The organism is Amycolatopsis sp. NPDC045836 (assembly GCF_056431745.1).
Genome location: NZ_JBWKKF010000006.1, coordinates 226,266 through 283,043, shown reverse-complemented (window position 1 = coordinate 283,043; position 56,778 = coordinate 226,266). Strand labels below are relative to the sequence as shown.

Sequence of the window (56,778 nt, the reverse complement as noted above, 5' to 3'; positions counted from 1 at the left end):
GCCAGCAGCAGCACCGCGGCGGCCGCGGTGACCGCCACCAGCCCGAGCAGCAGCCAGCCCTCGCGGGTCAGGTACGGCCCGCGGGGGTTTCGGCCGTCGCGGTGAGCGCCGCGGCACGGGAGCGCCACGAGCAGTCGGCGACCGAGGCCCGCAGCTGCTCCGGAGTGCACCAGCCGCCCCGGGTCAGGCTCTCGCGGACCGCTTCGACGAACTCCGCGTGGCCCGCCGCCACCCGGACGCGGCCGGGGTACTTCGCCAGTTCGGCGAACTCCGTGCTGACCACGGGCAGCCCGAGCGCAAGATATTCCTTGAGCTTGACGGGGTTCGAGTGGTGAATCCATGGGTTGTCCTGCCAGGGCATGAGCGCGACGTCGAATCCGGAGCCGTATCCGGGAATGGTTTCGTACGGGCGGAAGCCCAGCCAGTACACGTTCGGGTACTTGTCGAAGCGGTCCATCGGGTGGCTCGAGTCGCCGATCAGCACCAGTGACGCCTCCGGCAGTTCGGCGGCCACGCGCTCCAGCAGCTCGAAGTCGACCACGAAGTCGTCCAGCGCACCGAAGAAGCCGATCCGGGGGCCGGGGATCCGGCGCAGGTCGGCCGGCTGCTCGGACACCGGACGCGCCCGGAAGTGCTCCACGTCCACGCCGTGGTCGAGGAAGTACGCGCGGTCGCCGGTCAGCGGGCGCTCCTCGTCGAGCAGCGCCTGGCTGACGTAGAGCACGGTGTCGGCCTCCCGCAGCAGGCCCTGCTCGAGTTCCTCGATGGTGGCGCGGTCCGCCTCCGGGAAGTCGGAGTGCCGGTCCGAGCGGTTGAACACCAGCGACCGCCTGGCCATCGGGCGCACCACGTCCCACGCGGTCGGAATGGTCACCACCAGCACGGGGGTGCGCAGGCCGAGCACCAGGCACACCGCCCGCACCTGCGCGCGCACCACGAACGCGTTGATCCGGCGCAGCAGCGGCGAGCCGTAGAACGGCAGCGGCAGCGGGGACATCACGTGGAAGTTCGGCAGCTCCGGCAGCGGTTTCCGGACCAGCATCGCCACGCTGCGCAGCTTCCGCAGGATCTTCCTGGCCACCTGGGTGCTGCGGCCGGGCGCCGGCATCCGCATGCCGATGCTGTTGACCACCAGCACCTTCCGGTGCTCGGCGACCGCCCGCATCAGCTGGAAGTCGGAATGCGCCCGGTTGTGGTACCACCAGTCCTGCGCGGAGAAGCAGACGTACCCCGCCTCCTCGCCCCGCGACGGCCAGCGGCGCCAGCGGAGGAGGTCACGCAGGGCGAGCCGGTGCTTCGGCCCGCGGCGGACGCGCAGGAGTTCGTTGAGCACCACCGGGAACCACATCGCCAGTGCGGCCAGGCGACCGGCGCGCTGGCGGCGCAGCCGCACCCGGTTCGTGGTGGCCAGCGACCACAGTTCGGGCGAGGTCGACTGCTCCCCGCCGAGGTGCGTCGCCGCGGCACGGGGTTCGAACCGGACCGCGAAGCCGGCGTCCCCGGCCCGCAGCATGTACTCGGTTTCCTCGGAGTACAGGAAAAAGCGTTCCTCGAGCCGTCCGGTCGCGGCGAGGCATTCCCGGGAGACGAGCCACGCGGCGCCGGTGGCCCAGTCGGCGGTACCGGGTTCGCGGTACCGGCTGTGCCGGACGACGAGTTCGCCGAACGCCGGGACGAGCCCGGCCCGGGTGCCGCCGAGCAGGGCTTCCCCGAGCGCACGCAGGGCCGTCGGCTTCCGGCGCAGGGAGAACGCCGGGCGGCCGATCCGGTCCAGCAGCAACGGCACCGCGATGCCGGTACCGGGCACGGTCAGCGCGTCGCGCAGGGCCCGGATCGCGCCGGGTTCGAGCCGGGTGTCCGGGTTGAGCACGAGCACGTCCGCACCTCCGGCGGCGTCGATGCCCGCGTTCACCCCGGCGGCGAAGCCGAGGTTGCCGGGCAGCCGCACGATCTCGGCTTCGGGGCAGACGGCGGTGGCCAGTTCCCGCGTGCCGTCGCCGGAATCGTTGTCCACCACGATGATCCGGGCAGTGTCGAAGCCGTCGAAGCCGTCGAAGCCGTCGAGGCCGTCGAGCGCGACCCGCACCGAGCGCAGGCACTGCTCGATCACGTCGGCGCTGTGGTAGGTCACCACCACCACGGCCAGCGGTCCGGTCATCGCCGCACCCGCCGGGTGGCGGCCCCGGCCAGCAGGCGCAGGGCGAACGGGGCGTCGTCGACGAAGTACCGGCGGGCCAGGCGCTTCGGCTCCAGCGCGAGCCGGTGCAGCCACTCGCCGCCGAGCCGCTGCAACCGCTCGGGAGCGCGGCTGAACTCCCCGGCGGCCATCGGGATGCCCGCGCCGCAGCCGACGTACCAGGCGTCCGGGTGGACCTCGCGCAACCGCCGGATCAGCTGCTCCTGCTTGGGAAAGCCCAGGCCGACCAGCACCAGGTCGGGGTTGGCGGCCTGCACCCGGTCGAGCACCTCGGCCAGCTGGGCGGGGTCGTGCTCGAAGCCGAACGCGGGGGAGTCGGTGCCGGCCACCTTCAACGCGGGGTTCCGGGCGATCAGCGCGTCGGCGGCGGCGTCGGGCACCCCCGGTTCACCGCCGAGCAGGTAGAGGGAGCGACCGGCCGCGGCCGCGGCGGCGGACAGCGAGAACACCAGCGAGGAACCGGTGACCCGCTCGGGGAGGTGGTCGCCGGCCAGCCGCGCGGCCCACACCAGCGGCATGCCGTCGGCGACGACCAGGTCGGCCTCGCCGATCAGCTCGGCCAGCTCCGGGCGGCGGGTGGCCGCCCTGGCGATGTCGACGTTCGCGGTGACGACCCAGCCGCCCGCACCCCGGGTCCAGGCCGCGCCGACCAGTTCGACGAGCTCGGTTTCGGTCAGCGGTGTTATCTCCAACACGCCGACCCTTGCTCTCTTCGGACCAATCTGGACACCGACCAGCTCAGCAGTCATGCACGCCGCCTCGAATTCCGGTAAGAGGAAGAAACGCGACCGGGTCAGAACGGGAGAAAAGCTGGTCGCGTGGAATTTAGTCGAGCCGGGCGGGAAAACGTTACAGTCGTCCGGTTACCGCAATGGAACCGGTGAGGAAGCGTTCGCGACGAGCAGTTCCGGTGGGGCCGATCCGTCGGCGGGCACGGCGAAGACGGAAGATTTCCGACCGTCACCGGCCGCTTGTCCATAGGCCAACCGGGTGGGCTCCAGCCAGACCGCCTGGTCGTCTATTCCGGTGGTGCCTGGAATGACCTGCTCGTGCTTGGTGCTCAGGTCGAGCACCGCCAGTTCCCATTGCCCGAATCGCCCGACGCGCTTTTTGTAGGCCACCTTGGTGCCATCGGGTGAAAGCGACGGGCATTCGGGTCCCGGTCGCACTTCCTGCATGGTTCGGGTGATCAGATCGCCTTTCACCAACCAGGTGCGGTTCTGGGAAGAAACCGTCGCGTAGAAGGTGCGGTCGTCCCCGGCGACGGTCACGCCCCAGTAGTTCCGGTCGGCCGAGAGCAGCGGTTCCCCGGCGACCGTGGTGTGGAAGTCCTCCAGCGATTCGACGAGCGTTCCCGTGCGCAGGTCGAGCACGCCGGTGCGGGTGGAGAAACCACCCGGTACGGCGTAGGAGTCGCCGGTGACGAACGAGGTCCACGAGACGATCTGCCCGGAGGCCGACACCCGAGCCCGGTTCGGGATGCCGGCCAGGCCGAAGGTGCGCAGGGCCCGGCCGTCCGCACCGAGCACGGCCACCTCGTAGCTGGGCCCCGGCCCGGCCAGCCGCAGGCACACCGTGGTGCCCGCGGCCGAGTAGACCCGCTGGCAGCGGTCGGCGGTGTCCTGCCGCGGCCCGCCGGGATCGGCCAGCCGCACCCGCTGCACCACGTCCCGGCCGTCGGACTGGTCGATGAACAGCAGGTCACCGGGGGTGGCCACACCGGCCTCACCCGCGCGTCCGGTGGCCGAGGTCCAGTGCACGTACCCGCCACCGCACAGCACGACCAGGACCATCGCGACGATCCCGGCCGCCACCCGGTGCTCACGCAGCCAGCGCATCGGGCCTCCGCCTCAGCAGCAGTGCCGAACCGGTCAGCACGAGCACGAACGCGACCAGCACCAGCAGCACCGCGGCCCGCGTGGTCATCGCGGCCAGCAGGAAGCCGAAGACCACCGAGGACAGCAGGCGCGCCACCGCCTGACCGGTCTGCACCACGGCCAGTCCGCTGGCGCGCAGCGCCTCGGGCACCAGCGGCCCGGCGCAGGCCATCAGCACACCGTCGGTGGCGGCGTAGAACAGGCCGTGCCCGAGCAGCGCGGCGACCAGCACCGGATAACCACCACCCGGCACCAGCAGCACCGCGTACACCCCGAGCAGCAGCACGTGCCCGCCGAAGAACACCGGCCAGCGGCCGAACCGGTCGGCGGCCAGCCCCAGCGGCACCGCCGCGGCGAGGAACACCAGCGCGGTGCCCAGCGGCAGCAGCGGCAGCAGTTCCAGCGGCACCCCGGAGGTCTTCTGCAGCACCACGAAAACGAAGGCGTCGCTGACGGTGACCAGGCCGAGCAGACCGGCCACGACGGTGATCCGGCGGATGCGGCGGTCACGCAGCAGCCCGGCGCAAGCCCGCCGGGAAACCGGGGAACGGGCCGGTTCCGGCGACGGCGGGGTGTGCTCGCGGACGAAGCTCGCCAGCACGATGCAGCCGAGCAGGGCGAAGCAGAAGCTGATCGCGAACACCGGGTCCGCGCCGGTGCCGAGTTCGGCCAGGATCCAGAAGGTGACCAGCGGGCCGAGCAGCGCGCCGACGGTGTCCATCGCCCGGTGCACGCCGAACGCGCGGCCGAGCCGACCCGGCGGGGTGGACAGCGTGATCAGCGCGTCACGCGGGGCCGTGCGCAGGCCCTTGCCTGCCCGGTCGAAGGCGAGCACCCCGCCGATGCCCGCGCCCGAAGCACCGGCCAGCGGAAACGCCAGCTTCGCCAGCGCCGACGCGCCGTACCCGGCCATGGCGACGAGTTTCGGCTTGCGCAGGCGATCGGCCACGTAGCCACCGAACAACCGCAGCATCGCCGTGGCGCCGTTGTACAGCCCGTCCAGCAGTCCGAATTGGACGTAACCGAGCTGCAGCGTGTACAGCAGGTAAACCGGGAGGAACGCGGTGACCATCTCGCTGGAGACGTCGGTGAGCAGGCTGACCGCACCCAGCGCGAACACCGTCGACGGCAGTTTCCCGCCGGTCGACGGCTGCTCGCTGGGCTGTGGTCTGTTCCGCGTAGTGAGGTACACCGGTCGGCGCCTTTCGTCCGGCTGTTGCATCGATCACCAGCGGGCCGCCGTTATCGCGCTCCAGGTCTCGGATCGGCATCCTTCGGTAACGGGCGGTCGGAAGGTCCCGATTAGCCGGGCATGCCGGTTGCGGTGATCGTCACCCACAACAGCGCCCGCGACCTCCCCGCGTTGCTCGCGGGGCTCGCCGAAGCGGACGTCCCCGCGCTGGTGGTGGACAACGATTCCGGCGACGGCACGGTCGCGGTGGCCAGGCGGGCGGGGGCGCGGGTGCTCGAAACCGGGGCCAACCTCGGCTACGCGGGGGCGCTCAACTTCGCCTGGCGCCACGTCGACGCGGACGAGGCGGTGCTGGTGCTGAACCCGGATTCCAGTGTGGACGGTGAATCGATCACCGCGCTGCGGCGGGCGCTCTCGGCCGGGGTGGGCGTGGCGGTACCGCTGATCAGGGCGGCCGACGGGGCGCTGTCCCGGTCGCGCCGGTACGAGCCGTCCCGGCGGCGCGCGCTGGTCGACGCCCTGCTCGGCGGGCGCGCGGCCTGGTTGCCCTCGGGCTGGAGCGAGACCGAATGGGCCGACAGCGCTTACCGGAGCGGGGCGGGTGATCCCGAATGGACCTGTGGGGCCGCACTGATGATCACCGCCCGTTGCCGGAAACTGGTCGGCGACTGGGACGAAAGGTTCTTCCTGTACTCCGAAGAGGTGGACTTCTTCCGCCGCGTCCGGGCCACCGGCCTGCGCACGGTTTTCGTGCCGGAGGCCACGGTGGTGCACCGCGGTGGCGGCTCGGGTTCCGGGCCCGCGCTCACCGCGCTGCTCGCGGTCAACCGCGTGCGCTACTTCGCCAAGTACCACGGCCGGTTCGCGGTCGCGGTGTTCCGCTCGCTGGTGGCGCTGCACGAACTGCTGCGGTACCGCGACGCCGGGCACCGGGCCGCGTTGCGCGCCGTGCTGGGACGGGACAGATGACCGATTTCGCCGTGCTGACCCCGAGTTACGCGCCCGACGCGGGGTTGTTCGAAGCGCTCCACCGATCCGTGCTGGCGCACACCGACGCCGTGCACCACGTGGTCGTGCCGCCGGCCGACCGCGGGCTGTTCGCGGGGTACGCGGGCCAGCGGTGTCGCGTTTGGACCTACCCGGAGCTGCTGCCGAAGCGGTACCTGGCCACGCCGAAGCCGGGCATCTGGGTCAACGCCCGGCGGCCGTGGCCCCCGGTGCGCGGCTGGGTGCTGCAGCAGGCGGTCAAACTGGCCGCCGCCGCCCGGTTCGACGCCCGCGCCGTGCTGATGGTGGACTCCGACGTGGTGCTCGTGCGCCGGACCACGGCGGGGAGCTTCGCGGTGAACGGCCGGATCGGCCTGTTCCGCGCGGACGACGCGGTGCACGCCGGCATGCCGCGGCACGTGCGCTGGCACGCCGTCGCCCGCGACCTGCTCGGCCTGCCCCCGGCGCCGGGTTTGCCGCTGCCGGACTACGTCAGCCCGTTCAACGTCTGGGAGCCGGCCGTGGTCCGGTTGCTGCAGGAGCGCGTCCAGGAGGTCAGCGGCAAGAGCTGGCTCGACCTGTTCACCGGGAGGCTGCACATCTCGGAGTTCATCCTCTACGGCGTGTTCGCCGACGAGGTGCTCGGCTCGGTCCCGCGGGTGCCGTCGGATTCGCTGTACTGCCACACGTACTGGGACACCACCCCCCTCGACGAGGCCGGTGCGCTCGCCTTCGCCGGCCGCCTCGCCCCGGACGCGCTGGCGGTGATGATCTCCGCGAAGTCGGGCACGGCTCCGGGGGTGCGGCAGGTGGCCTTGGACGCGTGCGTGGCCGCTGCGGGGTAGTCGCCTGAACGCTGAACAAGCCCGCCCTCCAGTGCTACCTTGTGGGTCACGCACGGCTTTCGCCCGGTAACCGGCGGTCGCCGATGGCCTCGGGGAGGGGACCAGCTTGAGCACGCCTGACCAACCTGGTGGCGACACCTGGTTCGACCAGGTCACCCAGTGGGCGGGAGCGGCGGAAGCCGCCGCGAACGCCCCGGCGGGTGGCTACTCGTTCGAACCCGGCCAACTGACCGAAATCGCCCGCCAGTGGGAAGAGTTGGCCGATGCCTACAAGCAGGACATGCTCGATGCCGAAGTGCTCACCCAGGCCGAAGGGCCGGGTGCCGAATACGCTTCCGGTGACAACGCTCAACTCGTACGCCAATCGGGGGAAGCGCTGCTGTCAGCGCTGCACGATCGGGTCGGCTACTGCCTCTCCCAGGCCGAGAAGTTCCGCAAAGCGGCGGGGCAGTACGCCGCGGCCGAGGCCAGCGCCGGTGACGAGATCAAGGACCAAGGAGGTTCGCTCTAGTGCGCCGACCCACTCGAAGCTTGGTCTGTGCCGTCGGCTTGGTTCTTCTGCTCGGGGCCTGTGGGGGCAACGACGTGCGCGGTAATCCGACCGTGCCCGCGGCGGATGCGGTCGAACCGTCGCAGCCACCCGCCGAATCGGACGTGCCAGCCTTCGGGGCGCCCAAGGTCGACAACCCGCTCGACACCAGCCGGTCGGAAGCGCAGCCTTGCGAAACCCTCACTGACGCCCAGATCACCGGCTTGCTCGGTACTGACACCAACAAGAGTCAGGACGGTGTTACCGGGCCGAACTGCCGGTGGCACAGCTACGGGGCGCAGAGTGCGTCCGTCGCGGTTCTTTTCCCGAAAATAACCGACATCGGGCTCAGTGGTTTCTATCGCGTCAAAGGTGACCAGTACAAGTTCTTCAAGGAGATGCCACCCGTGCGGGGCTACCCGGCGGTCGCTTGGGACACCACCGACCAAACCACCACCAGGGGCGAGTGCAACGTGGTCGCGGGTACCTCGGACCGGTCCACGGTGAACGTGACGGTGACCCTGTCACCGAAGAACGTTGGCAAGAACGACCCGTGTCAAGCCGCGCACGAGGTGCTCGGCATGGTGATCGGCAACATGCAAACGGCCAACTGAGAAAACGGTAACGAATGCCGCCCCGGCGCGACTGAACCACCGACCCGGGAATCCGCCCTGAACAGACAGGACTGGACCATGCGCGCATTCGGTTCCGAGGACTTCGCCCGTGCCTTCGAAAAGGTGGTCCGAGCCGGCGAATGGCAGGAGGAACCCCAGTACTACCCCCGCTACCAGACCCGCTACGAGGCCGTGCTGCACCGGTTCGCCGCGTTGGCGCCGAACTGGCCGGTGGACGTGCTGGAGGTCGGCGGCGGGCAGCTCGCGGCGATGGCCACCGAGCTTTGGGACGACCGCGCCACCGTCGCCGACATCACCGACGCCTGCTTCCCCACGCTGGCGGACCTCGGCATCGAGACCTTCCGGTTCAACCTCGCGCTGGACGAGAGCGGTGGCGACCGGGAGTTCGACGTGATCCTGCTGTCCGAGGTGATCGAGCACCTGCCGGTACCCGGCCACGTCGCGTTGCGGCGGCTGCGGGCGATGCTGCGCCCCGGCGGCCACCTGATCTGCACCACGCCGAACCTCTACCGGCTGCGCAACATCGTCTACCTCGCCCTCGGACGGCCCATCTTCGACCACTTCGACACCCCCGGCGACCAGGGCTGCGGCCACGTCCTGGAGTACTCCGCCGAGCACCTGCGCTGGCAGATCGAGCGCGCCGGGTTCGCCGGCATCGAACTGGAGCTGCGGGAGTTCGCGCACGTGCCGCACCGCCGCGCCGACCGCCTGCTGATGCGCGTCGGCAGGCCGCTGCTGCGCGTGCCGCGCTTCCGCGACAACCTGCTCGCCACCGCCGTGGCGCCCTGAGCAGGGGTAACGAATCCCCGTGCGCGGCGACTATCCCAGTGAAGCCTGGGCGCCCCAGGACGGCCGGTGGAGGGGTAGATGGACTTCTGGGGATTCGTTCAGCTCGCCCGCAGGCGGTGGTACGTGGTGCTGCCCGCGCTGGCGGTGGCGCTGGGGCTCACCGCGTTCACCTACCTGTCCATCCCGACGCGCTACAGCTCCTCCGGCACGCTGGTGCTGACCGCACCGTCCACCGGCGCGCGGGTGACCGCCGACCCGGCCGAGGGCTCGCTGACCAACCCGCTGCTCTCCTTCGACGGCAGCCTGGTGATCTCCGCGCAGATCGTCTCCCAGGTCCTGAACGACCCGCTGACCAAGGAACAGGTCGGCGCCGGGCCGGAATCGGGCAGCACCTACCTGGCCAACAACGGGCAGACCAACGGGCCGTTCGTCTTCGTCACCACCGAGAGCACCTCCGAGCAGGAGAGCCGCGACCTGGTGGCCCGGGTGCTGGAGCGGGCCAGGACCGAGCTGGACAACCGCCAGCGCGCGGTGCAGGCGCCGGAGTCGACCTTCATCAAGGCGCAGGAGCTGGTGCAGCCCACCCAGCCGGAACCGCTGACCGGCGGCAAGATCCGCTTCGCGGGGGCCGCGCTGGTGCTTTCGCTGCTGCTCACCCTGGCCGGCACGTTCGCCTTCGACAGCGTGGCGCGGACGATGCGGCGCCGTCGTGAAGAAGCCGCGGACGAGCCGAAGCCGCCGGCTCCCCGCACCCGCCCGCGGTCGGGGAACGGGCAACCGGACGACGACGCGACGGTGTTCATCGCCAGTGTCGGCCCCCTGCCGTCCGATCACCGACGCTGACGGGGCACGGCGTGCAGACCGCGCCCTTCGCCGGCCGGGCCGAGCCGATCTGGAAGCGGATCGACGGGGCCGGGCTGGTGTGCGTCTACCTGGCGATGCTGCTGATCATCCCGGCCCGCCTGGTGTTCTCGCGCATCCCGATGACGCTGGCGCCGACCATCGCCTTCGCCGCATTGCTCGGCGTGCTGTGGTTGTGCAGCCAGCTGGTCGACACGCTCGGCGTGGCGAAGGGGCACAACGCGCCCCGGGTCGCGCTCGCCTGCTTCCTCGCCGCGAACCTGGTCACCTACGGCATCGCCACCCGCAGGCACCTGCCCGACGACGAGCTGAACCTGGCCGACAGCGGCATGATCCGGATCACCGCGATGACCGCGCTCGGCGTGTTCGTCTGCGACACGGTGACCGTGCGCGAGCGGCTGAACCGGGTGCTGCGGGTGCTGGTCGGCGTGATCGGGGTGTGCGCGGGCATCGGGCTGGTGCAGTTCGCACTGGACATCGACCTTTCGCAGTACCTGCAGCTGCCCGGGTTGAAGGCGACCTCGGAGTACAGCAATCCGGAGCGCGCCAGCTTCCGCCGCCCGTCGGGCACGACCAACCACCCGATCGAATTCGGCGTGGTGTGCGCGCTGGCCATCCCGTTCGCCGCGCACTACCTGTTCCGCGCGATGGACCGCGGGGAACCGCGCTGGAAGTGGGCGCTGAGCCTGGCCGCGGTCGGCGGCGGCGCGCTGGTTTCGCTGTCCCGCACGGCGATCCTCAGCCTGGCGGTGGTGCTGCTGGTGGTGGTCGCCAGCGTGCGCGGCCGGCGCCGGCTGGTGGTGGCCGGGATGTCGCTCGGCTTCGCCTCGGCCGCCGTGCTGGCGGTGCCCGGCCTGTTCGGCACGCTGTACGGGCTGTTCGCCAACATCGACACCGATCCGAGCGTCACCTCGCGCACCGACGACTACGACGAGGCGTGGCGGCACATCGCGCTGCACCCGGTCGCCGGCCGCGGTTTCGGCACCTTCCTGCCGGACAAGTACCTGATCCTGGACAACCAGTACCTGATGACGTTGATCGAGAACGGCTGGCTCGGGCTGGTCACCTTCGCCGGCATGTTCGCGGTCGGGCTGTACGCGGCGGTGCGGGTGTGCGTGATCAGCCGGAACCGGGAGGTGCGCAGCCTGGCGGGGGCGATGATCTCGGCGATGCTGATCGCGTTGATCTCGGCTGCCACCTTCGACCTGCTGAGCTTCAGCGTGATCGCCGGGCTCTGCTTCTTCTCCGTCGGGCTGTGCGGCTCGCTGCTGCGCATCGCCCGTGCCGAGAACCCGCCGCCCGCCCGGGTCGGCCGGGTGACCTGGACCCAGAAACTCAGGGCGAGCCTGAAGGCGGGGGCGGAATGACCACCCAGGAGGAGGCCCCGCCGAAGGTCCGGCGGGCGCTGGTGCTGAGCCTGCTCAACACGGTGATCGCCAAGTTCGGCGGGTTCTTCGTCTCGCTGCTGCTGGCCCGGTTGCTGGCGCCGGCGGACTTCGGCGTGTTCGCGGTGGCACTGGTGGCGCTGCAGGCCGTGTTGTCGCTGAACGAGCTGGGCGTGAGCCTGGCGATCGTGCGCTGGAAGGGCGATCCGCGCGCCATCGCGCCGACGGTCACCACGATCTCCACGGTGTTCAGCGCCCTGCTGTACGCGGGTTGCTGGTTCGGCGCGCCCGCGTTCGCCGAGGCGATGGGCTCGCCGGAAGCGGTCGGGGTGCTGCGGCTGCTGTGCGTTTCGGTGTTGATCGACGGCGCCACGGCGACCGCGGTGCAGCTGGTGAACCGGGCGTTCCGGCAGGGCGCGCAGCTGGCGGCGGACGTGCTGAACCTGGTGGTCAGCTGCGGGCTGACGGTGACGCTGGCGCTCGGCGGGGCGGGGGCGTGGAGCCTGGCGTGGGGGCAGCTGGCCGGGAACGCGCTGTCGGCGTTGATGTTGCTCAAGCTGGTCGACTACTGGCCGCGGCCGGGGTTCGACCGGCGGCGGGCGCGGGAGCTGCTGGCGTTCGGCCTGCCGCTGGCGGCGGCGAGCTTCGTCGTGTTCGCCATGCTGAACGTGGACTACGTGGTGATCGGCAGGCTGCTCGACGTCACCGCGCTGGGGTTCTACGTGATCGCGTTCAACCTGTCGAGCTGGCCGGTGAACACGTTTTCGGTGGTGATGCGGCGCGTTTCGCTGGCGGCTTTCGCGCGGGTGCAAGATCAGGTTCCTTCGCGGGGTGAGGCGCTGACGCGGCTCGCGGTGCTCCTGGCGGTGCCGACCCTGCCGGTGTGCGCGGCGCTGGGGGTGCTGGCGTTGCCCGCGGTGACCACTTTGTACGGTGACAAGTGGGCGGCCGCGGCGGTGGCGGTGCAGTTCCTGGCGGTGCTCGGGGTGGTCCGGGTGTTCGCCGAGTTGTGCTACGACTTCTTGGTGGCGTTGGGGCGGTCGCGGGTTTGCCTGTGGTTGCAGTCGGGGTGGTTCCTGTCGTTGGTGGTGGCGTTGCCGGTGGGGGCGCTGGTGGGCGGCATCGCCGGGGTGGCGGCGGTGCACGCGCTGGTGGCGGCGGTGGTGGTGTTGCCCGCGTTCCTGTGGGTGGTGCGGAGGACGGGGGTTTCGCTGCGGGGGTTGGCGGTCGCGTTGTGGCGGCCGGTGGTGGGGGTGGGGGTCATGGTGGCGGTGATGGCGGGGGTGCGGGTTCTGGTGGCGCCTTCCGCTGTGCAGTTGTTCTTGGGGGTCGGGTTGGGGTTGCTGGGTTACGTGCCGTTCGTGTGGCCGTTGCGGGGGCGGTTGCGTGAGTTGAGGTGAGCCACCACAGCTCGTCCAGGGTGGCGAGGTGCTGGCGGGAGGCTTCGCCCGGGGGGGGCGGTATTTGGCAGCGTGGGGGATCCATCCCGGTGTTTCATTGTGACTACGGCGAAGACCCCTTTGTCAAGGCGGGAAAGATGCCTTGACAAAGGGGTCTTCGCCGTGTTCTTGGCTTTGGGCCGGGATGGGGGAGGGGTGGATGGGTGGGTGGCCGGGTTTCGTTGCCGGCTGCGCGGCTTTGGGGGCGTTGCTTCTGGCTGCGGTTTTGGTGATGTTGTTTTTGGCTGTGGTGTTGGTGGGGTAGTTTTGCCTGCGGTTTTGGTGGTGTTTGTTTTGGTTGCGGTGTTGGTGGTGTTGTTTGGCTGCGGTGTTGGTGGTGTTGTTTTAGTTCGGTTTGGGGGTATTCTTCTTGCTGCGGATTTAGGGTTGCGGGTTTTGGGGTGTGGTTGCTGGCTGCGGTTTGGTGGGTGGATGGATGGATGGGTGGGTGGGTGGGTGTGTTGTCGGCTGCGATTTTGGGGGCTTGTTGCTGGGCTCGTTGGTCAGTGCTTGATGGCGTAGACGTGGTAGGTGTGTTCGGCGGGGAAGGTGTCGGTGAGGGTGCCGTTCACCAGGGGGATGGTGCGGTCCTCGAACAGGACGGTGGCCTCGCCGGTGAGGCCGGTCGGGAGGGTGAGGGTCTGCGGACCCGGCGTGGTGCCCCGCTTCGGCATGGCGAAGATGTACGTGGAGCCGTTGTGCCGCTTGAACATGGTGTCCAGGTCCGGGTTGAACAGGTGTACCAGCGACTGGGTGTTCAACACGGGCGCCAGTTCGGTCACCTGTTTGTTCACCGTGGTCACCGCCGGGCGGATCGCGGCACCGCAAGCGTCGCGCAGAACGTGTTGTGAGACGCAATCGCCGCCGAAGTTGTGGTTGAAGTAGATGATGCCCCGCGCCTCGTGGATCAGGGAGTTGAACACCGCGCCCGCCAGCTGCTCACCGGTGATGGTGGGGGCGTCCGGCTCGGTGAACGGGTGGCCGTTCTCGATCAGGGCGTAGATGGGCTGCAGTTTTCCGTCGGCCAGGTCGAGGGAGCGCATCCGGTCCACGATCCGGCCGTAGTTCGCCGCCGTCCGGCACTGGTGCGCGGGCACACCCATCGACGGGCCTTCCGAGGGCGAACCGCAGATGTTCGGGTCGGTGTACCAGTAGAGGTCCGCCGAGACCGCGTTGGTGTAGTCGTTGACGAACGGGGCCGCCTGCTCGTCGGTTTCCCAGAACATCACGCCCTTGCCGAAGTTCGCGTAGCGCAGGCGGCCGTCGTCGGCGGGCAACTTGTCCGACAGGGTTCGCAAGACGGTGTAGCCGCACGGGTCACCGCCGACGCAGACCTCGCCCTTGCCCGGTGCGTTCCCGGTCCACGCGCCGTGGCCGGGGCCCGCCCACATGTCGGGTTCGTCGGTCAGGGTCCAGCCGACCGTTTCGGCACCGGCCTCGGGATGGGGGCCGCTCGGGAAGGCGTGCATGCCCGCCGCCCGGATCAGCGGCAGCGAGCTGTTCGACGTCAGTTCGAAGTAGGTGTTGATGCCCGCGGCCTTGTCCAGCTCGGTGTCCTTCGGCTCCAGCACCGATTCGAACCACACCCCGATCGGGAAGAACGCCGGATCCGTCCAGCCCGCGTCGGCGGCCCTGCCGAAGGCGGAGTAGTACGCCGGGCCGCCCTCCCACGGCACCGCGGCGTGGTTCGCCGGGAGCGGGCTGCTGGTGGTCACCGGTGGCGGGGGCTGGGTCGGTGCGGCAGGCGCGCACGCGAGCGTGACCAGCACGGACCCCGACAGCGCCGCCTGCCGCACGCCCCTCATGCCGTGCGCCGCCGCAGGCCGCGGCCGTCGTCGCGGTGGTCGTAGACCGACTGGCAGCCGGCGCAGCTGAGCTCGGCGTCCAGCGGCTCACCGCATTCGCACACCCAGCCCTTCTGCCGGGCCGGGTTCCCGGCGACGAAGGCGTGCGCGGGCACGTCGCGCGCCACCACCGCACCGGCCGCGGCGAACGAGTGCTCGCCGATCTCCGTGCCGCACACCACCACCACCCCGGCACCGAGCGTCGCGCCCCGGCGGACCTTGGTCAGCAGCAGCGCGTCCGGCCCTCGCTTGAGGTGCGCCCGTGGCCGGAGGTCGTTGGTGAACACCACGTTCGGCCCGAGGAACACGTCGTTCTCACAGGTCACCCCGCGGAAGACGAGGGTCGAGTTCTTCACCGTCACGTTGTCGCCCAGCACCGCGCCGTCCTCGACGAACGCGCCGTCGCAGATGTTGCAGTCCCGCCCGATCCTCGCCCCCGGCAGCACGTGCGCGAACGCCCACACCCTGGTCCCCGCCCCGACCTGGTCGCTCTCGCACAAACCCCGCGGGTGCACCCTGACCTCGGTCATCGAACCGCCTCCATCAGCACTTCCACCACTTGTTCCTGTTGCGCCGCGGTGATCTCCGGGAACAACGGGATGGACAACAACCGCCCGGCCAGCCGCTCGGTGACCGGGAAATCGCCCGGCTGGTGGCCGAGCGAAGCGAAGGCGGGCGTCCGGTGCACCGGCGTCGGGTAGTGGACGCCCGCGCCGATTCCGTTGGCCTGCAGGTGCGCCAGGACGCGGTCGCGTTCCGGCACGCGCAGCACGTACAGGTGCCACACCGGTTCGTTGCCCGGCAGCACTTCCGGCAACTCGACGCCGGGCACCCCGGCCAGCAGCGCCGAGTAGCGGGCGGCGGCCTCGCGCCGGGCCGCGTTCCAGTCGGCGAGGCGGCGCAGTTTCGCCGACAGCACCACGGCCTGCAGGGTGTCCAGCCGGCTGTTGAAGCCCAGCGTGGTGTGCTCGTACTTCCGCGGTGAACCGTGCTCGCGCAGCAACCGCACCCGCTCGTCGATCCCGGCGTCCCGCGTCAGCACGGCCCCGCCGTCACCGTAGGCACCGAGGTTCTTGCCGGGGTAGAAGCTGGTGGCCGCGACGTCGCCGAGGCCACCGGCGGCCACGCCGTGGCGCCGGGCGCCCTGCGCCTGCGCGGCGTCCTCCACCACAAAAGCCCCGGCCGACCGCGCGATCGGCAGGATCCGCTCGACCGCCGCGGTCTGCCCGTACAGGTGCACCGGCAGGATCGCCCTGGTCCGCGGGGTGATCCGCTCGGCGAGCAGCGCGGGGTCGAGCAACGCGGTCGCCTCGTCGACGTCCACCAGCACCGGGGTGGCGCCGGTGCGCGCCACCGCTTCGGCGGTCGCGATGAAGGTGTTCGCCGGGAGCACGCATTCGTCACCGGGACCGACACCCAGCGCGCGCAACGCCAGCTCGATGGCGTCCGTGCCGTTCCCGACCCCGGCGCAGTGCTCCACCCCGGAGAACTCGGCGAACTCGGCCTCGAACGCGGCGACCTGCGGTCCGCCGACGAACGCGGTGGCCTTGAGCACCGCGGCCCAGCCGTCGGCGACCTCGTCGGCCACCTGCCGGTGCTGCGCGGCGAGGTCGACCAGGGGAATTCCGCTCATCGTGCTGCCCTCTCCCGAGAAAGAACCGGATTGGCGTTGGCGTCGTCGGTGCGGGCCGTGCCACGCAGGCCCTGGTACTTGCGGTGCAGCTTGTAACCGAGCAGCCCGGCGGCGCTGCGGGCGGCGTCGGTGGCGAGCGGCGCGAGCGGCCCGTACCTGGCGGCGGTGTACTCGCGTTCCAGCAGTTCGGCCGCACCCCGCAGGCTGAACCGGCTCAGCACCAGTTCACGGGAGAACGCGCCGAGTTCGGTGCGCAGGTCGGGGTCGCCGAGCAGGAAGTCGAGCGCGTCGCGCAGCGCGGGTACCCCCGAACCCCGCTCGCCGGGCCCCTGCCCGTACCAGCCGGCGGACAGGAAGCGCGGGGCCGTGTGCCGGGTCAGCAACTCGCTGTACCCGCGTTCGCCGACCACCACCAGCGGCTTGCCGAACGCCATGCCGCGCAGGGCCGAACCGCCCTGCCCGACCAGCACGTCGGCGGCGGCGTAGGCGGGCCGCGGATCGGCGATCTCGCCGGTGAGCACCACCACGCGGGCCCCGGCCCGCTCGTTCGCCCTGGCCGCGTGCGCCTCGACCTCGGCGCGGCTGCGGCCGTCCCCGACGATCACCAGCTGCACCTCGCGGCCCGCGGTGGCCAGTTCCCCGACCGCGTCGCAGGCGGCGAGCAGCCCTTCCAGCTTCAACTCCGGCACCAGGCGGCACACCATCGCCACCAGCGGCACCGCCGGATCCAGCCCGTGCTCCTCGCGGAACGACGTGGGCACGCCGGGGTGGTCGGCATCGGTGTCGACGGGTGGTTCGAGCAGGGTGACGCGCCGGTGCCCGGCAGCCAGCGCGGTGGCCCGGATCTCCTCGGTGCCGACGGTCAGCGGCACCGAGCGCGGGAAGAACGGCACCACGGACATCGACATCACGGTGCCGACCACCGCGGTGTCCCGCCGTCGCAGGGTGGCGGCGACCGCCTCCAGCACCGGGGGCCATTCGTGCCCGTGCACCACGTCGATGCCCAGTTCGTCGACCAGCCCGCCGATCCGCCGCGCCACCCCGGCCGACGGACGGCGCCGGTGCGACGGGAGCTCCACGTGCGGCAGGCCCAGTTCGTGCACCTGCGCCACCAGCGGTCCCGGTTCGGACAGCACGGTCACCTCGTGCCCGAGGTCCCGCACGGCTCCGGCCAGCTGCAGGGCGTTGAGCTGCGCGCCGCCGATCTCCATGGCGTGCGGGTAGACGAGCACCTTCACCGTTCCCCCAGTGGTCTCGCCGGAACCCCGGCCCATCGCTGCCCGGCGGGCACGTCCTCGAGCACCACCGAACCCATGCCGATCACCGCGCCTTCGCCGACCTTGGTGAACTCCCGGACCAGCGCACCCTGCCCGACGTACGCGCACTGTCCGATGTGGACACCACCGGCGAGCGTGGCCCTGGCGGCGAAGCACGCGTAGTCGCTGACGTCGTCGTCGTGCGTGAACACCACGTGCGGCATGGCCAGCACGTGCCGGCCGATCCGCTGGGGCGCGGTCACCACCACGCCCGCGAACAGGATCGAGCCGGCGCCGACCTCGGTGCCGGGGGCCAGCGAAGCGGCCGGGTGCACCACGGTGGCGTACCGCTCCTCGGGCAGGCCCAGCCGGTGGACGAGGTCCCGGCGCACGAACGGGGTGCGGACGTTGGCCACGCAGATCACCACCGCCGCGTCGGTCATTTCGTGCACCAGGGTGGACGGTCCGAGCACGGGCAGCCCGTCGATCTCGGTGTGCTGCCTGGCGGGGTCGTCGTCGAGCGCGCCGATCGGCTCCCAGCCGGCACCGGCCCGCACCGCGGCGAGCGTCTCGCGGGCGAGCCCACCGGCCCCGACCAGCAGCAGCGGGCGGCTCACCGCGTCACCGCCGGGCTGAGCGCGGCAGCCAGCACGTCGACGATGTGCCGCTGGTCGTCGACGGTCAATTCGTGGTGCAGCGGCAGGATCACCGAATGGTTGGTCAGCCGCTCGGTGACCGGCAGCGCGACGTGCGCGTGCCCGGCGTACGCCGGTTCCAGGTGCGACGCCATGATGCCGCGGCGGGCGGACACCCCGGCTTCGGCGAGCGTGGTGAGCAGCGCGTTGCGGTCGACGTGCTCGTCGAGCAGCACCCAGAACGACTGGTAGTTCGTCCGGCCGTACGAGGGGTCGCGCACCGGCCGCACACCGGTCAGCCCGGCGAGCAGTTCGTGGTAGCGCGCCGCCATCGACCGGCGTTGCGCGACCAGCGGGCCCAGCCGGTCCAGCTGCACCAGGCCCATCGCCGCCTGGAGGTCGGTCATCCGGTAGTTGAACGCGGTCTCGGTGTACTGCTCGACGATCGCGGTCCCGGCCGCGTGCCGGTCGGCGGCCGACACGCTCATGCCGTGCTCGCGCAGCCGCCGCAGCCGGGCGGCCAGTTCGGCGTCGTCGGTGGTGAGCATGCCGCCTTCGCCGGTGGTCAGCAGCTTGCGCGGGTGGAACGACCACGCCGCCAGCGGGGCGCCCGCCCCGACGTGCCGGCCGAGGTAGGCCGACCCGGCCGCGCAGGCGGCGTCCTCCAGCACCGGGAGGTGCCCGCACAACCGGCGCAGGGCGTCCACGTCGGCGGGCACCCCGCCCTGGTGCACCACGAGCACGGCCTTGGTGCGCGTGGTCAGCACCTCGTCCACGGTCGCCGGGGTCAGGTTGCCGGTCAGCTCGTCGACGTCGGCGAAGACCGGGGTGGCCCCGCAGTAGCGCACGGCGTTGGCGGTGGCGATGAAGCTGAACGACGGCACCACCACCTCGTCACCGGGGCCGACGCCGAGCACGTGCAGCGCCAGGTGCAGGGCCGTGGTGCACGAGGAAACCGCCACCCCGTGGGCCGCCCCGGCCCGCGCGGCGAACGCCCGCTCGAACTCGGCGACCCTGGGGCCCTGGGCGATCCAGCCGGAGCGGACGACCGCCGCCACGGCGTCGGCCTCCTCGTCCCCCAGCATCGGCCGCATCACCGGAATCACGTGGTTCCCTCCCTGTTTTCCAGCAGGTTGACCAGTCTGGCCGCCCGCGCGGCCCACGAGTGCTCGCGGGCGAACGCCCGCCGCGCCGCCACCCGTGCCGGGTCGGGCGCCCCCGCCAGCGCGTCCAGCACGCCGAGCGCGAACGAGTCGGCGTCGCCGGTGATCTCCAGTTCCCGGAACTCGCCCTGCAACCGGCGGCTGGCAGGCAGGTCCGTGCTCACCACGGGCAGCCCGGCAGCCAGGTACTCCAGCGTTTTCAGCGGGAACGAGGCCCGGTTGAACGCGGTGTCGGCGTACGGGGTGAGCCCGACGCCGAACCGGGCCAGGCAGGGCAGCAGCCGCTCGAACGGCACCGGCCCGGTGTGGTGCACGTTGTCCCGCGCCAGCAGCGCGTCCACGCGGTCCGGTTGCCACCCCGGGTCCCGCGGGCCGACCAGCAGCAGGCCGACGCCGGTGTCCGCGACGGCCTCCAGCAACCGCGGGTCGATCCGGTCGGACAGCTGCCCGCACAGCCCGGCGACCTTGTCCGGGAAGCCCGGCGGCAGCTCGATCGGCGTCACCGCGTCGATCCCGGCGTAGGCATCGGGATCGACGCCGTTCGGGAAGACCACCGGGGCCGCGTCCCGCCAGCGCGCGGCCAGTTCGGGACCGACCGCGAGCACCAGGTCCGCCCTGGCCAGGTTCCGCCGCTCACCGGCGACGACCTGCCGGACGTCCATCCGCATCAGCTCGGCACCGGCCACCCAGTCGTCGGTGCCGTACAGCACGTTCGCCACGCCCTCGCCCCACCGGCCGAGCACGTCGTGCGTGGAGCAGGCGATCACCGTCGTCGGCCACCGGCGCAGTTCCCGCAGCGCGCGGCGGAGCTGCGCCCGCACCATCGGCCAGGTCGCCGCCCGCACCATCGGCCGGGACAGGCCCGGCAGGGCGACCGGGGTCAGCCGGGTCAGCCGGTCGGAAACCGGCCGTGACCGCGATCGCCACTGCCTGCCCGCCCCGGCCAGCCCGCGGTAGCGCGCGGGTGTGACCGGGGAGACCGGCGGGTCCACCCACAGCACGTCGGTGTGCGCGGTCAGCGCCTCGGCGAGCTGCCGTTCGGACCCCTTGACCCCGTCCCAGGGCACCCCCGAGACGACGACGGTCAGCGGCCGGGTCACGGCGCCGGCTGCCAGACGACGTCGACCCAGTAGTTCGCCCCGCGGAAGGACGACTGCGGGAAGCCCGGCCCGACGTGGTACACGCCGTTCGGGGTGTACCCGCCGGTCGCCCCCGCGGACAGCGGGGTACTGGTCACGGCGGTGCGTTCGAAGTAGCTCCCGTCCGCCGAGTAGTGCCCGTTGGGCGCGGTGTACGAGGCGATGTAGGCGGCACCGGCCTGGATGCTCACCGGTGTGGTGAACAACAGCGTCTGCCAGCCCGTCGCGGTCTCGTTGACGAAGGTGCCGCCGGCCAGCAGTTCGCCGTCCGCGGTCCACAGGCTGCCGGTGTGCGTGCCGGTGTTGCCGGGGCCCTTGTAGAACTTGACCCCGGTCACCGTGCCCGCCACCGACGAGCTGAACCGGACGCCCAGTTCGTACGAGCCGCCGTCGTTCTCCGCCGCCACCGTCGGCACGGTCGCCGCCGAGAACAGCGAGCACGGGCACATCGGTGTGGTCGTGGTGGTGAACGACCAGGTGGCGGGCGAGGGCATGGCGTTGCCGTTGGCGTCGGCCACCTTCAGGTTCGCCGTGTAGGTGGTGCCGGGTGCCAGCCGGGCCGACGGGGTCCAGGTGACCGTCTTCTGGTCGGCGGACAGCGCCGCCGTGCCGGTCAGCTTCGCCAGGCCGGGGTCCTGCAGGGTGAACTGCACGCTGGACGGGTCGACCGGCTCGCTGAAGGTGGCGCTGACGGCCGAGGCCAGCGGCACGTTCGTGGCGGCCGACGCCGGGGTGCGGCCGGTCACCGCCGGTGGGGTGGTGTCGCCGTTGAGCCCGTTCTGGAACACCACGTCGACCCAGTAGTTCGTGGCTCCCCAGGAACTCTGCGGGAAGCCGCCACCGGCGCCGTAGCGGTAGACGCCGTTGCCGCCGTCGATCCCCTCCGCCAGCGCGCGGATGCCGCCGTAGTCGGCGCCGGTGTCGCGGAAGTAGGCGTTGTCCCCGGCGTAGTGGCCGTTGGGCGCGTAGTACGAGACCACGTACGTGGTGTTCGCCTGCACCTCGACCGGTGAGCTGAACATCAGCGTCTGCCAGCCGACCGCGCTTTCGTTGACGAACGTGCCGGTCCGCAGCGGTTGCCCGGCGGCGTTCCACAGCGTGCCGGTGTGCGTGCCGGTGTTGCCGGGGCCCTTGTAGAACCGCACGCCGAGCACGTTGCCCTTGCCGTCGAAGCGCACCTTCGTGCCCAGCTCCACCGGCGCGCCGTCGTGCGGATCGGCCTTGTTCGCCGGGTGCGTGAAGTCGTCCCAGACCGTGCACGGGCACGCGGCCGGGCGCGGTGACCCGGTGGTGAACTGCCACTGCACCGGCTGGGCCGCGTTGCCCGAGGCGTCCGAACCCCGCACGGTCGCGGTGTAGACGGTGTTGGCGTCCAGCGCCAGCTGCGGGGTGAAGCTCACCTTGCCGCCGGCGGTGGACACCGTGCCCGGCTCGCTGCCGCCGGGATAGGTCAGGGTGAACTGCACCGTGCTCGGCGCCAGGTTCTCGTCGAAGGTCACCGAGACCGGCGGGCTCGCCGTCTGCACCGAGGTCTCGCCCGCCACCGGGGCGGTGGACAGCAGCATCGGCGCGCGGGTGTCCGGGCCGGGGTCGAGCGCCCACACCACGTCCACCCAGTAGTTGGTGTCCTGGTAGCTGGACTGCGGGAAGCCGGGACCGCCGCCCTTGAACACCCCGTTCGCGCCGTCCACCCCGCTCTTCAGCGCGGTCAGCGGGTCCATTGCGACGGCGTTGTTCGTGAAGGTGAAGTTGTCCGCGCTGTACCGGCCGTTCGGCGCGTAGTAGGAGGCCACGTAGGTGACCCCGGCGGTGACCGGCACCGAGGCCGGCAGCGTCAGCGTCTGCCAGCCGGTGGCCGTCTCGCCGGTGAACGTGCCGGTGCCCAGCAGCCGCCCGTCCGCGGTCCACAGGCTGCCGGTGTGCGTGCCGGTGTTGCCCGGTCCCTTGTAGAACTTGATGCCGCGCACGTACCCGTCGGCGGCGGCCCGCCACTTCACCCCGACCTCGATCGGCCCGGCGTCGTTCGCCGCCGGGGTGGCCGGGACCATCTGCGGGGTCCAGATGCTGCACGGGCAGGTGCGCGGGTTCACCGTGACCACCCTGGACACCGGGGCGGACAGGTTCGCCGAGTCGTCCACCGCCCGCACCTTGACCGTCGGTGTGCCCGAGGTGGCCGGGGTGTACTTGTACTGCCAGGTCGTGGTGCCCGCGGTCCACAGGCCGGGGTGCCAGGTGGCGCCGTCGTCCACCGAGACCTCCACGCCGGCCACCTTGCCCGCGGCGTCGGTGACCGTGCCGGAGACGGTGTAGTCGGTGCCGACCGTGGTCGGCGGCGCGCTGGTGATGGCCACCACCGGGGCGGCCGCGTCGGTGCTCGCGGTGGCGTGCACCAGGCCGGCCATCAGCGTGGTCGGCGGCACGCCCATGTCGGCCAGCAGGTTCACGGTGGCCTGCTGGATGGCCGGGTCGGCGGTCTGGTCGTGCTCGGGAAAGGCGTGCTCGTTGTCCAGGCCCCAGGCCCACTGCACGGTCCCGGCGCCGAACACCAGCGAGCCGCCGGGGTGCCGGTACAGCGTCAGCGCGTGTGTTCTGGTGCCGGAGCCGTACTCGTCGCCCTCGTTCTGCAGCACCCAGAACCCGTCCATGGTCACCGTGGTGCGTGAGAGCTGGGCTGTGCCGGGCGGGGTGAACCCGTTGTCCTCCACCGAGTTCCACTCGTAGCCGAGCGTGCCCGGTTTGAAGGTGTACACGTCACCGGCGGGTTTCTGGGCCACCGCGGTGTTGCGCCACAGCCGCATCTTGCCGTACGCCGAGGGCACGGTGAGCGCGTCCTCGCGCTTGCCGTTGACGGTGAAGATGTTGCCCAGCAACGCGTTCTCCGGCCTGCCGCCGTCCGACGGCGGGCTGAGGCGGGCGTCGCGCCAGGTGCCGGTCCACTCCGGGTGCGGGTCGATCTTGCGGTCGTGCTTGGTTTCCTTGTAGCAGACCACGGTGCGCCAGTCGGTCTGCGGCCCGGCGATGCTCGGCTCCCAGCGGGTCTTCCAGAACACCTCGTTGCCGGTCATGAAGGCCAGGTGCACCCCGGCGTCGCGGGCGGCCTCCACGTTGGACCGCTGCTCGTTCGACCAGTACTCGTCGTGGCCGACGGCCATGAACACCTTGTGGTTCCGGATCAGCTGCCCGCGCCGGGCGCTGTCCACATCGGTGCTGTAGCTCAGGTCGTACCCGTTGCGCTCCAGGAACTTCAGCATCGGGTACTCGGCGTTGAAGATGAAGTTCTCGTCGCCCTGGCCGTAGAGCGGGCGGTTGTAGCTGACCTTGTACGCCGAACCCTGCGGGCCGGGGCCGGTCGGGTTCGCCGGCTGGCCGGGGCCCGGCTCGCCGTAGGTGGTGTAGTACAGGCTGTTGCCCGCGCGGTTCGGTCCGTTGCCGTAGGTGTTGTACGCCTGCCAGGTCGAGTCCGAGGTCTGGAACAGGATCTTCGAGGTGCTCGCGTCGTCGCGGACGACGAAGGCGATCTCGTTGCCCGGCGGAGCGCTCGCCAGCTCCTCGGGCGTCAGGTTCGACCGTCGCAATACGGCGTAATACAGCCCCGAAGTGGCGTTCGCGGGCACGGTCCAGGTCACCGAAGGCGCCCAGTTCCCGCAGTCGAGCAGGCCGGTGTGGTCGGTCAGGCAGGCCGGTTGCGACTGGCTGGTGTTCCGGGTGGCGGTGCCCAGGTACCGTGCCCCCTTGCCCTGGTACCAGCCGAGGCGGTAGATCGTCACGGTGTAACCGGGCGCGCTGGTCTTGACCTTGAAGGTGACCGTGGAGCCGGGGGTGGCGCTGATGTCGGTGGTGAACCCGGCGATGGTGTCGTCGAAGTTCTCCACCTGCCAGTCGTCGGTGCCGGCGGCCTCGTTCTCGCAGGCGATCCGGTTGGCGCAGGCGGCCCGGGCGACGGCGGAACCGAACTGCGCCGGGACGGCCACCAGGCAACCCGCGAGCACGAACAACGCGACCGCGAAGAACAACGGGCGCGCCCCTTTTCTCTCCCCCTGGCTCGAATGGGCGTGCATGGTCCAGCCTTCCGTTCCGAGGGAGGTCACCGGCACCGGGAAACCCGGTGGTCAGCCGCCCGGAAAATCGAGCTGGGGCCGGGTCTCGTTACAGATTCCGGTCCCGGCTCACGCGAATGGGAGATAGCAGTTCCATAACGCCCGGTACGGGTCGTTACCCAACGTAATGGCGAAAAGCGGTAACGCGGCCGACCAGGTGGGAATTCACCGGGCCGCCGAATTCCGGTTGCTTTGCCGCCACCATTCGACCAGCCCGCGCAGGCCGTCCGGCAGCTTGATGCGCGGCTGCCAGCCGAGGTCCCGCTCGGCCGCGGAGATGTCGGCCAGCCGCCGGGTGACCCCGTTGACCGCGCGTTCCGGGCCGTGCTCCGGTTCCAGGTCCGAGCCCATCGCGGTGAGCAGGTCCAGCGCCAGTTCACGCAGGCTGGTTTCGGTGGCGCTGGCGATGTTGTAGACGCGGTCGGTGACCGGCGCCCTGGCGGCCAGGACGTTCGCGCGGGCGATGTCGTGCACGTGGACGAAGTCCATCGTCTGCGCGCCGTCACCGAAGATCAGCGGCGGCTGCCCGCCGGCGATGCGCTCCATCCAGCGGATCAGCACCTCGGTGTAGAGCCCGTGCACGTCCATCCGCGGGCCGTAGACGTTGAAGTAGCGCAGGGCCACGTAGTCCAGGTCGTACATCGCCTTGAAGCTGCGCAGCATGCCCTCGTTGAACGCCTTCGCGGCACCGTAGAAGGTGTCGTTGTTGTACGGGTGGTGGCGCTCGTCGGTGGGGAAGTGCTCGGCCAGCCCGTACACCGAGGCCGAGGAACTGGCGATCACCTTGCGCACCTTCGCCGCCGCGGCGGCCTCCAGCACGGTGAAGGTCCCGTCCACCAGGGATTCCAGGGCCAGGCGCGGTTCCTCGGCGCACTGGGTGATCCGGAGCGCGGCGAGGTGGTACACCAGGTCGGTGCCGCGGGTCAGCTCGTGCACCAGCTCGCGGTCGTTGATGTCGCCCTCGACGACGGTCAGCCGCTCACCCGCCGCCTCGGCCAGGTTCTCCCGGCGGCCGCGGACGAAGTTGTCCAGCACCACCACCTCGGCGGCACCCGCTTCGAGCAGCTGGTCCACCACGGCGGACCCGATCGTGCCCGCACCCCCGGTGACCAGGCAACGCTGATTCTCGATGGGCTGCGCACTCATACCGCCACCTCCGTGTTTTCGGCCTCGGCTCCGCCGAGGCGGCGAGGCCGCTTCGAGCCACTGGCTTCCTTCCCGGTGCCGCCCGGCCCTGGGGGCCGATCGGCATCGCTCAGTCCAGCCAGTGGCGCGGCCTCGCGCGGTTGCCCGGTCATGCCGGAACCCCCGCTTCGATCGGGATGAAGGTCCCGCCGGTCGCCAGGCTTTCGCTGGCGGCTTCGAGCAGGGCGAGCACCCGCAACCCCGACCGGCCGTCGGTGAGGGGGCGGCGGCCTTCGGCGATCGAGCCGGCGAACTCCGCCATCACCGACCGCAGCGCCTCCCGCTCGGTCAGCGCCGGGGCGACCATGTCCCCGACGCGGTAGGAGATGATCGCCTGCTCGCGCTTCTCCGCACCGAGTTCGGTGGCGCGGTCCACCCCGCGGTCGTAGATGGACAACCGCTGGCTGGGGTTCAGGTCGTCCCACACCACCGTGCGGTTGGACCCGCCGATCACCATGGTCCGGATCTTGGTCGGCGACAACCAGTTCACGTGCACGTGGGCCATCGCGCCACCGGTCAGCCGGATGGTCAGGTGCGCCACGCAGGCCCGCCCGGCGCCGATCGGGTCCGACCCGTGCGCGGCCACCTCCAGCGGCTCCACCCCGTCCGGCAGGATCGCGCCGAACACCGACAGGTCGTGCGGCGCCAGGTCCCACAGCACGTCCACGTCCGGCTGCACCAGCCCGAGGTTGATGCGCACCGAATCCAGGTACTGGACGTCGCCGAGCTCCCCGCCGCGCACCAGTTCCCGCAGGTGGCGCACGGCGGGTGTGTAGCAGTAGGTGTGGTCGAGCATGAGCACCAGCCCGCGGCTCTCGGCCGCCTCGACCAGCTGCCGCCCCTCGGCCAGGTTCGCCGCCAGCGGCTTCTCCACCAGCACGTGCTTGCCCGCCTCCAGCGCGGCGAGCGCCACCTTGAGGTGCGTGCCGGCCGGCGTCGCGATGGCCACCGCGTGCACCGCCGGGTCGTCGAGCACCTCCTCGAGCGAGGCGCTGGCGCGCACCGTCGAGTAGTCGCCGAGCACCCGTTGCGCGCGGGCCAGGTCCAGGTCACACAGGTACTCCAGGCGCAGGCCCGGTGTCGCCTGCGCGTTCCGGACCAGGTTCGGGCCCCAGTAACCGGCGCCGATCACGGCCAGGCCGATGCGTTCCACGTCCGACTCCCCGTTCCGCGGGCGCCCCTGCGGCCCGGCTCCACGCTGTGATTCGCCGGGCCCGGATCAGTCGTTACACGCAGCGTGAACGCGTGATCGCGCTACGGTTCGAAAATCACCGACCGGAGACGGCTGATCGCTGCCGTCTCCGCCTCGTGGATCTCCCGCAGCCGCCGCGCCAGCTCGGCGAACAACGCCAGCACGTCCGCTTTGGACAGCGGGCAGGCGGCGTCGCACTGGGCGCGCAGCATCCACAGCTCGGCCGCCGCCTGCCCGGCGGCCTGCTGCTTGGCGTCGCCGTCGGCGAACACGCCGCCGGCGATGCCGGTGACCAGCTCGCGCATCCGGGCGAACGGCCCGATGCCGGGGTCGAGCGCGGTGTCGGCCAGCGCCCGCCACCGGTCGTCGATCTCCCGCCAGCAGGGCGCCTGCTCGGCCAGCGCGGGCAGGTCCAGCACCTCGGCGGCTTCGGTGAGCGCGTCGGCGAACAGGTCGCGCAGGCTGCCGCCGGTCATCCCGGCCGAGGCGGCACCGTCCCAGATGGACAACAGGGTGCCGGTCAGCCCACCGCGGTCGGCGAACACCGTTGGCCAGCCCTTCCGCTTCCGGTCGTCGGTCAGCAGGCGCGCCCACTTGGCCCAGGCGGGCAGCGAGAAGGAGGCGGATCTGGCGGAGAGCCGTTCGGCGCAGTCGGTGAGCCCGCCGCGCACCGCCGCCCGCAGCCGCGCCGCGCTGATGCCCGTCTCCGGCGGCTCGAGCCGGACCAGCAGGTTCTGGTAGGAGACCACCCGGCTGCGGGCCCGGTCGAAGGCGGCGCGCTCGACCGTCAGCGGCGCCAGGTTGCGGTCGTCGACCAGCACCCGGCCGTTCTCCTCGCCGTAGGCCACGACGAAGTGCCCGCCCATGCCCTCGGTGCTGGCCGGGAGGTGCCAGTAACCCACCAGGTAGCGGTCGGGCAGCACGAGCACCGGGTGCCCGGCCGCCAGCTCGGCGCTCAGCCGCTGCGCGGCGGCCACCGGCCCGGTGGTGGTGTGCACCTCGGCCGGCACGCCCAGCCTGTCCACAGTGGACTGCAACCACGCCTGCGGGTACTGCCAGCGGTTGCGGAAGCCGAGCACCAGCGGTTTGTTGCCGTCGTGCTGGAACTCCCACAGCAGGTACCCCGCGCCGATGCCGCCGCTGCAGGCGAACACCAGCGCCTCGCTCGGCGGAGTCCCGTCCGGGCCGTGGAAACCCCGGCTGGCCAAGACGTTCGTGATCGCCGAGACATCCGGCTGGACCCCGCCGCGCAGCTGATGACCCTGATCGCCCACTGGCCGTCCTCGGTGCACTCGCCCAGGATTGGAGCGACCAGTAAATAGCCGGCCGGGGGTCGAGTCAACGAGCAGTTGCCAATCGGTGACTAAAGTGGAGCGACGACCGGGATCACTTCGCGGGCGATGAGTTCCAGCGGCTCGATCCGCTCGGCCCCCGGCGTGCCGCCGATCACCGCGTCCACCCCGAGTCCGGCCAGCCGCCGCAGCTCGCGGACCAGCTCGTCCACCCGTTCGCCGTGCTCGCCGACCACCAGCGGGTGGTACACGGTTTTGGTGATCTCTTCGTGATCCCGCCCCTCGCGTTCGCAGTGCGCGCGCAGCACGTCGAGCTTGTGCGCGAGGTCCGGGGTGTTGAACAGGTTGCACGCCTGGCCGTACTTCGCCACGAAGCGCAGCGTCTTCCGCTCACCGCCACCACCGATCATGATCTGCGGGTGCGGGCGGCTGAGCGCCTGCGGCGCGTTGAGCAGCCGCTCGGCTTCGACGTGGTGCCCGGAGAACGGCTTGTCCGCGGCCGACCACATCTCCAGGCAGTACCGCAGCGCGTCTTCGAGCAGTTCGAAGCGCTCGGCCACCGGCGGGAAGGGCAGGCCGAGCCCGCGTGCCTCCTCCTCGTTCCAGCCGGCGCCGAGACCCAGCATGGCGCGTCCGCCGGAGAGCACGTCCAGCGTGGTGACCGCCTTGGCGAGCAGCCCGGGGTGGCGGTAGAGGGCGCCGGTGACCACGGTGAGCAGCTTGACGCGCTCGGTGTGCGCGGCGAGGAAGCCCAGCGTGGTGTATGCCTCCAGCATGTCCTTCTCCGGTGGCCCGAAGAGGTGGATCTGGAAGAAGTGGTCCATCACGGCCAGGTAGGCGAACCCGCCCCGGTCGGCGGTGCGGGCGATCTCGGCGAGGTCCGCGCCCAGCCGCGCGGGTCCGCCCTCGAAGGTGAAGTCCGGAAGCTGCAGCCCGAGGTCCATGCCGGAACGGTAGGACGGCGACCTTCAGCCGGTCTTCACTGCGGCTTCAGCGCTCAGAAGCCGGTGACGACCAGCAGCGACCGCTGCGGTGGGTCGACCACGTAGACCGTCCGGGTCTGCTGGTCGACCGCGACGTCCCCGGCGTTGGTGCCCAGGCCGAGCTCGCCGGTCACCGCCTTCGACTCCTCGTCGATGCGGACCAGCCCGTTCGGCCCGCCGTTGGTGTAGACGGCGCCGCTGCCCTGGTGCACGGCCACCGACGAGGCCGCGCTGGGCAGCGGCACCCTGGCCGTTTCCGCTCTGGTGGCGCCGTCGACCACGGACAGGTGGTGGGTGCCGGAGTTCGCCACGAACAGCGTGTTGCTCGCCTGGTGCAGGTCGAGCCCGGCCGGGGCGGTGCCGACCGGGACCGAGCCGACGAAGGCCCCGGCGGCGGTGTCCAGCACCTCGACCGTCCGGCTCACGTCCCCGGTGAAGTAGGCGACACCCCGGTCCTCGTCCACCCGGACGCCGGCCAGCGGCCCGGCTTCGGCGGTCGCGGTGGCCCGCAGCGTGTTGCTCACCCCGTCCAGCACGGCCACCGCGCCGGTGGCCCCGCCGGTGGCGTAGACCGCGTTCGCGGTTTCGTCGACGTCGAGTGCGGACTTGCCGGGACCGGCGGCGATCACCCCGAGCACGGTGTTGGTGCCGCCGTCGAGCACGGTCACCGTGCCGGCCCGCGCGTTCGCCAGGTAGACCCGCCCGGTCCGCTCGTTCACCGCGACGTCGCTCAGCGGGCCGCCGAGCTGCACGGTGGTGACCACGGTGCGGTCCGCGACGACCGAGACCGAGCCGCGTGCGGCCACGTAGGCGACCCCGGTGGCGGAATTCACCGCGACCGCGGTGGGCCGGTCGGGCAGGGTGATCGACACCACTTCCCCGGCACTGGCCGGTGGTGCCGCGACCGCGGTGGCCAGGCCCAGCGCCAGCAGGAGCTTCGAGATCGTTTTCGCCCGCATGGTGTCCTCTTGTTGTCACTCGTTCATCGACCCTAACCCCGTGGTGGCGGGGTCGCCGGTTGTGCCGGACGCCCGACCGGGTGAGGATCGCGGCGGAACCTCGTGCGCTCCGCACGCGTTCTGACTCCGGGAACCGATGCGCGGGAAGGAGGCGGCCGGTCAGTGCACAAGCACCGGAACGGGGTCCGGACGGCGTTGCTGCTCGGCCTGCTCAGCGCGTTGATCATCGCCGTCAGCGCCGCCTTCGGCCGGGCCGCGGTGCTGGTCGGCCTGGTACTGGCGCTGGGCGTGAACGGTTTCGCCTACTACCGGTCGGACCGGCTGGCGCTGCGGGCCATGCGCGCCAGGCCGATCTCGGAGATCGAGTACCCGGTCATCCACCGCATCGTGCGCGAGCTGGCCACCACGGCGCGGCAGCCGGTGCCGAGGCTGTACCTGAGCCCGACGGTCGCGCCGAACGCCTTCGCCACCGGCCGCAGCCCGCGGCACGCGGCGGTCTGCTGCACCACCGGCATCCTGGACCTGCTGGACGAACGCGAACTGCGGGCGGTGCTCGGGCACGAACTGGCCCACGTCTACCACCGCGACATCCTGCTCTCCTCGGTGGCCGGGGTGCTGGCCAGCGTGGTCAGCGTGGCCGCCAACGTGGCCATGTTCGCCGGCCTGTTCGGCGGGGGCGACGACCGGGAGGACGGCAACCCGCTGCTCACCCTGCTGCTGGTGCTGGTCGGCCCGCTCGCGGCGGGCATCGTGCGGATGGGCGTGAGCCGCTCGCGCGAGTACGAGGCGGACGCGTCGGGGGCCGAGCTGACCGGGGACCCGCTGGCCCTGGCATCGGCCCTGCGCAAACTGGACGCGGGCACCCGCGCGGCACCGCTGGCCCCGGAGCCGCGGCTGGTCTCCCAGTCGCACCTGATGATCGCGAACCCGTTCCGCCCCGGCGAAAAGCTCTCCCGCTGGTTCTCCACCCACCCGCCGATCGAGGAACGGATCCGCCGCCTCGAAGCGCAGGCCCGCCGCTGAGGGTCTGCCGGCACCCCACGCGGGCCGGAGTGTGCCTTGGGTGCCGGAGCTGCGACAGACGGTGCAGTCGAGTCGATCCGGCGTCTGCGCACCGGCGCCAAGGCCGGCAGCGGCCCGGTTCAGCAGCCCCGCGCCCAGGGTTACGTGACAGCCCTCAGGACGCGCCTGCCGTCTTCGCCACCGCCATCAGGTAGTCGCCGTAACCCGACTTCGCCAGTGCCGCGCCCAGGGTGAAGCATTCGTCGGCGCTGATGTAGCCCATGCGCAACGCGACCTCTTCGAGGCAGGCGATGCGCACGCCGGTGCGGTGCTCCAGCACCTGCACGAACTGCCCGGCTTCGAGCAGCGAATCGTGCGTGCCGGTGTCCAGCCAGGCGAACCCGCGCCCGAGGTCGACCAGCTTCGCCCGCCCGGCACGCAGGTAGGTCAGGTTGACGTCGGTGATCTCCAGCTCACCCCGCGGCGACGGCTCGAGCCCGCGGGCGATCTCCACCACTTCGTTGTCGTAGAAGTAGAGCCCGGTGATCGCCTTGTTCGACTTGGGGTGCGCGGGCTTCTCCTCGATGGACACGAGGTTCCCGCGTTCGTCCACCTCGCCGACACCGTAGCGTTCCGGGTCCTTCACCGGGTAGCCGAACAGCACGCAGCCGTCCAAAGAGGACACCTCGGCACGCAGCCTGCTGGAGAAACCCTGGCCGTAGAAGATGTTGTCGCCGAGCACCAGTGCCACGTCGTCGTCGCCGACGAAGTCCGCGCCGATGATGAACGCCTCGGCGAGACCGTTGGGGCTGGGTTGCTCGGCGTAGCTGAAGTTCATCCCGAACCGGCTGCCGTCCCCGAGCAGCCGCCGGAAGCTCGGCAGGTCGGCCGGGGTGGAGATGATCAGGATGTCGCGGATGCCGGCGAACATCAGCACCGAGATCGGGTAGTAGATCATCGGCTTGTCGTAGACCGGCAGCAACTGCTTCGAAATCGCCTGGGTGATCGGGTGGAGCCGCGTTCCGCTGCCCCCGGCCAGCACGATGCCCTTCATCCGTTCCCCCGTCTCGCTCGCTGCACCGGACCACAGTATCGGGTCATTTACATACATACTGTCTGTATGTAACCATGGGCGCATGGAGCGAAGCGTGGAGCTGGGCACACCGGCGGTGGTCGAACTGCCCCAGGGCGTGGTGCGGTACTTCGAGCGGGGCGCCGGGCGGCCCGTGGTCTTCGTGCACGGGCTGCTGGTGAACGCCGAATTGTGGCGGAAGGTGGTGCCCGCCGTCGCCGAGGCCGGTTACCGCTGCCTCGCCCCCGACCTGCCGCTGGGCGCACACGAACTACCGCTGCGGCCGGACGCCGAGCTGAGCCCGCTGGACGTGGCCGACCTGGTCGCGGACTTCCTCGACGCGCTCGACCTGCGGGACGTGCTGCTGGTGGCGAACGACACCGGCGGCGCGATCACCCAGCTGCTGCTGACGCGGCGGCCGGAGCGCGTCGGCGCCGTGGTGTTCACGCCGTCGGACTGCTTCGAGTGCTTCTTCCCACCGGCGTTCGGCCCGCTGCCGACGCTGGCGCGGATCCCCGGCTTCGGCCTGCTCACCACCGCGTTGCTGCGGATCAAGCCGTTGCAGCGGCTGCCGATCACCTTCGGCTGGGTGGCGAAGCGCCCGATCGACGACGTGATCGTGCGCCGCTACCTCGACCCGGCGTGGCGCAGCGCGGGCGTCCGCCGTGACCTGCGGAAGTTCGTCCGCCGGGTGAGCAACCGCTACACCCTCGAAGCGGCCCCGAAGCTGGCCGCGTTCGACAAGCCGGTCCTGCTGGCGTGGGCCGGCGAAGACCGGCTGTTCCCGCTCTCGCTGGCCCACCGGCTGGCCGAGGCGTTCGGCCGGGCCGGGGTGGTCGAGATCGAGGACTCCTACACCTTCGTCCCGGAGGACCAGCCGGGCGCGCTGGCCGGGCACATCATCGAGTTCGCGGGCGTCATGGCAGATTGACCGGGTGAGGCGAACACAGCGGGACCGCTCGGCCGGAACGAAGAACGCGCTGGTGACGGCGGCGCGGCAGCTGTTCGCGGAGCGCGGTTACCAGGCTGTGCCCGCCGACGAGATCGTGCGCGCGGCCGGGGTCAGCCGGGGTGCGCTGTACCACCACTACGGCGACAAGCAGGGCCTGTTCCGCGCCGTCGTGGCCGAGCTGGAGCAGGAGGTCACCGACGCGATCCGCGCCGAGATCGCCGCCCAGCCGGACTTCCTCTCCGGCCTGGCCGCCGGCCTCACCGCCTTCCTCGACGCCTGCGCCCGGCCGGAGGTGCGGCAGATCTCGCTGATCGACGGCCCGTCCGTGCTGGGCTGGCAGGCGTGGCGCGAGCTGGAGGCGCGGTACGGGCTGGGCCTGATCGAGGAGCTGATCACCGCCGCCGTCGAGCACGGCCTGTTCGCCCCGCAGCCGGTCCGGGTGCTGGCGCAGCTGGTGCTCAGCGCGGTGGCGGAGGCGGCGCTGATGATCGCCTGCGCCGACGACCCGGTGGCCACCCGCGCCGAGGCCGAGGCGGCGCTCGGTGCGTGGACGGCCGGGCTGCTGCGGGATCAGGACGCCGGGCCCTTGCCGAAGTAGGCCCGGCACGAGCCGTCCGGTTCGAGGTCGGCGGCGATCTGCAGCACGTTCGCGCCGTCGTCGACCGGGAGCAGGGTGGAGCTGTAGTTCGGGCACCAGTGGTCGATCGGCTGCGTCACGGTGACCGGCGCGGGCACCTCGTACCACGGGCCGTCGCCGAAGTTGTCGTTGGCGAGCAGGGTGCGGCCGTTGCCGGGCAGCGGATCGCCGTCGGCGGTGGTGAAGATCTGGCCCACCATCAGCAGCCGCGTGCCGTGGGGGCCGCCGGGGAACAGGGCGACGGTCTGGGCGTGCTGGAAGTAGCTGCCGTCGGCGGTGGCGATCGGGGTGCCGGGATCGCTCGGCAGGCCGAAGTTGGCGCCGTCCGGGGAGATCTTGTGGTACGGATCGCAGAAGTTGCGGCCGTAGTTGCAGATCTCGTAACCGAAGTAGAAGCGGCCGTCCGGCAGCGCCCGCACGATCGGCATGCCGGGGCGCACGCGGTGCGGCGGAATGGCCAGGGTGCGCTGCTTGGTGCCCCAGTCGACCCCGTTCACCGAGCCGATCCGGTTGAGCACCTGCGCGAACCGCGGGGCCTCGGTCTCGTCGGCGAAGTGCATCCAGAGCGCGCCACCGGCGTCGACCACGAACTCGGGTTCCCAGATGCCGTCGTGGTTGTGCGAGCGGGCCGCCTCGGCCAGGAACCGCCAGCCGCGGCCGCCGTCGTGGCTGGCCCAGACCTTGAGCGCGATGCGGCGGTTCGGACCGGCCTGCTGGCCGTAGCTGGCGGCCCACAGCAGCGTGCCCGCCTCGAGCCCGCCGATCCGCCGCGGGAGTTCGTAGAGGGTGCCGCAGCACATGCCGTACGCGCCCTCGGGGTCGCGGATTTCGCCGATCTTGTGGAAGGTGGCGCCCTCGTCGTCGCTCTGGAAGACAGGTGCGTAGTGGCCGCGGCCGTCCTGGCTGGTGATCGTGGCCACGATGCGGTGATCCGACAGGCGGAGCAGCCGGGGGTAGGACCCCATGCCGTCGAAGAGCGGCTGCCGCCCGTCGGCCGCGGCCGGGACCGGGATGAGCAGGCCGGTGAGCAGCAGCAGGACCAGCACGCGGCGCAACGGGGCTCCTCTCGCACGGCAACCGCGCGATTACACCATGTGGCCCTGTTCGTGCCGGGGCACGTCGCCCAGCCGGGTGAGTTGCTTGCCGAAGCTCAGCAAGGTGAGTTCGGGGACCGGCGCCCAGTCCCGCTCGGGCAGCCGGACGAAGCCGTGGGCGGCGTAGAGGCGCTGGGCGCTGGTCATCGCCGGTTGCGTGGACAGCACCAGGTGGCGGATCCCGAGCGCTCCGGCCCGATCGACCACGGCACGCAGCAACGCCGCCCCGACCCCGCGCCCCTGCGCTTGTGGTGCGACGGCCAGCGCCCTCACCTCGGCCTCATCCGCCCCACGGGCGACTTCGCTCCCGGGTCCCCAGCGCGCCAGCATCACCGTCCCGAGCAGCTCGTCCCCCTCCACCGCGACGAACACCTCACCGCCGGCGCCCAGCGCGCGCAACGTGCCGGCGTACGCCGGATTGGCGTCCAGGAGGTGCTGAGCCGCATAGGCGTCGACCCGCAGCCGGCCCACCTCCGCCAGCTCACCGGGCAGCGCGGGCCGCACGTGGAAGGCGGGCGCCTCGTAGGCGTACGACCCGTGGCCCGTGTCGGCGACCCTGCGCCACCCGAGCCGCTCATACAGCCGGATCGCGGCGACGTCCTTGGCCAGCACGTCGAGCACCAGGCGCTGTTCGTGGGCCATGACGGTCCGCACCAGCCGCTCGCCGGCCGACCGCCCGCGGGCGTCGGGGTGCACGAACAACCGCACGAGCTTCCCCGGGGCGACCAGGGCCACGTGCCCCACCACCCGCCCGCCCACCTCGGCGACCCACGCCCGCACCAACCCGGGCGGCCGCAACCAGGCCACCGGGTCGGCCACCCCTTCGACCGGGTACCCGTCGCGCTCGTAGACCGCGACGAGCGCCGCTGCCGCCTCCGGCAGGTCCTCGGGCCGCCGCTCGCGGATCACCGGTAGTTGGTGAACTGCAGCGCGATCTCGAAGTCCTTGTTCTTCAGCGCCGCGATGACGTCCTGCAGGTGGTCCTTCTTCTTGCCGGACACCCGCAGCTGGTCGCCCTGGATCTGGGCCTGGACGCCCTTGGGCCCCTCGTCGCGGATGAACTTGGCGATCTGCTTCGCCTTGTCGGAGGCGATGCCCTGCAGGATGCGGCCGTTGACCTTGTAGATCTTGCCGGAGATCGCCGGCTCGTCGGCCTCGAACGCCTTGAGCGAGATGCCGCGCTTGATCAGCTTCTCCTTGAACACCTCGACCGCCGCGAGCGCCCGCTCCTCGGTCTCCGCCTCGATCGCGATCGCTTCCTCGCCCGCCCAGGCCACCTTCGCGTTCACCCCGCGGAAGTCGAAGCGGGTGGCGAGCTCCTTGCTCGCCTGGTTGAGCGCGTTGTCCACCTCCTGCCGGTCGACCTTGCTCACCACGTCGAAAGAGGGATCCGCCACTGGTTCTCACACCTCGTCATCGCACTAGTCGGTCGGTCCAGCCTAGCTTGAGGAGACCGGGTGCCGACCCCGCCACGTCGGCCTGTATTCTCTTCCTCGGCCGGTCCACCCGGCTACGGCAGGTTGCCCGAGCGGCCAAAGGGATCTGACTGTAAATCAGACGGCTTCGCCTTCGGGGGTTCGAATCCCTCACCTGCCACACCAGCGGAAACGCCCCGCTGACCTGCGAAAACAGGTCAGCGGGGCGTTCTCGTTTCGTCCGGGCGTTCGGGGGCGTGACTGGCCAATGCGTGGCCACGCTCCCCCGGTCGCGGGGCCCGTCGGGGTGCTCCGCGTAGATCCGTAGCGGTACGGACAGGGGACTTCGCCCGCCAGGTTGAGCCATGTGACCCAGGTCATAAGCGGTCCGCGCGGTGCCGAATCTCCCGGAGCAGCTCGCCCCCGTTCTGGTGACCCGCTGCCAACCCGGCCCGCCAAAAGATCTTGGGAAAAGTTCGAACCGGGCGCCGCCCGCTCCCGTGTTCCCGGGTGTCGGTCGCCGCGGATCGGGCGGGACCTTCCGACGACGCGAAGGAGCGAGTCCCATGGCACGCAAGCGAATCGTTCTCTCGGCCACGGCTGCGGCACTCGGGCTGGCGGTGCTCGGGGCCTGCGGTCAGGGAGCCGCACCGGGCGGGGCGGCGGCGCCGGTGGCCGACGAGCAGGCAGCCGTGGTCGCCCCGGCGGCGCAGCAGGCCGCGCCCTCGGTCAAGCTGGCCGCCACCGAGATCGACGGCCTCGGCCAGGTGCTCACCGAACAGGGCGGCAAAACGCTCTACCGGTTCGACAAGGACACCGCGAACCCCGCGAAGTCCAACTGCGACGGCGACTGCGCCAAGGCGTGGCCACCGCTGCTGGCCGGCGACGGCGCTCCCGAACTGTCCGGAGTGGACGCTTCGGTGATCGGCGAGGTGACCAGGACCGACGGCACCAGGCAGGTCACCGTCAAGGGCTGGCCGGTCTACACCTACGCCAAGGACACCGCCGCGGGCGAGGTCAAGGGCCAGGCCGTCGGCGGCACCTGGTACGCGGTGAACCCGCAGGGCGGCAAGGCGGTCAAGACCGCGGAACAGCAACAGCAGGCCGCCGCGGTGCAGCTGACCGCGGCCGAGGTCGACGGCGTGGGCCGGGTGCTCACCGAGCAGAACGGGCGCACGCTGTACCTGTTCGGCAAGGACAGCAAGAAGCCGCCGAAGTCGGTCTGCAACGAAGACTGCGCCACCGCCTGGCCGCCGCTGCTGGCCAACGGCACCCCGGAACTGTCCGGAGTGGACGCCCAGCTGGTCGGCACGGTGAAGCGCGACGACGGCACCGAGCAGGTCACCGTCGGCGGCTGGCCGGTCTACACCTACGCCAAGGACACCGCCGCCGGGCAGGCGAACGGGCACGGCGTCGGCGGCACCTGGTACGCGATGATGCCGGAGGGCTGCAAGTCCGAAGCACCGTTCGTGGCCGAGCAGAAGAAGGCCCCCGAGCCCGCCGGGTCCGCCTCGGACAGCGCCGGAAATGGCTACTGAACCACCGCGGAGAAAGCCTGGCCATTCCCGGAGTGGCCAGGCTTTTTCCTGTCCACCGGTGGATCGCGTGCTGCGCGGCACCATCGCCAGGGTGCGCGCCGAGCGCCGCCGGGACCACCGCAGGCGCTGCGTCGCCGGACTGGCCGCCGTCGTCGTGCTGGCCGGTGCGGCCCTCGCCGGCGGGGTGGTCCTGGGGCAGCCGGAGCCGAGCTGGACGGCGGTCTCCGCCGACGGCGTGCACCTGCGGACGCGGCTGCTGCCCGCCACCGGGTGGACGCGGCTGGACGTGGAGGTCGCCGGGATCAGCTGGGGCGAGCGCTGCCGGCTGGTGGTGACCGACACTGCGGGCATCGAGCACGAGGCGGGCAGCTGGGCGGCTTCGGAGCGGTCGACCCGGTTCACCGGTGCCGTGCTGGTGCCGGTGAACGGGGTGCGCTCGGTCGGCGTGCTCGGTTACGGAGGCCGGGAAATCGTGCGTGCTGAACGGAACTAGCGGACGCCGTGCATCGCGAAGGTGACGAAGGCGTCGATCGTGCGCTCCCGGTCGGCGGGACTCAGGCCACCGCGCACCCCGGTGAGAATGGCCGAGATGATCAACGAGAGCAGGCCCTCGCCGGCGATCTCGGTGTCCAGCTCGGACTGCAGGAAGCCGCGGCGCACCCCGTTCGCCAGGAACGCCGACGCGGTGGCGCCGAAGGTGCGGACCAGCCGGAGCAGGCGTTGCAGCGACTCGTCGTCGATGGCCGGGGCGTCGAGCAGGATGAACTGCACCAGGTCCGGTTCGCGCTCGACCAGGTCGAACACCCTGGTGAGAATGGTGCGGAACTGGGTGGCCAGCTCCTCGGCGCTGGCCGCGTCGTCGGGTTCGTCGGTGCCGACGACCTCGTTGAGGATGAAGTCGACCCCGGTGTCGAGCACGTCGTCGAGGATGTGGCGCTTGTTGTCGAAGTAGTTGTAGAAGGTGCCGTGGCTGACCCCGGCTTGCTTGACGATGTCGGAAACGCCGGTGTTGCGGTAACCCCGTGACGAGAAGACGTGGTGCGCGGCGCGAACCAGCTGGACCCGCCGCTCTGCCGTACGGTTGCGCACGGGCGCTCCTGTCACTTGCTCACCCCGTGGACGGCGAACCCGACCAGGGTGTCGATGTACCGCCCGCGTTTCTCTTCGGTCGCTTCCCCGCGCAGCGCCAGCAGGAAGCCCGGCACGACCAGCGCGTTCAACCCGTGCGCCACCGCCGCGGTGTCGAGGTTGTGGCGCAGCCAGCCCGCGCGCACGCCGACCTCCAGATGGGACGCCATCAACGCGGACAGCGTGGCCTCCAGGCCGAGCAGCCGCGCCTTGAGCTCCGCGTCGATCGCCGCGGCCTCCACCAGCACCAGTTTCAGCAGGTCCGGTTCCTCGTCGATGAGCGAGAACAACCGCTGCGCGATGGTGCGCAGCTGCGCGGTGAACTCCTCGGCGTCACGCGGTTCGACGCGCGTCGCCGCGGCGCGCACGGTGGTGACCAGGCGCTCCACGCAGTGGTCCAGCACGTGGTCGAGCAGTTCACGCTTGCTCTCGAAGTAGCGGTAGACGGTGCCCTGGCCGACCTTGGCGTGCTTGGCCACCTCGGAGATGTTGGCCGCCTCGTAGCCGCGTTCGGTGAACACGACGCAGGCGGAATCGACGATCTGCCGGCGCCGGCGCTCGGCCAGCCCCTTCTCCGGCGGCCTGCCCCGGCGCGCGCGGGGCGTCGCCGGCGAAGACGTGGACGCGGATTCCATCTCGCTCAGCTTACGGGACCTGAACTTCCGTGGACGGCTCAGCTCTGCATTAGTGCAGGCGATTACCCACCGCCACCCCGGGTTGTACGGAGCGCGGGCGCCGTATTCTGATCAGCGCCCTTTCGTCGAAGGCGAAATCGGTGGATTTCGGTCAGCGGTTGCGAGAAAATGGTGGGTTGCGGCGAGGAGGCTGGATGAGCAAGGCGCCGCCGAGATCCCGGCTGGTGCGGGCGACGGCGTTGGGCAGGCTGGCCGCCGGGCAGGCGCTGCGCCAGGCGGGCACCAGGGTGGCCGGGCTGGGCCGTTCGAGTGAGCGCAAGCAGTTCCTGCTGGACCGCCGCGCGCTCGCCGCCGCTGATCAGCTCGTTTCCGTGCTCGGCGGAATGAAGGGCGCGGCGATGAAGCTGGGGCAGCTGCTTTCCGTGCTCGATCTCGATCTCGTGCCCGACACCGCGCGCGAAGAATTCCGCCGCAAACTCGCGGTACTGCTGGCGCGGGCCCCGGCGGTGCCGTTCTCCGGAATGCGGAACGCGGTGGAGGCCGATTTGGGTGCGCCGATCGCCGAGGTGTTCGCCGAATTCGACCGGAATCCGGTGGCCGCGGCCTCGATCGGGCAGGTCTACCGGGCCCGCCTGCACGACGGGCGCGCGGTCGCGGTGAAGGTGCAGTACCCGGGCATCGCCACCGCGGTGCGCGCCGACCTGAAGAACCTGGCGCTGTTCCTCCGGCTCGCGCCGAACGTCTTCCCCGGCCTGGAACTGGACTCGCTGGCCAAGGAGATCCGGCTGCGCGTCGAGGAGGAACTGGACTACCGGCTGGAGGCGCAGACCCAGCACCAGCTCGCGGTGGAGTTCGCCGGGCACCCGTTCATCCACATCCCGGACAGCGTGGCCGAACTGTGCGGGCGGCACGTGCTGGTCACCGAATTCGTCGACGGCATCGACTTCGACGGCATCGCCGCGCAACCGCGGCCGGTGCGCGACCGGGTCGGCGAGATCGTCTACCGCTTCTACTGCGGTGCGTTGTTCCACACCGGCGACTTCCCCGGCGACCCGCACCCCGGCAACGTGTTGCTGCGCCCCGACGGCCGGGTGGCGTTCCTCGACTTCGGACTGTTCAAGCGGATGAGCCGGGAGAGCATCGATCTCGAACGGGCGGTGCTGCGGGCCGCCGCCGACGGCGACGCCGAGCAGGTGCACGAGCGCATGGCCGCGGCCGGGATCCTCGGCGAGCCCGGCCGGATCGAACCGGACGAGGTGCTCGCCTACATCGAGGACGCCGTCGGCTGGTACCTCGCCGACGCCGAGATCGAGGCGACCCCGGAACTGGCTGCCGAGGCGATGATCAGCTCGATCGACCCGCGGTCCCCGCACTACCGGAAGATGCGCTGGCAGTACCTGCCGCCGGAGCACCTCTTCGCCAGGCGGGCGGAGTTGTACACCTTCGGCCTGCTCGGCCGGTTGCGCGCCAGGGGCAACTGGCACCGCATCGCCAGGGAATGGCTGCACGGCGACGAACCGGCGACCGAACTCGGCCGCACCGACGCGCGGTGGCGGGCCGCTCAGGAGCCGAGGTAACGCAGCACCGCGAGCACCCGGCGGCTGTACCCGCTGGTGTGCGAGAGGTCCAGCCGGTCGAAGATCGAGTTGACGTGCTTTTCCACCGCGCTCAGGGAAACGTAGAGCTGCCCGGCGATCCCGGCGTTGGTGTGCCCCTGCGCCATCAGGTCCAGCACCTGGCGCTCACGCGCGGTCAGCTTGGCGAGCGGATCGCTGTGGGTGGTCCTGGCGAGCAGCCGCCGCACCACCTCCGGGTCGAAGGCGGCGCCACCGGAGCCGACGCGCTCCAGCGCGTCCAGGAACTCGCCTACCTGCGCCACCCGGTCCTTGAGCAGGTAACCGACCTTGCCGCCGTCGTCGGTGACCAGCTCGGTGGCGTACCGCTTCTCCACGTACTGGGACAGCACCAGCACGCCCACCTCGGGGAACCGCGCACGGATTTCGAGTGCCGCCCGCAGGCCCTCGTCGGTGTGCGACGGTGGCATCCGGACGTCGGTGACGATCACGTCGGGGCGGTGCGCGGCGGTGGCGGACAGCAGCGCGTCACCGTCACCGACCGCGGCCAGCACCTCGTGCCCCTCCTCGGCGAGCAACCGGACCAGCCCCTCCCGCAACAGGGTGCTGTCTTCGGCGAGCACTACCCGCACGGCAACTCCGCGGTGATCGTGGTCGGCCCGCCGACCGGACTGTCCACGGTGAACTTCCCGTCGGCGGCGGCGACCCGGCGCGACAGCCCGAACAGGCCGCTGCCCATCAGCGCCCCACCACACCCGTCGTCGGTGATCCGCACGACGATCACCGACGACGCCGGGAAGACCGACACGTCGATCCGGGTGGCCGACGCGTGCTTCATCGCGTTCGTCACCGCTTCGGAGATGACGAAGTACGCCACCGTCTCCACCGCCAGCGACGGCCGCCAGGCGAGCCGGAAGTCGAGGTGGACCGGCACCCCGGCGTTCTCCGCCACGGACTCCAGCGCCGGGTGCAGCCCGCCTCGGTCGAGCGCGATCGGGTACACCCGCCAGGTCACTTCACGCAGGTCACGCAGGGCCTGCTGGGATTCCTCGTGTGCCTGGCGCACGAGTTCCGCGGCGCGCTCGGGTTCGGCCGCGCGCCGGGCGCGGCCGAGCAGCATGCCCAGCGCGACCAGCCGCTGCTGCACCCCGTCGTGCAGGTCGCGCTCGATGCGGCGGCGTTCGTCGTTGACCGCCTCGACCACCCCGGCCCGGCTGCTGGCCAGCTGTTGCAGGCGGCGCAGCATCACCTCGCTCCGGCTCAGGCCGAAGAACCGGCTCGCCAGCAGCCGGTCCAGCTTCGCCACGCCGATCAGCCCCTGCACGGCGATGAAGGCCAGCAGCAACCCGAACAGCACGATGGTGATCGAGTCGTACCAGCTCGACGGCTCCGTGCCGCCGCCGACCGGCTCGCCGCGGAAGATCTGCGCGAGCATCAACGCGGCCGACACCCCGCCGTAGGCGATCAGCAGCAGGACGCCGAACCCGAGCAGTCCGGCGACGCAGCGCAGGGCCAGGTACTGCAGCGCGCGGACACCGGAGTAGTCGGCGCCGTTCTCGGCGCCGAGGTACTTGGCGATGCGGCGCCGCTCGAACTCGGCCAGCCTCTTGGCACCGGCGAACACCCCCTGGTGCGCCAGGGGGAAGGCCAGTGTCACAGTTCCGAGCACCACGAAGACCAGTTCGACCAGTCCGGTGACCGAACCGATCGCCAGCCCGGCGGTGCCGAGCCCGGCGGCGCGCACCCAGCTTGTTCCCACCCGCCGAGGCTAACCGGCTGCGATGGGCCGCGGACTGCGGTTTCCCGCAGGTTCGGCCTGGGGTACCCGGGAGGATATGGGAGGACTCACCGCAGTGCCCGGAACTCGAGGCGTCCGTAGCTTCGTTGGCAGGTGCAGACGACCATGAAAGGCCGCCGATGATCACGCAACTCGCCCAGCAAGCCCCGGAGATGGGAGGGCTCGCCGGATGGGCGGTGAGTCTGATGGACACGCTCGGAGGGGTGGGCGCGGCCGTGATCGTCGGCCTCGACAACCTCTTCCCGCCCATCCCCAGCGAACTGGTCCTGCCGCTGGCCGGGTTCTCCGCCAGCCAGGGCACGTTCAGCCTGGCCGAGGCACTGATCTGGACCACGCTCGGCTCGGTGGTCGGCGCGGTGGTCGTCTACTACCTCGGCGCCCTGCTCGGCCGGGACCGCTGCCGCGCGCTGATCTGCAAGGTCCCGCTGGTCAAGGGCTCGGACTTCGACAAGACCGAGCAGTGGTTCGCCAAGCACGGCACCAAGGCGGTCTTCTTCGGCCGGATGGTCCCGCTGTTCCGCAGCATGATCTCGCTGCCAGCCGGGATCGAGAAGATGCCGTTGTGGAAGTTCCTGTCGCTGACCACGCTCGGCAGCCTGCTCTGGAACACCATCTTCGTGGTGGCCGGCTACCTCCTCGGGGCCAACTGGCACGTCATGGAGGAGTACGCGGGCATCTTCCAGAAGGTGGTCATCGGCCTGGTGGTGCTGGCCGTGGTGGTCTTCGTGGTGAAGCGGCTGAAGAACCGGGGCAAGGACGACGACGAGGAGGAGACCGGCGAGCCGGACGAGGAGGACAGTCCCACCCGCATGCTCTCGGTCCCCGAGATGACCGGTGGCCGCGGCCGCTTCGTCGGCGACCTCCGCTCGGACGAGGAACGCAGGTGAGGTGCGGGGGCCGGTCCGCCCCCGCACCTCGTCGGCTCAAGCCGCCTGCGTGACCGGCGCCGCCGCCGGGGCCAGCGCCAGCTCCAGCACCTCCCGCACCGAAGCCACCGGGTGCACGTCCAGCTCGGCCAGCACCTCGGCGGGCACGTCGTCCAGGTCCGGCTCGTTGCGCTGCGGGATGACCACCGTCTTCATCCCGGCCCGGTGCGCGGCGAGCAGCTTCTGCTTCACCCCGCCGATCGGCAGCACCCGACCGGTCAGCGACACCTCACCGGTCATCGCCACGTCGGCCCGCACCACCCGGCCGGAGAGCAGGGAGGCCAGCGCGGTGGTCATGGTGACCCCGGCCGACGGCCCGTCCTTCGGCACCGCGCCGGCGGGCACGTGGATGTGGATACCGCGTTCGGCCAGGTCACCGACCGGCAGCTCCAGCTCGGCCCCGCGGGAACGCAGGTAGGACAGCGCGATCTGGGCCGACTCCTTCATCACCTCGCCCAGCTGCCCGGTCAGGGACAGCCCGGTGCCGCCGGTCTCCTTGTCCGACAGCGACGCCTCCACGTAGAGCACGTCACCGCCGGCCCCGGTCACCGCCAGCCCGGTCGCCACGCCGGGGATCGAGGTCCGCTGGGTGGAGGCGGGCAGGGACGACTCCGGCAGGTGCCGCGGCCGCCCGAGGTAGGTCTCCAGGTCGGCGGCGTCCACCGTGACCGGCAGCTCGACCTCGTCCAGCGCCACCTTCGTGGTGATCTTGCGCAGCACCTTCGCGATGGTCCGGTTGGCCGCGCGCACGCCTGCCTCCCGGGTGTACTCCGCCGCGATCCGGCTGAGCGCCGCGTCGGTCAGCGTCACGTCGCCCGCGGCCAGCCCGGCCCGCTCCAGCTCCCGCGGCAGCAGGTGGTCGCGGCCGATGGTGACCTTCTCGTGCTCGGTGTAGCCGTCGAGGGTGACCAGCTCCATCCGGTCCAGCAGCGGGCCGGGAATGGTCTCCAGCGCGTTGGCCGTGGCCAGGAACACCACGTCCGACAGGTCCAGCTCGACCTCGAGGTAGTGGTCGCGGAAGGTGTGGTTCTGCTCGGGGTCGAGCACCTCCAGCAGCGCCGCGGTCGGGTCGCCGCGGTAGTCGGCGCCCACCTTGTCGATCTCGTCGAGCAGCACCACCGGGTTCATCGAACCGGCTTCCTTGATCGCCCGCACCACGCGGCCGGGCAGCGCGCCGACGTAGGTGCGCCGGTGCCCGCGGATCTCGGCCTCGTCGCGGATGCCGCCGAGCGCCACCCGGACGAACTTGCGGCCCATCGCCTTCGCGATCGACTCACCCAGCGAGGTCTTGCCGACCCCGGGAGGACCGGCGAGCGCCAGCACGGCACCCGACCGCCGCCCACCCACGACCGCACCCGCGTCGACCCGGCGCTTGCGCACGGCCAGGTACTCGATGATGCGTTCCTTCACGTCGTCCAGGCCCGCGTGGTCGGTGTCCAGGATCTGCCGGGCGCCCGCGATGTCGTAGGCGTCCTCGGTGGTGGTGTTCCACGGCATCTCCAGCACCGTGTCCAGCCAGGTGCGGATCCAGCCGCCCTCCGGCGACTGGTCGGAGGTGCGCTCCAGCTTGTCCACCTCGGCCAGCGCGGCCTTGCGCACGTGCTCGGGCAGCTCGGCCGACTCCACGCGGGAGCGGTAGTCGTCGTCCTCGCCGCTGCCGTCCAGCTCACCGAGTTCCTTGCGGATCGCTTCGAGCTGGCGGCGCAGCAGGAACTCCTTCTGCTGCTTCTCCATGCCCTCGGCCACGTCCTTGCGGATCGTGTCGGTCACCTCCAGCTCGGCCAGGTGCTCGCGGGTCCACTCCAGCGCCTTCTCCAGGCGGGCGGCGACGTCCAGCGTGCGCAGCAGCTCGAGCTTCTGCTCGGTGCCCAGGTAGGGCGCGTTGCCCGCGAGGTCCGCCAGCGCCGACGGGTCCTCCAGCTCCTGCACCGCGTCCAGCATCTGCCAGACCCCGCGCTGCTGGAGCACGGACAGCACCACGGCCTTGTACTCACCGGCGAGCTGCCGGGTCTGCTCGTCGACGGGCAGTTCGGCGGCGGTTTCGGCGTGCACCCACCGGGCGGCACCGGGGCCGTCGCCGGTGGTGCCCACGTGGGCCCGCCGGACCCCGCGCAGCACCACGACGGCCTTGCCGCCGGGCACGCGCCCGATGCGCTCGACGGTGGCGACCGTGCCCATCTCGGCGTACTCGCCGTCCACGCGCGGCACGATCAGCACCTCCGCCTTGGGGGTGGTCCGGATGCCGGGCACGGTCGGGCCCTGGGGCTTGGCCTGCGCGGACTCCACCGCGGCACGCGTTTCGGCTTCGGTCAGGTCGAACGGCACGACCATGCCGGGCAGCACCACGTCGGAGTCGAGGGGGAGTACGGGCAGGAGCCGGGTGTCGGTCATCGAATGCTCCTTCGTTGTTGAGTCTGCTCTGCTCAACTTTCCGGAGCCCGGGTTTGTTTCCGCTGGTTGTTCGCCCGTAGCGAGCGCCGTCCGGGAATAAAACCGGTTACGGCTTCTCGGCGACGAAGCACCAGGCGAACGGCCGTGCCTTCGCCTCGCGGGCGGTCAGCTCGCGGTCGGGGCGCCAGTCCGGCAGGTGCGTGACACCCGGTTCCAGCAGCGTCCAGCCGCCGATCCAGCGCTCGATCTCCTCGCGGTCGCGCAGCCAGACCGGGTTCTGCGTGTTCCGGTACTGCGCGGCGAAGTTCCGCACGCCCTCGGCTTCCTCGCCGGTGGTGCCGCCGACCGACATCTGCGACAGCGCCAGCCAGCTGCCCGGCGCCAGCTTGTCGCGGTAGGTGCGCACCAGCCCGTCCGGGTCGTCGTCGGGGCCGACGAAGTGCAGCACGGCCATCATCAGCAGGCAGACCGGCTGGTCGAAGTCGATCAGCCGCCGCGTGGTCGGGTGGTCGAAGATCGCCTTCGGGTGCCGCAGGTCCTCCTGCACGTGCCCGGCCCAGCCGGTGGCGCCCTGCCGTTCCAGGATGAGCGTGGCGTGCGCGGTGGCCACCGCCTCGTAGTCCACGTAGACCACCGTCGCCCGCTCCCGCTCACCCAGTTCCCCGCGGACCACCTCGTGCACGTTGCCCGCGGTCGGCACCCCGGAACCGAGGTCGAGGAACTGCCGGATGCCCGCGTCCAGCGCGGCCCGCACCGCGCGGTTCATGAACTCGCGGTTGTGCTTCGCGCCCGGCTTCACGTGCGGCCACTGCTCTTCGATCCGCCTGCCGAACTCCCGGTCCACCGCCCAGTTCTGCGTGCCGCCGAGGTAGAAGTCGTAGACCCGGGCCGACGACGGCTTCTCGGTGTCCACCCCGGCCGGGGCTTCGGGCGCGGAATCGGGACGATGGGTCAACGCGGGCTCCGGGGGGTGCGGCGAACTGTGTTCAACAGTTCTAGCGCACCGCCGGTCGCCGGTACCAGTAGGTCCACAGCGGCCGGTAACCCTGGGCGTACCAGAACGGCGTCGACCGCGGGTTCGCCAGCGCGTGGTGCAGCAGCGCCAGGTCCACGCCCTCGGTGTCGAACACCTGGTGCGCGTGCTCGGCCAGCGCCGTGCCGACCCCGGTGCCGCGGGCCTGCTCGGCCACGTTCAGCGAAGTCAGGTAGCCGATCTTCGGGCCACCGGTCTGGTCGACGTAGATCTTCGACCAGTCCGAGGCCGGCGGCAGCTGCACCCTGGCCACGCCGAGCGCCTTGCCGTACACCTCGGCGATCCACAACGGCGGTTCGTCCCGCGCGAGCACCTCCTCCACTTCGGCGGTCAGCGCGCGCTCGGTGCTCTGGCGCACCGTCGCCACCCCGAACTGGGCGTCGTAGTGCTGGAGTTCCAGCAGCAGTTCGACGACGTTCGCGACGTCGCCGCGGGTGGCCGTGCGCACGGCCACGCCCGGCGTCCGCCGCGGCCCGCGACCGTGCCGTTCCGCCGGGCGCAGGGCCACCACGCGCACCGGCGCGAAGCCGTGCCGCAGCAGTTCACCGGCGCCGGTCGAGTCGCGGCTGGGGCGGATCACCACCGCCGCGGTCTCCCAGTCCCCGGGCGTGGTGCCGGAGTCGGCCAGGCGGGCCAGCCACTTCTCCAGCAGCAGGCCGAGCGCGGTACCCGGGTCGGGACCGGCCAGCCGCAGGTCCAGCCGGTGCTCGACCAGCGCGCGCCACTGCGCCCCCGGGGCGTCGGCGGCGATCTTCTCGCAGGACAACAAGCCGAGCCCGGCGGAGTCGCGGGCTTCGGCGGTCAGCACGTCGTCGGTGTTCTCCGGCAGGTCCCCCGGCGCGGGGATCAACGGGTCGACGGCCTTGAGCCGGGTGGCGTGCTCGGTGGCGATGGCAGCAAAATCAGTGAGGTCCACATCACACATTCAAGTCCCCGGGAGGCTGCCGGGGTAACCCGGCCTACCGCTCGGTGGGACCCGAATACCACTCGCGTTTCACCCCGGTGGTTCCCCCCGGCCCACGCGGTTGGCTAGGAGTTAACCCTTAGCTGATCCCATAATGGTCGGAACGAGGCTGGAATACCCCCTCCGGGGTACAGTGACTCCTCGTTCGCGATCAGGCCGTAAGGAGGTTGCATGCCGGACTCAGGTGGCAGAACCGCTACCGCCGGCCCGGTGCCCTCGGCAGCGACGGACGAGGCGGCGGTCGACGAACGGCGGTTCCGGGTCTACACCGCGACGGTGCTCACCGTCGGCCTGGTCACCGCGGCGGTGGTCAGCTGGTGGCTGCCGTTCGAGGGCTCGGCGATGCTCTGGTGGATCACCCCGGTCCTCGCGCTGGCCTTCCTGCTCGCCGAGCAGCTCGGCATCAACGTCGACGTCCGCAGCGGCATCTCCTGGACCATCTCCTTCACCGAGATCCCGCTGGTCATCGGCTTCTTCATCGCCCCGTTCGAAGTGGTGCTGGTGGCGCACCTGATCGCCGGCGTCGGCACCCTGCTGGCTCGCAAGGTACGCGGTCGCGTGCTCTACAACGCCGGCGCCTTCCTGCTGGAGATCACCGGCGCCTTCGCGGTCGCCGGGCTGGTCAAGGTCGCCGTCGGCGAGGACGGCATGCCGTGGGTGGCCGCGCTGGCAGGCACGCTCACCGCGCCGCTGGTCAGCACCCTGCTCGCGCTCGCCGCCGTCCGCGTGCTGCGCCGCCGGATGCGGATCAGCACCGCGCTGCGGCTGACCGGCCGGATCCTGGTCGTCGGCTTCGTCAACGCCTCGGTCGGCCTGTCCGGCTACCTGGTCATCTTCCACGTGCCGCAGGCGTGGCCGCTGGTGCTCGCGGTGTTCCTCGGCCTCACCGCGTTGTACTGGGCCTACTCGGACCTGCTGCGCGAACAGCGGGACATGGAAGCGTTGTCCGACGTCAGCCTGATGGTCGCGCGGTCGGGTCAGCAGGCCGCCGCCCGCCCGGCCAGCCGCGCCGACGACTTCGGCCGCGGCGTCGACGTCGTCGAATGGGGCGCGATCGCCGAACGCATCAAGGACCAGCTCGCCGCCGGTCGCGTGGTGCTGCGGCTGCGGCTCGAACCCACCGACGCGATGCGCGCGGTCGTCTCCGGCGACCCGCTGCCCGCCGAGGACACCACCGCCGACGACCCGCTGGTCCGCCTGCCCGGCGCGCACGTCCGCCACTTCCGGCTCACCGAAGCCAATCCCGAGGTGCGCGGCGCGCTGCTGGACCGGGGCGCGCAGGAGGCGCTCGTGGTGCCGCTGCGCAGCGCCAACCAGTTGCTCGGCATCATCGAGGCCCACGACCGGCTGTCCCGCTGGCGCGGGTTCGGCAAGTCCGACGTGCAGCTGCTCGGCACCATGGCCAGCCACCTGGCCACCGCGCTGGACAACCGCCGCCTGCTGGCCACCCTGCGCCACGACGCCTACCACGACCCGCTGACCGGCCTGCTCAACCGGCCGGGCTTCCGCCAGGTGGCCCGCGAGCCGCTGCGCGAACGCCTCGGCGCGGTGGTGCTCCGGATCGAGCTGGACGTCTTCTCCACGGTCAGCGACGCGCTCGGGTACGCCTGGGCCGACCGGATGGTCATCGCCGCCGGTCGCCGCATCCGCGACACCCTCGGCAGCGACGTGCCGCTGGCCCGCCTCGAAGGCGCCTCGTTCGCCGCGCTGATCGTCGAGCGCACGCCGGAGCAGGCGCACGAGATCGCCGACCGCCTGCGGGCCGAACTGTCCGCGCCCTACCCCGTCGACCGGCTGACCGTCGAGGCCAACGCCAAGGTCGGTTACGCCTCGCCGACGCCGGAGGAGGAGAGCGCCGACGCGGTCGACGTGGACGCCCTGCTCCAGCGCGCCGACGTGGCGGTGCGGGCCACCCGCGGCGGCGAAGAGGTCCGCGGTTACGTGCCGAGCATGGGCCAGATCTTCATGCGCCGGTTCCAGATGGTCACCCAGTTCCGCCAGTCCGTGGAGGACGGCCAGGTCAGCGTGCACTACCAGCCCAAGGTGACGCTGCCGAACCGGCACGTGCAGGGCGTGGAGGCGCTGGTCCGCTGGGTGCACCCGGAGTTCGGCAAGCTCGACCCGGACGAGTTCGTGCCCGCGGTCGAGGCGGCCGGCCTGATCGGCGTGCTCACCGAGTTCGTGCTGGAGCAGTCGCTGCGGCGGGTGCGCAAGTGGCTGGACGAGGGCCTGCGGATCTCCGCCGCGGTCAACCTGTCCGTGCGCAACCTGGCCGACGAGGAGTTCCCGCGCAAGGTGGTCAAGGCGCTGGAGCGCTTCGATGTGCCGCCCGAGCTGCTCACCTTCGAGCTGACCGAGTCCGGCGTGATGTCCGACCCGCAGAAGGCGCTGCCGATCCTGCGCGAGCTGCACTCGCTGGGCATCGTGCTGGCGGTGGACGACTTCGGCACCGGCTACTCGTCGCTGGCCTACCTGCGGCAGCTGCCGGTGGACCAGGTCAAGATCGACAAGAGCTTCGTCCTCGGCATGGGCACCGACCTCGGCGACCTCGCGGTGGTCCGCTCGATCGTCGAGCTGGGGCACTCGCTCGGCCTGACGGTGGTCGCCGAGGGCGTCGAGGACGACGTGGCCCGCGACCAGCTGGAGGCGATGGGCTGCGACGTGGCGCAGGGCTACCTGATCTCGCGCCCGCTCGCCGAGGACCGGCTGGAGGCCTGGCTGCTGGCCCGCACGGCCCGGTCGCCCGGACGGCACACCGAGACCGTGCTGACCCTGCTGACCTGAGGTTTTCCCGAAAGGGACCCCCCTGACAGGGGGCCGCGAGGGCCTTGGTAGTCTTTTCGAGCAAGAACAGAGCAGGCCCCTTTAGCTCAGTCGGCAGAGCGTCTCCATGGTAAGGAGAAGGTCTACGGTTCGATTCCGTAAAGGGGCTCGGTGACCTGCGCCGCGATGCGTAAGCGCGTATCGCGGCTTGGGCCATGTGCGGCGGTGTAGCTCAGTTGGCAGAGCAAGCGGCTCATAATCGCTGTGTCGCCGGTTCAAGTCCGGCCACCGCTACGCGAGTGGGTGGGCCTTGTTCGCGGACTGCGCGAACCTTGCTCGCTCCGCCGTTGCCCCGGGGGTCGAACCCCCGGACCCCCGCCAGGGGGTGAGCCCCCTGGACCCCCAGGGTGGTGCCTGCGTTGTCGGGTGCGGCTGGGGTCATTTTCTGTGTAGAGAGAGGCTAGTGCCGTGGCTGCGACCGACGTGCGACCGAAGATCACGCTGGCGTGCGAAGAGTGCAAGCACCGCAACTACATCACCAAGAAGAACCGGCGCAACAACCCGGACCGCTTGGAGATGAAGAAGTTCTGCCCGAACTGCGGTACGCACCGGACCCACAAGGAGACCCGCTGAGCGCTCGGCGCTCGCGCGGCCCGCACGCGACCTGACGAACAGGCCGTCCCCGTGACCGGGGGCGGCCTGTTCGGCGTTTGAACGGTGATTTACCAACTACTACATGGTGGTTGGCAAGTTACCGACTAAAGTTGGTACCACTTTCGGGTGACCTAAAACACACTGTGCTTCGCCGGTCACGGCCGGTGTTCCGTTGGTCCCCCTGCGAAAGTGAGTTGCCGGATGAAGATCAACCCTGGACGGCGCCGGATCGCCCAGACCGCGATCGCGCTGCTGGCCGGAGCCACGGCGGTCGGTTTCCTCACCCCGGCCACCGCGGCCGCCGGAGTCGACGGCTACGCGGCCGAGGTCGCCGACGCCGCCATCGCCTCGGTCACCGCGAAGGGCCTCACCGAAGCACAGGCGAAGCAGCTGCTGAACACCCAGGAAGCCCGTGCCAACACGCTGAACACCGCGCTGGGCGCGCTCGGCGACCGCCAGGCGGGCGGCTTCTTCGAGGCCGACGGCACGCCGGTGGTCAACGTGCTCGACGCGGCCGCCGCCGAGCGGGTCACCGCGACCGGTGCGGTGGCGAAGGTGGTCAAGCACTCGGCCGCCCAGCTCGAAGCCACGCAGACCGCGCTCGAAGCCCTGCCCGCGGTGGCGCACACCTCGATCGGCAAGGACCACAAGACCAACCAGGTCGTGGTCACCATCGCCGATGCCGCCCAGGGCGCCGACGCGCTGCTGGCCGAGGCCGCCAAGCTCGGTGACCAGGTCCGCGTGCAGCACGTGGCGGGCGAGATGACCCCGGCCATCCTCAACGGCGAGGCCATCACCGGCGGCGGCTCCCGCTGCTCGGCCGGCTTCAACACCAACAAGGGCGGCCAGAACTACATCGTCGACGCCGGGCACTGCACCGGTGCGGTGGCCAACTGGGACGGCATCGGCCCGTCGGTCGAGGCCAGCTTCCCCGGCAACGACCACGGCCTGATCCAGAACAACAGCGGTGACGCCCCGGGCGCGGTGACCCTGTGGAACGGCTCCACCCAGGCGATCACCTCGGCCGGCAACGCCACCCAGGGCCAGGAGATCTGCAAGAGCGGCAGCACCACCAACCTCACCTGCGGCTCGGTCACCGCGACCGACGTCACGGTGAACTACCCGCAGGGCGCGGTGGACGGCCTGATCCAGACCAGCGCGAGCGTCAACTCCGGTGACTCGGGCGGCTGCCTGTTCGCCGGCAGCGTCGGCGTCGGCATCACCTCCGGCATGGGCGGCGGCAGCTCGTTCTTCCAGCCGGTCACCGAGGCCCTTTCGGCCTACGGCGTGTCGCTGAACTGAGTGCTTTCCCAGGAGCGGGGCCTTCCTCACGGTGAGGAGTGCCCCGCTCCGCTCGTGCCCGGTAACCTGCTCGGGTGCCTCTGGACCCCTCGTTCGCCGGCCGGTCGTACCCGCCGAGCAGCGCCTACGAAGTCAGCCGGGTGAAGATCGCCGAGTTCGCCGACGCGATCGGCGACGCCAACCCGCTCTACCGCGATCCCGCGGCCGCGCGCGCCGCGGGGTACCCCGACGTGATCGCGCCGCCGACCTTCCTCACCGTGATCAACCTCGCCGCGATCAACGTCATCGTCGGCGACCCCGAGCTGGGCCTCGACTACTCGCGCATGGTCCACGGTGACCAGGACTTCCGGCACAGCCGCCCGGTGCACGCCGGGGACGTGCTCGAGCTGACCGTGCACATCGACGAGATCATGGCCCGCGCGGGCAACGACTTCATCACCCTGCGCGCGGAGATCACCGACGCGGCCGGGCAGCACGTGTGCACCACGCGCGCCCAGCTGGTCGTCCGAGGGGAGGCCGCCGCGTGAGCGCGTTCACCGCCGGTGAGGAACTGCCGCCGCTGTCCGTCCGGGTGACGCGGGAGCAGCTGGTCCGCTACGCCGGGGCGTCGCTGGACTTCAACCCGATCCACTGGAACGAGGCCTTCGCCAAGGAGGTCGGGCTGCCGGACGTGATCGGGCACGGCATGCTCACCATGGCACTCGGTGCCAGGGTGATCACCGACTGGCTCGGCGACCCGGGCAGGCTCGTCCAGTACTTCACCCGGTTCACCCGCCCGGTCGTGGTGCCGAACGACACCGAGGGCGCGCTGGTCGAGTTCAGCGCCAAGGTGGCCAAGGTGAACGAGGACGGCACCGCCCGCGTCGACGTGACCGCGAAGTTCGACGGCAAGTCGGTGCTGGGCAAGGCGCAGGCGGTGGTCCGGCCTAGCTGACCACCTTGTGCACGGCCTCGGCCATCGCCTCCTGGCCCTTCGCGTTGGGGTGCAGGCCGATCGCGGGTGAGGTGGCCACCAGGCCCTCCACCCAGCGCGTGTCGGGGTTCGTGCACACGTCGTGGCCCTTGGTCGGGCCCGCCGTGTCGGCGAAGCCGGCGTCGTTGTTCTCGGCGGTGTCGGAGAGGGTCTTGTTGAGGTCGGCGAGCGCGTCGCGGAGGTAGGCCACATCGGGCACGCCGACCGGCAGGGCGGGCCAGCAGCCCTCGCCGTCGGGCAGCACGGTCGGGTAGCCGACCACGACGAGCTGCGCCTTGGGTGCCTTGGCGCGGATCTTCTTCAGCAGCTCGGCCACCTTGTCGCCGGTGGCGTCGATCTTCGCGGCCAGCTGGTCCTTGCCGCCCGCGGTGAACTTCTCCTTGCAGGGCGCCGCGTTGGGGGTGCTGGCGACGCAGTCGGCGGCGAAGCCGATGAAACCGACGTCGTTGCCGCCGATGCCCAGCGTGACCAGGGTGGTCGCCTCGTTGACCGCGTTGAGCTGCGGGGGATTGGTGCCGTTGCCGGTCTTCTGCGAGCCGGTGATCGAGCCGGTCACCGCGCCGCTGCAGCTGACGTCGGCGAACTCGGCCGGCTTGATCTTGGCGGCGACCAGGTGCGGGTAGTTGTTGTCCGAGCGCGCGCACCCGGCGGGTTCGCCCGCCTGCTTGCCGGTCTTCGGCGAGGAGGTGTAGGAGTCACCGAGCGCCACGTAGCGCCCGGTGCCCCCGCCGATCTCCGAGCCGGGCGGCGCCGGCGGTGCCTCGGAGCCGCCGTTCTGGGTCTTGTAGTAACCGAATCCGACGGCCGCCGCGAGCACCACCGCCAACAGGAGGCAGCCGCTGCCGCCGTTCTTCGCCACACGATCGTTTGTACGCGATCAGGGGCGCGCCGCACTCCCCGTACCGGGTGACGCGGTGCGGCGATCGAGTAGGTCGTTGAGCAGTCCGGCGGCTTCCCGCGGCCGGTCGACCGTGACGAACACGCTGCGGCCGGTCTTCAGGTCGATCCGCAGCGCCTCCCCGCCGCGGACCTTGTAGGCGGTGTCGCCGGTGAGCGGGTTGACGCGGTGCCCGAGGCCGGTGAAGAAGCTGACCGCGGCCACGTCCGCCCCGGCGATCCGGTCGAGCGGCAGCTGCCTGCGGAAGACCAGCGTGCGGATGGTGACACCGCCGTCGTCGACCCGGACCCGCAGCCGGGACACCGCGGAGAGCGCGAGCCCGACGCCCGCCGTGATCAGCGGGTACGCGTATCCCGGCAGGTCACCGCCGAGCAGGGTGAGCGGGGTGGCGAGCGCGAGCCACGGCAGGTGGGGGTTGCGTGCCCCGCCGGACCAGGTGGCGCGTTCGCCCGGCCGCAGGCCGACGGACGGCCCCGCGGTCCTGGCGGGCACGCCGCCCTTCGGCGCGATGAGCACCGCGAGCAGCCCGGCGGCGAGCGCGCCGCCGACCGGCGCGGTGAGCACCAGCGGGAAGTCGTCCGCCCGGCGCCAGTCGGCGGCGTCGAGATTGGCGGCGAGCGCCGCGAGGGCGGCGGCGGGCAGGAGGGAGACGATGCCGGTGGCCACGCCGATGCCGAGCCGGTGCGGTCGCCAGGTGAACAGCAGGCTGGACGCGATCAGCAGCACCGCCGTGACGGCGAGCACGATCGGCACGAACACCGCGGCGTCGGCGGTGCCGCTGGGCACGCCGTTCTGCCAGTGCACGGCGATCGGTTCGGGAAGCCGCTCGCGCCAGCTCTCGAACAGCAGCGCCAGGGTCGTCGCGAGGGCGCCGGGCACCCCGGCGGTGGCGAGCGTGGTGCGGAGACGGTTCACGGGTAGCGCTCCTTGATCGTCCGGGTGAGTTCGTCGGCGTCGAGCCCGAGCCGCTTGGCCTCGGTGATCAGCTCGCCCACCAGCGCCGACAGCCGGGCGCGCTCCTGCGCGCCGGCGATGACCACCGCGCCGCGCCGGCGCCGCAGGTCGATGAGGCCCTCGTCGCGGAGCAGCGCGTAGGCGCGGAGGACCGTGTGGATGTTGATCTCCAGCGAGGCCGCCAACTCCCGCGCGGGCGGCAACTGCTCGCCGCGCTGGAGCTCCCCCTCGGCCAGCGCACGCCGCACGGCCGCCGCCACCTGCTCGAACAACGGCAACGAGGACTTCGGATCAACCCGCACCAACATAGTTCGAACTCTACTAGAACAATCTCGATAGTTCTATATCAAAGCGAACAATTGCCATGGGCTCCGCCCGCGGCGGCCAGCAGCCGCTTTCGAACCCCGCCTGTCCACGGGAGTTGTCCACAGGTGGGCTCCCTTGTGGACAACTCCGGCTCGAAAGCCGAACCGGCCGGACCCGCGGGGTAGCGTGAGAAGCGCGGAAAGGGGGTGATCAGCAGCGAGCAACCAGGGCGAACAGCTCATCGGCGCGGTCGGTGGCTTCGGCCGCGGTCCGGGTGACGAAGTGCAGATCGACGAAGGTCTCCTCGAGACCCGCCTCGCGCGCGGCGGAGATCTGGGTGGCCACGTCGGTCAGCTCGACACCCGGGCGTGGGTTCAGCCGCAGGACGCGGCGCAGCTCGCCGGGGTCGCGACCGGCGCGGTCGGCGGCGGCGCGGACGACGTCCCACTGGCGGGCCAGCACGTCCAGCGGGCGTCCGGCGGGCAGCCAGCCGTCCGCCTTGCGGCCGACGCGCTCCAGCGCGGCTTCGGTGTGGGCACCGAGCAGCAGGGGAGGGTGCGGGCTCTGCACCGGGCGCAGGTCCACCCGTGACGGCGGGATCTGCCACAGCGGGCCTTCGTGCGCCACGGGGTCGCCGGTCCAGATGGCCACGAGC

Annotated in this window: 51 protein-coding genes, 3 tRNA genes and 1 pseudogene (1 of these 55 cut by a window edge); 23 read left to right on the top strand and 32 right to left on the bottom strand. The window is 71.3% G+C overall.

The genetic code is table 11. The annotated features are described in order from the left end of the window. Positions 1–67 precede the first annotated feature (67 nt). From AC07EG_RS13425 to AC07EG_RS13410, 4 genes are all read right to left on the bottom strand, one after another. Positions 68–2,158 carry a glycosyltransferase gene (locus AC07EG_RS13425; RefSeq protein ID WP_478253347.1) on the bottom strand — a complete coding sequence of 697 codons (2,091 nt, stop codon included), beginning with the start codon at positions 2,156–2,158 and terminating at the stop codon, positions 68–70. Beyond that, positions 2,155–2,892, bottom strand: a complete 738-nt coding sequence (locus tag AC07EG_RS13420; protein ID WP_478253346.1) for a WecB/TagA/CpsF family glycosyltransferase — start codon at positions 2,890–2,892, stop codon at positions 2,155–2,157. The genes AC07EG_RS13425 and AC07EG_RS13420 overlap by 4 nt, the downstream gene beginning before the upstream one ends. Before the next feature lie 168 nt (positions 2,893–3,060). Beyond that, complete coding sequence (locus tag AC07EG_RS13415) at positions 3,061–4,035, bottom strand: TolB-like translocation protein (protein WP_478253345.1); 975 nt, start codon at positions 4,033–4,035, stop codon at positions 3,061–3,063. Beyond that, the gene (locus tag AC07EG_RS13410; protein ID WP_478253344.1) at positions 4,019–5,266 is read right to left on the bottom strand and encodes an MFS transporter; all 1,248 of its coding nucleotides are present in this window, start codon (positions 5,264–5,266) and stop codon (positions 4,019–4,021) included. Before AC07EG_RS13410 ends, AC07EG_RS13415 begins: the two co-directional genes overlap by 17 nt. A gap of 120 nt (positions 5,267–5,386) precedes the next feature. Between AC07EG_RS13410 and AC07EG_RS13405 the strand changes: the two genes are divergently transcribed. The 8 genes from AC07EG_RS13405 to AC07EG_RS13370 all read left to right on the top strand — a co-directional run bounded on the left by AC07EG_RS13405 (position 5,387) and on the right by AC07EG_RS13370 (position 12,697). Then, on the top strand, positions 5,387–6,235 hold the full coding sequence (locus tag AC07EG_RS13405; protein ID WP_478253343.1) for a glycosyltransferase: 849 nt from the start codon (positions 5,387–5,389) through the stop codon (positions 6,233–6,235). Then, the gene (locus tag AC07EG_RS13400; protein ID WP_478253342.1) at positions 6,232–7,098 is read left to right on the top strand and encodes a DUF6492 family protein; all 867 of its coding nucleotides are present in this window, start codon (positions 6,232–6,234) and stop codon (positions 7,096–7,098) included. The genes AC07EG_RS13405 and AC07EG_RS13400 overlap by 4 nt, the downstream gene beginning before the upstream one ends. A 106-nt stretch (positions 7,099–7,204) precedes the next feature. Further along, positions 7,205–7,609: a hypothetical protein gene (locus AC07EG_RS13395; protein ID WP_478253341.1), complete on the top strand. Its 405-nt coding sequence runs from the start codon at positions 7,205–7,207 to the stop codon at positions 7,607–7,609. 20 nt (positions 7,610–7,629) lie between these two features. Next, entirely contained in the window at positions 7,630–8,241 is a 612-nt protein-coding gene (locus AC07EG_RS13390; protein WP_478253340.1) for a DUF3558 domain-containing protein, read from the top strand. A gap of 78 nt (positions 8,242–8,319) precedes the next feature. Next, the gene (locus AC07EG_RS13385) at positions 8,320–9,051 is read left to right on the top strand and encodes a class I SAM-dependent methyltransferase (RefSeq protein ID WP_478253339.1); all 732 of its coding nucleotides are present in this window, start codon (positions 8,320–8,322) and stop codon (positions 9,049–9,051) included. 78 nt (positions 9,052–9,129) lie between these two features. Continuing rightward, on the top strand, positions 9,130–9,894 hold the full coding sequence (locus tag AC07EG_RS13380; protein WP_478253338.1) for a YveK family protein: 765 nt from the start codon (positions 9,130–9,132) through the stop codon (positions 9,892–9,894). Between the two features lie 11 nt (positions 9,895–9,905). Next, the gene (locus tag AC07EG_RS13375) at positions 9,906–11,279 is read left to right on the top strand and encodes an O-antigen ligase family protein (protein WP_478253337.1); all 1,374 of its coding nucleotides are present in this window, start codon (positions 9,906–9,908) and stop codon (positions 11,277–11,279) included. After that, positions 11,276–12,697 carry an oligosaccharide flippase family protein gene (locus tag AC07EG_RS13370; protein ID WP_478253336.1) on the top strand — a complete coding sequence of 474 codons (1,422 nt, stop codon included), beginning with the start codon at positions 11,276–11,278 and terminating at the stop codon, positions 12,695–12,697. The genes AC07EG_RS13375 and AC07EG_RS13370 overlap by 4 nt, the downstream gene beginning before the upstream one ends. Before the next feature lie 542 nt (positions 12,698–13,239). Here AC07EG_RS13370 and AC07EG_RS13365 read toward each other — a convergent pair. The 13 genes from AC07EG_RS13365 to AC07EG_RS13305 all read right to left on the bottom strand — a co-directional run bounded on the left by AC07EG_RS13365 (position 13,240) and on the right by AC07EG_RS13305 (position 30,114). Beyond that, positions 13,240–14,541, bottom strand: a complete 1,302-nt coding sequence (locus AC07EG_RS13365; RefSeq protein WP_478253335.1) for a hypothetical protein — start codon at positions 14,539–14,541, stop codon at positions 13,240–13,242. Further along, positions 14,538–15,110, bottom strand: a complete 573-nt coding sequence (locus AC07EG_RS13360) for an acyltransferase (protein ID WP_478253334.1) — start codon at positions 15,108–15,110, stop codon at positions 14,538–14,540. The genes AC07EG_RS13365 and AC07EG_RS13360 overlap by 4 nt, the downstream gene beginning before the upstream one ends. Further along, positions 15,107–16,213 (bottom strand): DegT/DnrJ/EryC1/StrS family aminotransferase, encoded by a 1,107-nt coding sequence (locus AC07EG_RS13355; RefSeq protein WP_478253333.1) that lies wholly within the window; start codon positions 16,211–16,213, stop codon positions 15,107–15,109. Before AC07EG_RS13355 ends, AC07EG_RS13360 begins: the two co-directional genes overlap by 4 nt. Continuing rightward, positions 16,210–17,451 carry a glycosyltransferase family 4 protein gene (locus tag AC07EG_RS13350; RefSeq protein ID WP_478253332.1) on the bottom strand — a complete coding sequence of 414 codons (1,242 nt, stop codon included), beginning with the start codon at positions 17,449–17,451 and terminating at the stop codon, positions 16,210–16,212. Before AC07EG_RS13350 ends, AC07EG_RS13355 begins: the two co-directional genes overlap by 4 nt. Beyond that, positions 17,448–18,086, bottom strand: coding sequence for a NeuD/PglB/VioB family sugar acetyltransferase (locus AC07EG_RS13345; protein WP_478253331.1), 639 nt, complete (start codon positions 18,084–18,086; stop codon positions 17,448–17,450). The genes AC07EG_RS13350 and AC07EG_RS13345 overlap by 4 nt, the downstream gene beginning before the upstream one ends. Further along, entirely contained in the window at positions 18,083–19,210 is a 1,128-nt protein-coding gene (locus AC07EG_RS13340) for a DegT/DnrJ/EryC1/StrS family aminotransferase (RefSeq protein ID WP_478253330.1), read from the bottom strand. The genes AC07EG_RS13345 and AC07EG_RS13340 overlap by 4 nt, the downstream gene beginning before the upstream one ends. Beyond that, positions 19,207–20,367 (bottom strand): glycosyltransferase, encoded by a 1,161-nt coding sequence (locus AC07EG_RS13335; RefSeq protein ID WP_478253329.1) that lies wholly within the window; start codon positions 20,365–20,367, stop codon positions 19,207–19,209. The genes AC07EG_RS13340 and AC07EG_RS13335 overlap by 4 nt, the downstream gene beginning before the upstream one ends. After that, complete coding sequence (locus tag AC07EG_RS13330; protein ID WP_478253328.1) at positions 20,364–24,464, bottom strand: DUF4082 domain-containing protein; 4,101 nt, start codon at positions 24,462–24,464, stop codon at positions 20,364–20,366. Before AC07EG_RS13330 ends, AC07EG_RS13335 begins: the two co-directional genes overlap by 4 nt. A 204-nt stretch (positions 24,465–24,668) precedes the next feature. Next, entirely contained in the window at positions 24,669–25,649 is a 981-nt protein-coding gene (locus AC07EG_RS13325) for an NAD-dependent epimerase/dehydratase family protein (RefSeq protein ID WP_478253327.1), read from the bottom strand. A gap of 148 nt (positions 25,650–25,797) precedes the next feature. After that, positions 25,798–26,841: a Gfo/Idh/MocA family protein gene (locus tag AC07EG_RS13320; protein WP_478253326.1), complete on the bottom strand. Its 1,044-nt coding sequence runs from the start codon at positions 26,839–26,841 to the stop codon at positions 25,798–25,800. Between the two features lie 101 nt (positions 26,842–26,942). Then, positions 26,943–28,154 carry a BtrH N-terminal domain-containing protein gene (locus AC07EG_RS13315; protein WP_478253325.1) on the bottom strand — a complete coding sequence of 404 codons (1,212 nt, stop codon included), beginning with the start codon at positions 28,152–28,154 and terminating at the stop codon, positions 26,943–26,945. An 89-nt stretch (positions 28,155–28,243) separates the two neighbouring features. Then, on the bottom strand, positions 28,244–29,116 hold the full coding sequence (locus AC07EG_RS13310; protein ID WP_478253324.1) for an LLM class F420-dependent oxidoreductase: 873 nt from the start codon (positions 29,114–29,116) through the stop codon (positions 28,244–28,246). A gap of 53 nt (positions 29,117–29,169) precedes the next feature. Beyond that, a complete protein-coding gene (locus AC07EG_RS13305; protein ID WP_478253323.1) occupies positions 29,170–30,114 on the bottom strand; it encodes a YncE family protein in 945 nt (314 codons plus the stop codon). Positions 30,115–30,276: 162 nt separating this feature from the next. Here AC07EG_RS13305 and htpX point away from each other — a divergent pair, with 162 nt between their 5' ends. Beyond that, the gene (htpX, locus tag AC07EG_RS13300) at positions 30,277–31,137 is read left to right on the top strand and encodes a zinc metalloprotease HtpX (protein WP_478253322.1); all 861 of its coding nucleotides are present in this window, start codon (positions 30,277–30,279) and stop codon (positions 31,135–31,137) included. 154 nt (positions 31,138–31,291) lie between these two features. Here the strand turns inward: htpX and rfbA are convergent, their stop codons facing one another. Beyond that, entirely contained in the window at positions 31,292–32,170 is an 879-nt protein-coding gene (rfbA, locus tag AC07EG_RS13295; protein ID WP_478253321.1) for a glucose-1-phosphate thymidylyltransferase RfbA, read from the bottom strand. A gap of 82 nt (positions 32,171–32,252) precedes the next feature. Between rfbA and AC07EG_RS13290 the strand changes: the two genes are divergently transcribed. Beyond that, a complete protein-coding gene (locus tag AC07EG_RS13290; protein WP_478253320.1) occupies positions 32,253–33,119 on the top strand; it encodes an alpha/beta fold hydrolase in 867 nt (288 codons plus the stop codon). Between the two features lie 4 nt (positions 33,120–33,123). Continuing rightward, a complete protein-coding gene (locus tag AC07EG_RS13285) occupies positions 33,124–33,738 on the top strand; it encodes a TetR/AcrR family transcriptional regulator (RefSeq protein WP_478253319.1) in 615 nt (204 codons plus the stop codon). Here the strand turns inward: AC07EG_RS13285 and AC07EG_RS13280 are convergent. From AC07EG_RS13280 to AC07EG_RS13270, 3 genes are read right to left on the bottom strand one after another with little or no spacing between them, the layout of a single operon-like run. Further along, positions 33,711–34,832 (bottom strand): exo-alpha-sialidase, encoded by a 1,122-nt coding sequence (locus AC07EG_RS13280; protein ID WP_478253318.1) that lies wholly within the window; start codon positions 34,830–34,832, stop codon positions 33,711–33,713. The genes AC07EG_RS13285 and AC07EG_RS13280 overlap by 28 nt on opposite strands. A 30-nt stretch (positions 34,833–34,862) precedes the next feature. Beyond that, on the bottom strand, positions 34,863–35,780 hold the full coding sequence (locus AC07EG_RS13275; protein WP_478253317.1) for a GNAT family N-acetyltransferase: 918 nt from the start codon (positions 35,778–35,780) through the stop codon (positions 34,863–34,865). Next, on the bottom strand, positions 35,777–36,268 hold the full coding sequence (locus tag AC07EG_RS13270; protein ID WP_478253316.1) for a YajQ family cyclic di-GMP-binding protein: 492 nt from the start codon (positions 36,266–36,268) through the stop codon (positions 35,777–35,779). Before AC07EG_RS13270 ends, AC07EG_RS13275 begins: the two co-directional genes overlap by 4 nt. A 117-nt stretch (positions 36,269–36,385) precedes the next feature. Here AC07EG_RS13270 and AC07EG_RS13265 point away from each other — a divergent pair. The 3 genes from AC07EG_RS13265 to AC07EG_RS13255 all read left to right on the top strand — a co-directional run bounded on the left by AC07EG_RS13265 (position 36,386) and on the right by AC07EG_RS13255 (position 38,317). Further along, positions 36,386–36,467: transfer RNA gene (locus AC07EG_RS13265), tRNA-Tyr, on the top strand. A gap of 385 nt (positions 36,468–36,852) precedes the next feature. Next, positions 36,853–37,824 carry a hypothetical protein gene (locus tag AC07EG_RS13260; RefSeq protein ID WP_478253315.1) on the top strand — a complete coding sequence of 324 codons (972 nt, stop codon included), beginning with the start codon at positions 36,853–36,855 and terminating at the stop codon, positions 37,822–37,824. 58 nt (positions 37,825–37,882) lie between these two features. After that, on the top strand, positions 37,883–38,317 hold the full coding sequence (locus tag AC07EG_RS13255) for a hypothetical protein (protein ID WP_478253314.1): 435 nt from the start codon (positions 37,883–37,885) through the stop codon (positions 38,315–38,317). Here the strand turns inward: AC07EG_RS13255 and AC07EG_RS13250 are convergent. Further along, on the bottom strand, positions 38,314–38,913 hold the full coding sequence (locus AC07EG_RS13250; RefSeq protein WP_478253313.1) for a TetR/AcrR family transcriptional regulator: 600 nt from the start codon (positions 38,911–38,913) through the stop codon (positions 38,314–38,316). The genes AC07EG_RS13255 and AC07EG_RS13250 overlap by 4 nt on opposite strands. An 11-nt stretch (positions 38,914–38,924) precedes the next feature. Then, a complete protein-coding gene (locus tag AC07EG_RS13245; protein ID WP_478253312.1) occupies positions 38,925–39,587 on the bottom strand; it encodes a TetR/AcrR family transcriptional regulator in 663 nt (220 codons plus the stop codon). 194 nt (positions 39,588–39,781) lie between these two features. On the opposite strand from AC07EG_RS13245, the gene AC07EG_RS13240 reads away from it, so the two are divergent. Beyond that, complete coding sequence (locus tag AC07EG_RS13240; RefSeq protein WP_478253311.1) at positions 39,782–41,164, top strand: ABC1 kinase family protein; 1,383 nt, start codon at positions 39,782–39,784, stop codon at positions 41,162–41,164. Here the strand turns inward: AC07EG_RS13240 and AC07EG_RS13235 are convergent. Continuing rightward, a complete protein-coding gene (locus AC07EG_RS13235) occupies positions 41,149–41,793 on the bottom strand; it encodes a response regulator (protein ID WP_478253310.1) in 645 nt (214 codons plus the stop codon). The genes AC07EG_RS13240 and AC07EG_RS13235 overlap by 16 nt on opposite strands. Next, a complete protein-coding gene (locus AC07EG_RS13230; protein WP_478253309.1) occupies positions 41,784–42,920 on the bottom strand; it encodes a sensor histidine kinase in 1,137 nt (378 codons plus the stop codon). Before AC07EG_RS13230 ends, AC07EG_RS13235 begins: the two co-directional genes overlap by 10 nt. A 158-nt stretch (positions 42,921–43,078) precedes the next feature. Between AC07EG_RS13230 and AC07EG_RS13225 the strand changes: the two are divergent. Beyond that, positions 43,079–43,709, top strand: a pseudogene (locus tag AC07EG_RS13225) (DedA family protein); the annotation flags it as partial. A 173-nt stretch (positions 43,710–43,882) separates the two neighbouring features. Here the strand turns inward: AC07EG_RS13225 and lon are convergent. The 3 genes from lon to AC07EG_RS13210 all read right to left on the bottom strand — a co-directional run bounded on the left by lon (position 43,883) and on the right by AC07EG_RS13210 (position 48,234). Beyond that, complete coding sequence (gene lon / locus AC07EG_RS13220; RefSeq protein ID WP_478253308.1) at positions 43,883–46,276, bottom strand: endopeptidase La; 2,394 nt, start codon at positions 46,274–46,276, stop codon at positions 43,883–43,885. Positions 46,277–46,382: 106 nt separating this feature from the next. Beyond that, positions 46,383–47,231 carry an SAM-dependent methyltransferase gene (locus tag AC07EG_RS13215; RefSeq protein WP_478253307.1) on the bottom strand — a complete coding sequence of 283 codons (849 nt, stop codon included), beginning with the start codon at positions 47,229–47,231 and terminating at the stop codon, positions 46,383–46,385. 40 nt (positions 47,232–47,271) lie between these two features. Beyond that, positions 47,272–48,234, bottom strand: coding sequence for a GNAT family N-acetyltransferase (locus AC07EG_RS13210; protein WP_478253306.1), 963 nt, complete (start codon positions 48,232–48,234; stop codon positions 47,272–47,274). Positions 48,235–48,444: 210 nt separating this feature from the next. Here AC07EG_RS13210 and AC07EG_RS13205 point away from each other — a divergent pair, with 210 nt between their 5' ends. From AC07EG_RS13205 to AC07EG_RS13175, 7 genes are all read left to right on the top strand, one after another. Then, a complete protein-coding gene (locus AC07EG_RS13205; RefSeq protein WP_478253305.1) occupies positions 48,445–51,057 on the top strand; it encodes a putative bifunctional diguanylate cyclase/phosphodiesterase in 2,613 nt (870 codons plus the stop codon). Positions 51,058–51,132: 75 nt separating this feature from the next. After that, positions 51,133–51,205 (top strand) — tRNA-Thr (locus AC07EG_RS13200). A 52-nt stretch (positions 51,206–51,257) separates the two neighbouring features. Continuing rightward, positions 51,258–51,330, top strand: a tRNA-Met gene (locus AC07EG_RS13195). A gap of 174 nt (positions 51,331–51,504) precedes the next feature. Further along, positions 51,505–51,669 (top strand): 50S ribosomal protein L33, encoded by a 165-nt coding sequence (gene rpmG, locus AC07EG_RS13190; RefSeq protein ID WP_005152047.1) that lies wholly within the window; start codon positions 51,505–51,507, stop codon positions 51,667–51,669. A 222-nt stretch (positions 51,670–51,891) separates the two neighbouring features. Then, a complete protein-coding gene (locus tag AC07EG_RS13185) occupies positions 51,892–52,992 on the top strand; it encodes a S1 family peptidase (protein ID WP_478253304.1) in 1,101 nt (366 codons plus the stop codon). A 74-nt stretch (positions 52,993–53,066) separates the two neighbouring features. After that, the gene (locus AC07EG_RS13180; protein ID WP_478253303.1) at positions 53,067–53,519 is read left to right on the top strand and encodes a MaoC family dehydratase N-terminal domain-containing protein; all 453 of its coding nucleotides are present in this window, start codon (positions 53,067–53,069) and stop codon (positions 53,517–53,519) included. Next, the gene (locus AC07EG_RS13175) at positions 53,516–53,926 is read left to right on the top strand and encodes a MaoC family dehydratase (RefSeq protein WP_478253302.1); all 411 of its coding nucleotides are present in this window, start codon (positions 53,516–53,518) and stop codon (positions 53,924–53,926) included. Before AC07EG_RS13180 ends, AC07EG_RS13175 begins: the two co-directional genes overlap by 4 nt. Here AC07EG_RS13175 and AC07EG_RS13170 read toward each other — a convergent pair. From AC07EG_RS13170 to AC07EG_RS13155, 4 genes are all read right to left on the bottom strand, one after another. Next, positions 53,919–54,824 (bottom strand): SGNH/GDSL hydrolase family protein, encoded by a 906-nt coding sequence (locus AC07EG_RS13170; protein ID WP_478253301.1) that lies wholly within the window; start codon positions 54,822–54,824, stop codon positions 53,919–53,921. The genes AC07EG_RS13175 and AC07EG_RS13170 overlap by 8 nt on opposite strands. Positions 54,825–54,842: 18 nt before the next feature. Further along, a complete protein-coding gene (locus AC07EG_RS13165) occupies positions 54,843–55,778 on the bottom strand; it encodes a hypothetical protein (protein ID WP_478253300.1) in 936 nt (311 codons plus the stop codon). Next, positions 55,775–56,125 (bottom strand): GntR family transcriptional regulator, encoded by a 351-nt coding sequence (locus tag AC07EG_RS13160; RefSeq protein WP_478253299.1) that lies wholly within the window; start codon positions 56,123–56,125, stop codon positions 55,775–55,777. Before AC07EG_RS13160 ends, AC07EG_RS13165 begins: the two co-directional genes overlap by 4 nt. Positions 56,126–56,333: 208 nt before the next feature. Continuing rightward, positions 56,334–56,778: the 3' portion of a TIGR03619 family F420-dependent LLM class oxidoreductase gene (locus AC07EG_RS13155; protein ID WP_478253298.1), read on the bottom strand. It continues 443 nt past the right edge of the window; 445 of the gene's 888 nt are visible here — the last part of the coding sequence; its start codon lies beyond the right edge, outside the window — the gene reads right to left on this strand; it ends in the stop codon at positions 56,334–56,336.

What these genes read in the sequence shown, in the direction of transcription:
- AC07EG_RS13425 (WP_478253347.1), bottom strand. Translation starts at nt 2,158, where the DNA reads ATGACCGGACCGCTGGCCGTGGTGGTGGTGACCTACCACAGCGCCGAC.
- AC07EG_RS13415 (WP_478253345.1), bottom strand. Translation starts at nt 4,035, where the DNA reads ATGCGCTGGCTGCGTGAGCACCGGGTGGCGGCCGGGATCGTCGCGATG.
- AC07EG_RS13405 (WP_478253343.1), top strand. Translation starts at nt 5,387, where the DNA reads ATGCCGGTTGCGGTGATCGTCACCCACAACAGCGCCCGCGACCTCCCC.
- AC07EG_RS13400 (WP_478253342.1), top strand. Translation starts at nt 6,232, where the DNA reads ATGACCGATTTCGCCGTGCTGACCCCGAGTTACGCGCCCGACGCGGGG.
- AC07EG_RS13385 (WP_478253339.1), top strand. Translation starts at nt 8,320, where the DNA reads ATGCGCGCATTCGGTTCCGAGGACTTCGCCCGTGCCTTCGAAAAGGTG.
- AC07EG_RS13380 (WP_478253338.1), top strand. Translation starts at nt 9,130, where the DNA reads ATGGACTTCTGGGGATTCGTTCAGCTCGCCCGCAGGCGGTGGTACGTG.
- AC07EG_RS13370 (WP_478253336.1), top strand. Translation starts at nt 11,276, where the DNA reads ATGACCACCCAGGAGGAGGCCCCGCCGAAGGTCCGGCGGGCGCTGGTG.
- AC07EG_RS13365 (WP_478253335.1), bottom strand. Translation starts at nt 14,541, where the DNA reads ATGAGGGGCGTGCGGCAGGCGGCGCTGTCGGGGTCCGTGCTGGTCACG.
- AC07EG_RS13360 (WP_478253334.1), bottom strand. Translation starts at nt 15,110, where the DNA reads ATGACCGAGGTCAGGGTGCACCCGCGGGGTTTGTGCGAGAGCGACCAG.
- AC07EG_RS13355 (WP_478253333.1), bottom strand. Translation starts at nt 16,213, where the DNA reads ATGAGCGGAATTCCCCTGGTCGACCTCGCCGCGCAGCACCGGCAGGTG.
- AC07EG_RS13330 (WP_478253328.1), bottom strand. Translation starts at nt 24,464, where the DNA reads ATGCACGCCCATTCGAGCCAGGGGGAGAGAAAAGGGGCGCGCCCGTTG.
- AC07EG_RS13325 (WP_478253327.1), bottom strand. Translation starts at nt 25,649, where the DNA reads ATGAGTGCGCAGCCCATCGAGAATCAGCGTTGCCTGGTCACCGGGGGT.
- AC07EG_RS13310 (WP_478253324.1), bottom strand. Translation starts at nt 29,116, where the DNA reads ATGGACCTCGGGCTGCAGCTTCCGGACTTCACCTTCGAGGGCGGACCC.
- AC07EG_RS13305 (WP_478253323.1), bottom strand. Translation starts at nt 30,114, where the DNA reads ATGCGGGCGAAAACGATCTCGAAGCTCCTGCTGGCGCTGGGCCTGGCC.
- rfbA (WP_478253321.1), bottom strand. Translation starts at nt 32,170, where the DNA reads ATGAAGGGCATCGTGCTGGCCGGGGGCAGCGGAACGCGGCTCCACCCG.
- AC07EG_RS13290 (WP_478253320.1), top strand. Translation starts at nt 32,253, where the DNA reads ATGGAGCGAAGCGTGGAGCTGGGCACACCGGCGGTGGTCGAACTGCCC.
- AC07EG_RS13260 (WP_478253315.1), top strand. Translation starts at nt 36,853, where the DNA reads ATGGCACGCAAGCGAATCGTTCTCTCGGCCACGGCTGCGGCACTCGGG.
- AC07EG_RS13245 (WP_478253312.1), bottom strand. Translation starts at nt 39,587, where the DNA reads ATGGAATCCGCGTCCACGTCTTCGCCGGCGACGCCCCGCGCGCGCCGG.
- AC07EG_RS13240 (WP_478253311.1), top strand. Translation starts at nt 39,782, where the DNA reads ATGAGCAAGGCGCCGCCGAGATCCCGGCTGGTGCGGGCGACGGCGTTG.
- lon (WP_478253308.1), bottom strand. Translation starts at nt 46,276, where the DNA reads ATGACCGACACCCGGCTCCTGCCCGTACTCCCCCTCGACTCCGACGTG.
- AC07EG_RS13210 (WP_478253306.1), bottom strand. Translation starts at nt 48,234, where the DNA reads ATGTGTGATGTGGACCTCACTGATTTTGCTGCCATCGCCACCGAGCAC.
- AC07EG_RS13205 (WP_478253305.1), top strand. Translation starts at nt 48,445, where the DNA reads ATGCCGGACTCAGGTGGCAGAACCGCTACCGCCGGCCCGGTGCCCTCG.
- AC07EG_RS13185 (WP_478253304.1), top strand. Translation starts at nt 51,892, where the DNA reads ATGAAGATCAACCCTGGACGGCGCCGGATCGCCCAGACCGCGATCGCG.
- AC07EG_RS13160 (WP_478253299.1), bottom strand. Translation starts at nt 56,125, where the DNA reads ATGTTGGTGCGGGTTGATCCGAAGTCCTCGTTGCCGTTGTTCGAGCAG.